Genomic DNA, 57,671 nt, shown 5'->3' with positions numbered 1-57,671 from the left:
CAATCCCCGGAGTTCTTTCATACCGGTACCCACCGGAATCAAGTGACCGCAGATCACGTTTTCTTTCAAGCCTTCCAACGGATCCACCTTACCGTAAATGGCAGCTTCGTTCAACACTTTTGTCGTTTCCTGGAAAGAAGCGGCAGAGATAAAGCTGGAAGTCTGCAAAGCAGCGCGGGTGATTCCCTGTAATACCTGAGCCGAAGTAGCAGGTACAGCATCGCGGGCTTCGACAACTCTCAAATCCCGGCGTTTCAACTGAGAATTGATATCACGGAGTGTACGGGCAGAAATAATCTGGCCGGCTTTCACGCGGTCGGAATCTCCGGGTTCCATCACCACCTTCTTACCGAACATCTCGTCATTTTCCTCCATAAACTCGCTCTTATCCACGATCTGATTCTCCAGGAAGCGGGTATCTCCGGAATCCTGAATCAATACCTTACGCATCATCTGGTGTACAATGATCTCGAAATGTTTATCGTTGATCTTCACACCCTGCATCCGGTATACATCCTGAACTTCATTCACAATATATTCCTGAACGGCAATCGGTCCCTGAATATTCAGAATATCGGTCGGAGTGATCGCTCCGTCGGACAACGGCGTACCGGCACGTACATAGTCGTTTTCCTGTACCAGGATCTGTTTTGACAGAGAAACCAGGTATTTCTTCACCTCGCCGGCTTTAGAAGTCACGATAATTTCGCGGTTACCCCGTTTGATCTTACCGTAAGTCACCTCACCGTCGATTTCAGAAACGACTGCCGGATTCGACGGGTTACGAGCCTCGAACAATTCGGTTACACGAGGAAGACCTCCCGTGATATCGCCTGCCTTACCGACAGCTCTCGGGATCTTCACGATCGTACTACCGGCCGTTACTTCATCTCCTTCTTTCACTACGATATGAGCCCCCACCGGCAAGTTATAACTCTTGACGATATTCCCGTTTTTGTCTTCAATGGTCAAAGCAGGTGCTTTGGTCTTATCACGAAACTCGGTGATTACTTTTTCACGGAAACCGGTCGTTTCATCCGATTCTTCTTTGTAAGTCTCTCCTTCGATCAGATTTTCAGAACCGATCTTACCACTGAATTCAGTTATGATCAATGCATTGAACGGGTCCCATTCGCAAAGCAGATCATTCTTCTTGATTTCCTGACCGTCTTTCACAAACAGTTTTGCACCGTAAGGAATATTATGCGTAATCAGAATAATATTGGTATTTTTGTCGATAATCCGCAATTCAGTCAAACGGCCGACAACGACATCACATTTCTGCCCGTTGTCCTGTGTATATTCTACTGAACGCAATTCCTCGAATTCTATGATACCGTCGTATTTCGCTTTCAGAGAGTTCTCGGTCGAGATGTTACCTGCCGTACCACCCACGTGGAATGTACGCAAGGTCAGCTGTGTACCCGGTTCACCGATAGACTGTGCAGCAATGGTACCGACAGCTTCACCCATCTGTACCAGCTTACCGGTAGCCAGGTTACGTCCGTAGCATTTCGAACATACCCCTTTCTTCGCTTCGCAAGTCAGTACAGAACGTACTTCTACACGTTCGATCGGTGATTTCTCGATGGCTTCGGCAATCTCTTCAGTGATTTCATCTCCTGATTTCACCAATAACTCACCGGTGTGAGGATGGTAAATATCGTGTACAGACACACGTCCCAGGATTCTTTCATACAGCGAAGCGACTACTTCTTCGTTATTTTTGATAGCAGCGATAGTAACCCCTCTCAACGTACCACAATCCTCTTCTGTGATTGTAATATCGTTGGCAACATCCACCAAACGACGGGTCAGGTAACCGGCATCTGCCGTTTTCAGAGCCGTATCGGCCAAACCTTTACGGGCACCGTGAGTAGAGATAAAGTACTCCAACACGGACAATCCCTCTTTGAAATTCGCCAAAATCGGATTCTCGATAATCTGACCACCGGTAGCACCCGATTTCTGCGGTTTCGCCATCAATCCACGCATACCGCCCAACTGACGGATCTGTTCACGGGAACCACGGGCCCCGGAGTCAAGCATCATATAAATAGAGTTGAATCCCTGATCGTCTTCGGCCAATTGTTTCATCAACGTATTGGTCAGCTTGGCGTTCACATGCGTCCAGATATCGATGATCTGATTGTAACGTTCGTTGTTCGTGATGAAACCCATGTTATAGTTGTTCATGACCTCTTCTACCTGGTCATATCCTTCCTGTAACAGGGCATCCTTTTCTTCCGGTACGATAACGTCGGCCAGATTGAACGACAATCCGCCTTCGAATGCCATACGGTATCCCAGGTCCTTGATATCGTCCAGGAATTTGGCAGTCACATCAACCCCGCAACGTTTGAACACATCACTAATGATGTCACGCAATGATTTCTTTGTAATCAGTGTATTGATGTACGGGAAATTCTTCGGTGTAAACTGGTTCAGAATAACACGTCCCACAGTCGTTTCGATCATATGGACATATTCATTTCCAGCATGATCGACATCCTTGATCTTCACCTGTATCTGAGCATGCAAATCTACCGCCTTTTCATTCAGGGCGATGATCACCTCCTCGGGTGAATAGAATTTCAATCCTTCTCCTTTAGCTCCCTTACGCGGTTTGGTGATATAATACAAGCCGAGCACCATATCCTGCGAAGGCACTGTAATCGGCGCCCCATTAGCAGGGTTCAGAATGTTATGTGCACAAAGCATCAGGATCTGAGCTTCCAGAACAGCTTCATTACCCAGCGGCAAGTGAACGGCCATCTGGTCACCGTCGAAGTCGGCATTGAATCCGGTACAAGCCAGCGGGTGCAAACGGATAGCCTTTCCTTCGATCAATTTCGGCTGAAAGGCCTGAATACCCAAACGGTGAAGGGTCGGAGCACGGTTCAACAATACCGGATGACCTTTCAATACGTTTTCCAGAATATCCCAAACCACCGGATCACGACGGTCTACGATTTTCTTGGCACTCTTCACGGTCTTCACGATACCCCGTTCGATCAGCTTCCGGATGATAAACGGCATATATAATTCGGCTGCCATATCTTTCGGCAAACCACATTCGTGCATTTTCAGGTCCGGACCCACCACAATAACCGAACGGGCCGAATAGTCGACACGTTTACCGAGCAAGTTCTGACGGAAACGTCCTTGTTTACCTTTCAAACTGTCGGAGAGTGATTTCAACGGGCGGTTATTCTCGATCTTAACGGCATTGGATTTACGTGAATTGTCGAACAATGAATCGACAGCTTCCTGCAACATTCGTTTTTCATTACGCAGGATCACATCCGGCGCCTTAATTTCGATCAACCGTTTCAGACGGTTATTCCGGATAATGACCCGACGGTACAAATCGTTCAGGTCGGAAGTAGCGAAACGTCCTCCGTCCAACGGTACCAACGGACGCAATTCCGGTGGAATTACAGCCAGCACCTTCACGATCATCCATTCGGGTTTATTCACCTCTTTGCTTTCACGGAAAGCTTCTACCACTTGCAGACGTTTCAGCGCTTCGTTTTTACGTTGCTGAGAAGTCTCGGTATTGGCTTTATGACGTAATTCGTAAGACAGATCGTCCAAATTCAGACGTTCCAACAACATCTGAATCGCTTCGGCACCCATCTTAGCGATAAATTTATTCGGATCGTCATCGTCCAGATGCTGATTGTCGGCAGGCAGAGCATCTGCGATGTCCAGGTATTCCTCTTCCGTGAGCATATCCAGCTCAGCGATTCCTTTTTCAGACATAATACCCGGTTGTACCACGATATAACGTTCGTAGTAAATGACAGCATCCAATTTCTTGGAAGGTAATCCTAACAGATATCCGATCTTGTTGGGGAGGGATTTGAAATACCAGATATGAGCCACCGGAACGACCAGCTGGATATGCCCCATCCGTTCACGGCGTACTTTTTTCTCCGTCACTTCCACACCACAACGGTCACAAACGATACCTTTATAACGGATGCGTTTGTATTTACCGCAATGGCACTCGTAATCCTTTACCGGACCGAAAATCCGCTCACAGAACAGACCGTCGCGTTCAGGCTTATAAGTACGGTAGTTGATGGTCTCGGGCTTCAACACCTGTCCGCTGGAGTGTTCCAGAATTTCCTCAGGAGAGGCCAGTCCGATAGCAATTTTTGTAAAGCTCTTGGGCTTGTTGGTATTATTATCTTTTCTAAAAGCCATAATTTTTGAAGTTAAAGGCTAAAAGTTAAAGGCTAAAAGCTAAAGGCTAAAGGCTTATTACCTATAGCTTTTAGCTTATAGCTTTTTACATTATATCAAGTTCACGCTTAATCCCAGTCCTCTCAGCTCATGCAACAATACGTTGAATGATTCGGGCAGACCCGGGGTAGGCATAGGCTCTCCTTTTACGATATGCTCGTAAGTTTTGGTACGGCCCATTACATCGTCAGACTTCACGGTCAGGATTTCCTGCAGGATATGAGCAGCTCCGAAAGCTTCCAGAGCCCAAACCTCCATCTCACCGAAACGCTGCCCACCGAATTGAGCTTTACCACCCAAAGGCTGTTGCGTAATCAACGAGTACGGTCCGATCGAACGGGCATGCATTTTATCATCTACCATGTGACCCAGTTTCAGGAAGTAGGTCACTCCTACTGTCGCCGGCTGGTCGAAACGTTCACCGGTACCACCGTCATACAGGTAGGTTGTACCGTAACGAGGCACACCGGCTTTATCGGTATAGGCATTGATATCGTCCAGGCTTGCACCGTCGAAAATCGGAGTGGCGAATTTCAATCCCAATTCTTTACCGGCCCAGCCCAATACAGCTTCGAAAATCTGTCCCAGGTTCATACGGGAAGGTACACCCAACGGATTCAAACAAATATCCACCGGAGTACCGTCGGCCAGGAACGGCATATCTTCAACCCTTACAACACGGGATACGATACCTTTATTACCGTGACGTCCTGCCATCTTATCACCGATCTGCAATTTACGTTTTTTCGCTACGTAAACTTTAGCCATTTTGATGATACCGGAAGGAAGTTCGTCTCCGACAGTAGCATTATATTTTTTACGCTTCATCTGTCCTTCGATCTCCTTGTATTTGATCACAAAGTTGTGCAGCAAATCACGGATCATATCGTTCTTCTGTTTATCTGTCGTCCACTTGTTCGGATTGATTTCCAGATAATTCAGATTTTGCAAGGTTTTCAGCGTAAACTTCACGCCTTTCGGAATAACATCTTCGTTCAGGTAATTCTTCACTCCCTGAGAAGTCTTCCCATTGGTCAGTTCGAACAATTTGTCGATCAGCAAATCGGTTAAATCACCTACTTTCCGTTCGAATTGTTCGTCGATTTCAGCCAGGATCGTCTTACCTGCAGCTTTCGATTTCCGGTCGCCGATCATCCGCTGGAACAATTTTTTATCGATAATGACACCGCTCAGTGAAGGAGAAGCTTTCAGAGAAGCATCTTTCACATCACCGGCTTTATCACCGAAGATCGCACGCAGCAATTTTTCTTCCGGACTCGGATCGGATTCTCCTTTCGGGGTAATCTTACCGATCAGGATATCTCCCGGTTTCACACGGGCTCCGATGCGGATAATACCGTTTTCATCCAGATCCTTCGTAGCATCTTCACTGACATTGGGGATATCGGCGGTCAACTCTTCCAAACCTCGTTTCGTTTCGCGCACTTCCAGTGAATATTCATCCACATGTACAGAAGTAAATACATCGTTACGAACGATATTTTCAGAGATCACGATAGCATCCTCATAGTTATACCCTTTCCAGGGCATATAAGCCACTTTCAGGTTACGTCCGAGTGCCAGTTCACCTCCTTCCGAAGAATATCCTTCGGTCAGGATTTCCCCTTCCTCTACGCGCTGTCCTTTACGGACTATCGGACGTAAAGTCATGGTCGTACTCTGGTTGGTACGTTTATATTTCGGCAGGACATACTCTTTCGTATCCCCGTCAAAGCTTACAAAACGTTCTTCTTCGGTCTGGTCGTATTTGATCACGATCCGGCGTCCATCCACGAAATCGACAACACCAGGTCCTTCTGCTACGATCTGTGTCCGGGAATCCCGCACCAAAGCACCTTCCAAACCGGTTCCTACAATCGGAGCCTGCGGCTTGATGATAGGCACAGCCTGACGCATCATGTTAGACCCCATCAAGGCACGGTTGGCATCGTCATGTTCCAGGAACGGAATCAAAGAAGCGGCGATAGAAGCAATCTGATTAGGTGCAACGTCCATCAGATTGACATTCTCGATCTCTTCAACCGGGAAGTCTCCGTCTTTACGGGATTTAGCCCGTTTGTTCACAAAGTGACCTTCGTCGTCGATCTTCGCATTCGCCTGAGCGATTACCAGTCCTTCTTCTTCCTCTGCCGATAAATATTTCACCCCTTCCGGTGACAGATCCACCACTCCGGCCTCCACCTTCCGGTAAGGAGTTTCGATAAATCCTAAATCGTTGATTTTTGCATATACACAAAGTGAAGAAATCAAACCGATATTCGGACCTTCCGGGGTCTCGATCGGACAAAGTCGTCCGTAGTGGGTATAGTGAACGTCACGCACCTCGAATCCGGCACGGTCACGGGAAAGACCGCCAGGTCCTAAGGCCGACATACGACGTTTATGTGTAATCTCAGCCAGCGGGTTCGTCTGGTCCATAAACTGTGACAGCGCATTCGTACCGAAGAAAGAGTTGATCACAGAAGACAGGATCTTGGAATTGATCAGATCTACCGGAGTAAACACCTCATTGTCACGAACGTTCATCCGTTCACGGATTGTACGGGCCATACGGGCCAGCCCGACACCGAACTGATTGTACAACTGTTCGCCTACAGTACGTACACGACGGTTGCTCAAGTGGTCGATATCATCTACATCTGTACGGGCATTCAACAGCTTGATCAGATATTTGATAATCTCGATCATATCTTCTTTGGTCAGCACCCGAACAGCCGGATCGGTAGAAAGTCCCAGTTTTTTATTCAACTTGTAACGTCCAACATCTCCCAGGTCGTAGCGCTTGTCAGAGAAGAACAATTTATCGATAACATCACGGGCAGTCGCTTCGTCAGGTGGTTCTGAGCTACGCAGCTGTCTATAGATGTGCATCACTGCTTCTTTTTCCGAGTTACACGGGTCTTTTTGCAGTGTATTGTATATAATGGCATAATCTGCCAGATTTTGCTTTTCTTTATGCAACAGAATCGTCTTTGCACCTGAATCGACGATTGCATCAATATGTTCATTTTCCAGAACAGTTTCCCGGTCCACAATGATTTCGTTTCGTTCGATAGAAACCACCTCACCGGTATCTTCATCCACGAAATCTTCCACCCAGGTCTTCAAAACACGCGCAGCCAACCGACGGCCAACGACTTTTTTCAATCCCGTTTTGGAAACATTTATTTCATCCGCCAGGTCGAATATCTGCAAGATATCCTTATCCGTCTCAAAGCCGATAGCACGTAACAAAGTCGTTACCGGCAATTTTTTCTTCCGGTCGATGTAAGCATACATCACATTGTTGATGTCTGTCGCGAACTCGATCCAGGAACCCTTGAACGGGATAATTCTGGCGGAATAAAGTTTGGTACCATTAGCATGAACGCTCTGTCCGAAAAATACACCCGGTGATCTGTGCAACTGAGATACGATCACACGCTCGGCTCCGTTAATCACAAAGGTGCCTTTGGGCGTCATATACGGAACATTCCCCAGATATACGTCTTCAATCACCGTGTCGAAATCCTCGTGTTCGGGATCCGTACAATACAACTTCAGTTTGGCCTTCAACGGAGCTCCGTAAGTCAATCCTTGCTCCAGACATTCGTCTATCGAATAACGGGGCGGGTCGATGAAGTAGTCCAAAAATTCCAGAACAAAATTGTTCCGGGTGTCGGTGATTGGGAAGTTCTCCTTGAAAACAGTATACAGGCCTTCGTTCTTTCTGTTTTCAGGCGTCGTACCCAATTGAAAAAAGTCCTTGAAAGACTTTAATTGCACTTCAAGAAAATCAGGATATTGCAACTGATTTTTCGTGGAGGCAAAGCTTATTCTTTTGTTTGAAGTATTTGAAGACATCTAATAATTTTTTGGAACCTAAACAATAATAACAACAAAATGGTTTAGAGTCAAAAAGTGACTCTAAACCTCGAAACCCATGGAGGGTCTTATGACTTATTTAAGTTCAACTTCAGCTCCTGCTTCTTCCAGTTGAGCTTTCAATTGTGCAGCTTCTTCTTTAGAAACTTTTTCTTTCAAAGGAGCCGGAGCTTTGTCAACTAATTCTTTAGCTTCTTTCAGTCCAAGACCGGTCAGCTCTTTCACTAACTTCACAACAGCCAGTTTAGACTGACCACCTGATTTCAGGATTACGTCGAACTCGGTCTGTTCAGCAGCAGCAGCACCTTCGCCACCAGCAGCAGGAGCAGCTACAGCAACAGCAGCAGCTGCAGGTTCGATACCGTATTCTTCTTTAAGGATGTCAGCTAACTCTTTTACGTCTTTTACTGTCAGGTTAACTAATTCTTCTGCAAGTTTTTTCAAATCTGCCATTTCGATAAGTATTTAAAATGTTTTTATTCAAAAAATAATAATAATATTTATGCTCTATCTTCAAGAGTTTTAAGCACTCCGCCGATAGTATTCTTCCCTGATTCCAGGGCAGAGATAAGCTTCTGCATCGGTGATTGCAGCAACAGTACGATATCTCCCAGCAACTCTTCTTTCGATTTGATGCTAACCAGAGCGTCCAGTTGGTTTTCACCCACATAGGCACATTCTTCCACGAAAGCAGCCTTCAATACAGGTTTGTCATGGTTCTTACGGAACTCTTTGATCAGTTTCGCAGGAGCATTACCTGTCTCAGACAGCATCACAGCGCTAGAACCGGTCAAAGCACTATAAATTTCATTATAGTCAGCTTCCAAACCGTCCAAAGCAACACGCAACAAAGTGTTTTTTACCTGAATCAGTTTAATTCCTGCTTTGAAGCAAGCTCTACGCAACTCTTGTGTCGCAGCTGCATCCAATTCAGAGATATCACTGATATAGATATGCTTGTGTGCTTTTATCTGCTCGGTTAAATTGTCTATGATTACTTGTTTTTCTTCCCTTTTCATTCTACAAATGGTCCTTTAAAGGTTAATAATTAATCAAGTAATGACTTAAGGTCTAATTTAATACCGGGACTCATTGTACTTGACAGGAATACACTCTTCACATAAGTACCTTTTGCAGAAGAAGGTTTCAGTTTTTGGATCGTAGCCATAAATTCACGGGCATTATCCATAATCTTTTCTGCTTCAAAGTTTACTTTACCGATAGAAGTGTGTACGATACCAAATTTGTCAACTTTAAAATCAATTTTTCCCTGCTTAACCTCTTTTACGGCTTTACCGATTTCCATGGTAACAGTACCGCTCTTCGGGTTTGGCATCAATCCACGCGGACCTAGGATTCGTCCTAAAGCACCAATTTTACCCATGATGGCCGGCATAGTAATAATGATGTCGATATCAGTCCAACCTGATTTCAATTTTTCAATATACTCATCCAATCCAACATAGTCGGCACCGGCAGCTTTGGCTTCTTCAACCTTATCAGGGGTACAAAGTACCAATACTCTGATATCTTTACCGGTTCCATGGGGCAATGTAACGACACCGCGAACCATTTGATTGGCTTTACGCGGGTCTACACCCAGACGAACGTCTATGTCAACTGACGCATCAAACTTGGTAAAAGTAATTTCTTTCACCAGCTGAGCAGCTTCTTCAATGGTATAAGCTCTACCATCTTCGATCTTTTCTAAAGCTAACTTCTTATTTTTTGTCAGTTTACTCATTACGTTTGAAGTATTACGAATTCATTAAAAAGGTTTCTCACCATCGATGGTGATCCCCATACTTCTGGCAGTTCCAGCTACCATGCTCATTGCTTTTTCAATTTCAAAAGCATTCAAATCGCTCATTTTGCCTTCTGCAATTTCCTTTACTTTGTCCCAAGACAAAGAAGCCACCTTTTTACGGTTAGGTTCTGCAGAACCGGATTTGAGTTTTGCTGCTTCCAAAAGCTGAATAGCAACAGGGGGCTGTTTGGTAATGAAATCAAAAGATTTATCACCGTAAACCTGAATAATCACCGGAATGATCTTACCTGCCTGGTCCTGAGTTCTTGCATTGAATTGTTTGCAGAAGTCCATAATATTGACTCCTTTAGAACCTAAAGCAGGACCCACTGGAGGAGAAGGATTCGCGGCACCAGCTTTAATCTGTAGCTTGATAAGAGCTTCAACTTCTTTTGCCATTTTTTTTAGAGTTTGAAAGTTTATAAAGTTATAAGGTTTATAAAGTTAATGAAAACTGCAGTGCTGCTTTAATCACAACCAGAGCAGAACACACTTTAAGAACTTTAGAAACTTTAAAAACTTTAAGAACTAATATTTGTTTATTCTTTTTCTACCTGCATGAAACTCAATTCGAGTGGTGTCTGACGACCAAAAACCTTGACAATTACTTTCACCCGTTTTTTGTCATTGTTCACTTCCTCTATCACGCCGGTAAAACCGTTGAACGGACCGTCAGTAACTTTTACCGATTCGCCAACGACATAAGGTATGTTTATCTCCTCGGGCTGTTCCGACAGTTCATCTACTGTACCCAGAATCCGGTTGATTTCCGATTGACGCATCGGCACCGGATCGCCCCCTTTAGTTTCCCCCAGGAAGCCTATCACGTTCGTGATATCACGAAGCATGTGGGGAATCTCACCAACAAGAGCCGCCTCTATCATTACATAACCGGGAAAAAAGTTCCGCTCTTTGCTGATCTTTTTACCGTTACGTACCTGATAAATTTTCTCGGTAGGTATCAAAACCTGTGAAACATAATCTTGCAGCCCTAGACTGGCAACTTCATTCTCGATGTACTCCTTTACCTTCTTCTCTTTCCCGCCGATCACACGAAGTACATACCATCTTTTTTTAATTTCTGCCATGTAGTTCTGAAGATTAATAAAACATACTATATATGAAATCCATAATGTGTCTGAACGAAAAGTCCATTACAAATATACCAATTGCAATAATGACGGAAGCTATCATTACTATGGTAGCACTGCTCTGGAGTTCAGACCATGATGGCCAGGAGACTTTATTGACCAGCTCGTTATAAACGTCTGCGAAATAAGCTTTTATTTTCATTTTAGATCTTCGATTGTAAATTTTAAATTGCCTGCAAATTTACAATTTAAAATTTAAAATTAAAACATTTCAGCACGGGAGGAGAGACTCGAACTCCCGACACCTGGTTTTGGAGACCAGTGCTCTACCAACTGAGCTACACCCGTATCTTTATTTCGGATTTTTAATTTACGATTTACGATTATCCGGGAAACCGGTAACCGTAAACCGTAAAAATATCCTTCAGGATTCGGACTCCGATCGATACAAGTTTGCAGACCGGAATCACAAATCAGATATTAATTAACCAAGGATTTCAGTAATCTGACCGGCACCTACGGTACGTCCACCTTCACGGATAGCGAACCGAAGACCTACTGAACATGCTACCGGAGTCAACAATTCAACAGTGATTGTTACGTTATCTCCCGGCATTACCATTTCAGTTCCTTCCGGCAGAGTGATTTCACCGGTAACGTCCATCGTACGCAGATAGAACTGAGGTCTGTACTTGTTGTGGAACGGAGTGTGACGACCACCTTCTTCTTTTTTCAGGATATAAACCTCAGCTTTAAATTTGCTGTGCGGTTTAACTGAACCCGGTTTTGCCAGTACCATACCACGTTTGATTTCGTTTTTGTCGATACCACGCAGCAACAGACCAACGTTATCACCAGCTTCTCCTTCATCCAATAATTTACGGAACATTTCAACTCCGGTACAAACGGTTTTCTTACCATCAGCACCCAGACCGATAATTTCCAATTCATCACCTACATGTACAACACCGGTTTCGATACGACCGGTAGCAACAGTACCACGACCGGTGATTGAGAATACGTCTTCAACCGGCATCAGGAACGGTTTTTCATTATCACGCGGAGGAAGTGGAATCCAGTTATCAACAGCATCCATCAATTCCATTACTTTTTCTTCCCATTTAGCCTCGCCGTTCAATGCACCCAGTGCAGAACCTAAGATGATCGGAGTATTGTCACCGTCATATTGATAGAAAGACAACAGTTCACGAACTTCCATTTCAACCAGTTCCAACATTTCAGGATCATCCACCATATCCACTTTATTCAGGAATACAACGATTCTCGGAACGTTTACCTGACGAGCCAAAAGAATGTGTTCACGGGTCTGAGGCATCGGACCATCAGTAGCAGCACAAACCAGGATAGCACCGTCCATCTGAGCAGCACCGGTAACCATGTTCTTTACATAGTCGGCGTGACCCGGACAGTCAACGTGAGCATAGTGACGGTTAGCGGTAGAATACTCAACGTGAGAAGTATTGATGGTAATACCTCTTTCTTTTTCTTCCGGAGCGTTATCGATCTGATCGAATGATTTTACTTCTGAAAGACCTTTTTTTGCCAAAACGGTAGTGATAGCAGCAGTCAAAGTGGTTTTACCGTGGTCTACGTGACCGATAGTTCCAATATTTACGTGTGGTTTTGACCTGTCAAACTTTTCTTTAGCCATGACTTAAAAACTTTTTATTATTAAACAATTTATCTCAAATAACTCTATATACAAACTAAAACTCATCAGGGGAATCAAAGACCTGCATACAACAAGCCTATTCAGCCCACTCTTTTGAGCGTGCAAATATAATTAAATAATTCTGTTCTACAAAATTATTTTCTTTAAAGTTGAATGTTTGTGTTTCAACTTTTTATCCGACTATCGGTTTCCGACTCTCGCTCAGGTTTTACTCATCCGCCTCCAGCCTTTCCTCCCCTGCTTTTTTAACCTTCCCGCTTTTAGCTTTCCAGTCTTTAACCTTTAGCTTCTGATCTTCTCGCCTTTAGTCTTTTCAGCACTCTCTTTCTTTCTCTTTGATTTTCACCAATTGACGCTTTACTACATCATAAAGCTCATCGACTGCTTCCTCGAATTTCTTTGCATTTTTCTTTGCAAAAACTTCTTGGCCTTTAACATTCAACAGCACTTCGACTACTTTATTTTCCAGATTGTCGTCTTTTTCCAGTTTCAAGGTAACTTCCGAACCGATAATTCCGTCGTGGTATTTATCTAATTTAGAAATTTTCTTCTGAATGAAATCTTCCAACTGAGAACTTGCTGAAAAACCAACCGCATTAATTTTAATTTCCATAGTACTTCCTCCTTAAATTTTAAGCCCGGGGATGAGCTTGGTTATAAACCTTTTTCAAACTCTCAAAAGAATTATGAGTATAGATTTGAGTCGCAGCCAGTCCGGCATGGCCGAGTAATTCACGGATAGCCTCGATACAGGCTCCGTTATTCAACAGAGCCGTAGCAAAAGAATGCCGCAAAACATGCGGACTTCGTTTCTTCAACGAAGTGACTTCGCCCAGATATTTTACAGCTAAACGATAAATAAATTTATCGTATACCGGTTTTCCTTTATCCGTAACGAATACAAACTGATGTTTTTCACCTACCAGTTCTTCCCGCTTGTTCAGATAAATCCGGAGATCTCCGGCCAATTCCGGTAACATGGGAACAATCCGTTGTTTGTCTCCTTTCCCATTCACCCGGATCACCGCTCCCCCCAAATCGACGTCTTCCAATTTCAATGCCACCAGTTCCGAGCGTCTCATTCCGGTATAATAAGCCGTCATCAACACCATCCGATCACGGATATTTGCAAAATCCTTGTCGGAAGCGTGTTTATCCAACACCTCATCCATTTGATAATCGGGCACAAACACCGGCAATCGCTTTCCCATTTTAGGCGCCACGACAATCTCCGTCGGATCTTCTGTCAACTTTCCCTCCCGTACCAGATAACGGAAATAAGTCCGTAAAGAACTCAATTTACGCCTAACGGAACGGGCAGTCATCGGCCTCAGCTTTTCTTCACCGTCCACCCCGCCAATCTTCAACCCACCGGACATCAATCCCATTTCAAACCGCCGGACCATCTTGGAAGTAATTTCCTCATCCTGCCGGATCAATTCCACTTTTTCACAGAACTCACGAAACTGATTCAAATCTTCTTTATAAGCTGTAATAGTAAGTGCTGAATAGCGCTTAATATTTTTCAAATAACTCAGAAATGAATCTATTTCCATACTCATCATTCTTAAAACGAACCCAATTTAACACTTTCCTCCGGGAAAAACAAGCCCGGGAAGAAAATTATTCTTCTGCCTGTTGCAAACTCTGCTTGTAGACAGCTTTGATCCGCTGGGCCCGGTTACGTACTGATGGTTTTGTGAAAGCCTGACGATCTCTTAATTCTTTTACAATACCGGTTTTTTCGAATTTTCTCTTGAATTTCTTTAAGGCTCTCTCGATATTTTCGCCTTCTTTTAAAGGTACAATAATCATGATTTCTAATTTTTATAGTTTATAATAAACGCATTAAATAAAATAACAACAGGGTAACACCCTCCCATTACAACCTCCGGCTTAGTCTCTTCCTGAGGTCATTTTGTCTTCTATTTTCAGTTCTTTTCTACTTCATGGCAAGCACCGCTTGTCCGAATTTAAGCACCCCCTTCCAAAGTGGATTGATTTTTAATGCGTTAAACCTATTCAAAATGGACGGCAAAGATAAGGGAAAAAGTAAAAAGTAAAAAGTAAAAGGGAAAGAAAATTTACCCCGATTTTTAAAATGCTTTCCACAAGGCCTGAAAATCTTTATACAAACCGTAACACACCAATTCGTCTTCCTCTTTCAACAGGTAATTGTCGGGAATAACCGTCATCACCTCTTTAGTCAGTTTTTTCATTCCCAGTATATTTTTCACTTCGGCAGCCTGCTTCAAAGCAATCAGTTTTAAATGAAAATCCTCTTCGAGGTTCATTCCGCTCAAAGGATAACCGGCACATTTCCGAGGCACTTTAAACTTAATCACATAATAGTCTTCGTCGACCCGGAACGACTCGGCATGAATACCCAAAGCCAGGAACTGTACAAATTCGCGGGCGGCATCTTTTTCAGGGGTCAGCACTTTGTCGATAGCGAAAGCTTCCAGTATCGCCTTATGCACCGAATCTATAGCCCGGGCAAAGATATGCTTCACTTTCTTTTGTTTCAGCAAAGCGACCACCCGTACAGAAGCCCCGAAATTTTCTCCGATAGCGACAATCACCACATCGATCTCTCGGAGTGGCAAAGTTTCCAGAGCCAGTTCATCCGTTGCATCCAACACAAAAGCCGTGGTAATCTTGTCTTTCAGATTATCCACCCGCCCTTCGTTCTGATCGACACCGATGACTTCGTGTCCGATGGCCATCAACTCCTCGGCCAAACCTCCTCCGTAATTTCCCAAACCAATGATTATATATTTCATATGTATATCATGTTAATACGACAACTCTCTTGCTTAGTTGATGATCAAATTATCATCCGGGTATTTATATTTGGTATGCTTCTGCGGAGGTACGAATCCCAATACGATCGTAATGACTCCCACCCGCCCGATAAACATCAGCAAGGATACGAATAATTTACCTGCTTCTCCTAAAGCCGGAGTCAGACCGAGACTCGACCCGACGGTACTCAAAGCCGAAGTACACTCGAAAACCAAGGCCAATAGCGAAGCATGCGGTTCGAGCACACTCAGGACAAATACACCCAGAAAAAGAATCATAAGGTACATCACCAGGGTAGCATTGGAACGCCTGATCGAATCCACCGAAAGCTGCCGCCGGAACACCTCCACCCGGCTTTTTCCCCGGATCACAGCAAAAAGGCTCAATACAGCGGCAGCAAAAGCATTCACTTTAACTCCGCCGGCAGTAGATTGGGCAGCCCCTCCGATAAACATTAAAAGCAACATCAGCAACAAACTCTGTAATGAAAAGAGGTCAAACCGATACTCGTAAACCCGGCCGTACGGGGACAGGTCGCATTGAAAAAGGCCTGTACCCATTTATCCGGCATACTCATTCCCGCAAAAGCTCCGTTCCATTCGAACAGAAGAATCGCTATAGTCCCACCGGTCAATAAAATCAGCGTCGTCAACAAAACAATCTTAGTATTCAGATTATACAAATGCCGGATACGCTGTCTATCCCTTTTTCCTGTACGGATAAAATAAAACAAACGCTTCAGATGATAACCGGCGATATGCTTAAAATTCACCAAGATCGGAAAACCGATTCCTCCCAAAATAATCAATACGGAAATGGTTATATAGAGCAGATTATGGTGTTGCATGACCAAAGGATTACCGAGATTCTCCGATAAGGTCGAGAAACCGGCATTACAAAAAGCCGAAATAGAATGAAAAGCAGCAAACACCATTTCCTGTTGCACCGTCATCCCCAAAGTACCGTGAATACTCAGGAACAAGACCAACATCCCGGCTCCTTCTATCACTAAAGTGAAAAATAAAATATAAATCACCGTCGACAACAGAGACGACAAAGAATCGGAACTGATCATATCCCTTACCGCCAACTGATTATATACGGAAGTATTACCCATAAAAAACATGGCGAAGAAACAGGTGAGCGTCATTACTCCCAACCCACCGATCTGTATCAATATAATAATGACCAACTGTCCCAAAGAAGTGAAAGTCGTCGCTACATCTACCGGTACCAAACCGGTCACACAAACAGCACTGGTGGACACAAACAAAGCATTTACCCACGAAATACCATCAACGGTACAACGAGGTAACATCAACAAACCGGTGCCGATACAAATAATAAGGAAGAAACTTCCGGCCAGAATCAGGGAGGGATTGGTCCGTTTTCCCAAGAGTCCGATCACCCCCGAAGATAAGCGCAATAAGGAAAGTAACAACAACAGAATCAGCTGAAAAATACGGTTGTTTAAAAATAACCAGAAATATTTCAATGCCCCCGATTCCGGTTCGAAAAAAATGACGGGAATTAGAGTCAGATAAAGTAAAATATTCAATACCCATGTAAATGTCCGGTATTTCTTCAGCGTTTCCCGATACGCCAGCCCGATATGCATCGTGGTCTGAACCAGGAAAACGCCCCATACGGTCCGATACAATACACCGAGATCTGCCTCCGCTCCTTCCGAAATAATAAAGCCATGTTCATAGACGACACCGCCAATCAAGGCCAAGGCTGCCAGAAACGTGACAGCATCTATCCCACCCAACACTTTTTGCAGGTAAGGTTGTATCCATTTGTGCCGGTATAAAAAGGCTTTATGATATAATTTCATACCTAAGGATTGAACATATCTTTACAATAGTATCCCAAAATATTATTGATCATAATCACATAATTCGCTGCCTTCCGGTGATCCGGATTCAGGCGGAGAACCGTATTGAATTTATTCAAGGCTTCCGTCATTTTCCCGTCGGCATACAACAATTCTCCCAAGAGCAACCACTCCTCTTCATCTGCCGGATGTTTTCCGACCCATTCTTCCAGTAAGCGGACAGCTTCTGTCCGATTCCCTTTTTCGATCCATTCCTGTATTTCTTTTCTCATAAATATGCTTCCAATTAATCCTTTTCTATAATTATTTCTTTACTTTGACAAGGAGTTCATTTTTATTTCCGACCCGGTCTTCGACAATAACCTTCACTTCATTCACCTGACCGGAAACAAAAACCGGTTCTTTCAGACTGCAACGCATCAAATTATAGCGCGGATCATAGGAAAACAGGCACCACCGGCCATTTACCTCTCCCCGATAAGTTGCAATCCCTGAAAAATCATCTTTTATCTTAAATTTCAAAGAACCATCCGGAAATTTCCCTAAAAAAGAAATCACCGGCGGTTGCCGGTCTTCGGCTATCGTGTACCGGCTAAGATAGCCGATTTCCGCCACCAGGCCCTCTTCACTCCACTGAGTTGCAAGCGGGTATTTCCTGCCGGCACGGTCCACCTCACAAATCAAAGCCTTCCGGTCAAATTCCCCGGCCACAGACAAACGGGCTTTCTTTAACAAAGGAACATCTTTTTCCGATAATACAAAAATATCCCTTCCGGAAACCGTATCTTTTTCTATTTTCATCCCTTTCGGCACCGAAGCCGACAAAGCTCCGGCCTCTAAATCCAGCGTAGCCCCGGACAAGTCCAGGCTATAGCTGCGATCATAGCGCAACACCTCCTGTTCTTCCTGCACAGGCGCCTCCTTGCCTTTCAGGGTCAACGTTACGGTTGCCCGGTTACCATTGATATCTTTCAGATCGATTTTCACCGGTACAATACTGTCTTCACCGACAGTAATCCATCCCTGATTCCGATTCTTCACCCCCATCACCTGTCCCTGATAATTACCAAAACAACGATAAACCGTTTCCTTTTTCTTATAACAGTCAAAATCCTTTATTTCATTGATAAAACAAGTCTGATCAAAAGAACAGGAATCCATCTGCATGGCAAAAAGCGTATCTTTTCCGGCCACTACTCCTAACCGATAAATTCCCAGTTTATTCCAGGAATCATTCATATAATCCGTAATAAATACAGCAATACCTATTTTCCCTGCCGGAATATTCAACTGTCCGAGCGTATAGCAGCCGTTCACCGACTGTTTCAAAGCCACCCGCCTCACCAATCCGACACAACCCGAAGCCGATTCACGATACAGATAAACACCTCTCACCACCGGTATCCGGCTATCCCGGATCTTATAAAAAAGCAAAGGATTCAAGGTATGTTCAGAACGGGTATTCCTGACTTCGAAATGCAAGTGTGGTCCCCCGGAAGATCCGGTATTACCACTAAAAGCAATCGTATCTCCCTGATGGAAGATCAACTGCCTGTCCCTCACCTCTTCATCTATTTTAAAGCTTTCCTGTTCGTATTGAATTTGCCGGACAAGCGCTGTGATACGAGCGTTGAAACGTTGCAAATGTCCGTAAACCGTGGTCGTTCCATCCTCATGCTCCACATACAATGCCTGCCCATAGCCGGTAGGAGACACACTCACCCGGACAACTTTACCGTCTTTCACACACACGACGGGCAAGCCTTCCACCCCACCGGTCCGGATATCGATACCCGAATGAAAGTGAGTCGCCCTCAATTCTCCGAAATTTCCACTCAACAAAACAGGCCGATCGATCGGCTTTATCATGTCCTGGGCAAATATATTTAATGAAATCAAAGACAACCAATTAAACAAAAAATAACGAATAAATTTCCTATACCTCCTTTTTTCCATATCAAAAAAAACACTAATTTTATGCTGCAAATATATCAACACTCTTGATAATTTAAAGAATAAATTTTATCTTTGTCATGAAAAGATTGAGTTATGGCAGCAAAACACGATGCCGTTATAAACGAGCTGAATTTTAAAATAGATAAATTAATAAAACTATATATATCCTCTCTGGAACAGAACAAAAGTCTGGAAAGCAAAATACAGGATTTGCAATCCGAGCTTGAAAACCTGCAAAGAGAGAACAAAGATTTAAACAATAAACTAAAAACAACCAGAGTGGCTAGTGCAATTTCGGAAGGGAACGGAAGTTATGAAGCGAAAATGCGAATCAACCAACTGGTGCGGGAGATAGATAAATGTATTGCTCTTTTGAATAATTAATTATGTCTGAAAAACGCAACATTAACTTAACTATTGCCGATATACCTCTGAATTTGAATATTTCAGCAGCAGATGAAGAGATCATCCGGAAAGCGGCAAAGGAAATTAATGAACGTGTTTTAAAATATAAAACCGGAAATACAGAACCGGAGCCTTTTTATTTTTTAGCTTATGTTTCGCTGTTGCATACGATAAAAATGCTGCAACAAGAACAGAAGTTTAATGAAATAGAACAAATTAATTTGAAACTTGATGAATTCATCAAAGAGTAAGTATTTTTAGAGTTCTTTGAACATAGATATTCCCGCATTATTTCGACTTTAAGCGAAAAACTCAACACTCAAACAATTAGAGCAGACGCTTATATTTGCACAAGACAGGCCTCGACTCTTCGGAGTTCCTTCGGGACAGTGGAAGTCTGAATCAAATGGCAGCTCTACCCGTGTCATACAGGGGTTTTATTAAAAAGAAATAGTGCGGGATTTTTTTGTGCATTTACAAAAAGAGAAAACAGTGTAACATTAAACTATATTATAAATTTAATTAATAACAGAAATATGACAATGACAACAATAATCGCAAGCGTGATAGCTTTGTTCGTCGGTATAGCGATCGGCTGGTTTATTATGAGATTAGCCATGAAATACCGGGCACAAAATATCATCAAAGAAGCTGAAGCTGAAGCAGAAGTGATCAAAAAGGATAAAATTCTCCAGGCTAAAGAAAAATTCTTACAGATCAAAGCCGAACATGAAAAACAGGCTGCTGCCAGAAATAATAAGCTGTTGATGGCCGAAAACAAGTTAAAACAACAGGAAACCGATATTTCGCGCAAACTGGAAGAAATACAACGCAAAGGGAAAGAACTCCAAAGCCAGCAAAGCAACATAGAAGTACAAAAAGAATTGATCGAAAAGAAAACGGCAGAATTGGACAAGATCAAAAAACAGCAAATCGAACAACTTGAAGCCATTTCAGGTATGTCCGGTGAGCAGGCAAAAGAAAAACTGATCAACTCTCTGAAAGAAGAAGCAGAGGCAGAAGCCATCTCTTATGTCAACGAGATCATGGAGGAAGCTAAAATGACTGCCAATATGGAAGCTAAAAAGGTCGTGATAAAGACGATTCAGCGTGTAGCGACCGAAACAGCGACCGAAAATGCAGTCTCTATTTTCCACATCGATTCGGACGAAATCAAAGGCCGGATTATCGGACGCGAAGGTCGTAATATCCGCGCACTCGAAGCTGCAACAGGAGTTGAAATCATCGTCGACGATACTCCTGAAGCGATCGTACTCTCGGGTTTCGATCCGGTAAGAAGGGAAATTGCACGTCTGTCTTTACACCAGCTGGTAACAGACGGACGTATCCATCCTGCCCGCATCGAAGAGGTAGTGAATAAAGTGAAAAAACAAATCGAAGAAGAAATTATCGAAACCGGTAAGCGCACCACAATCGACTTAGGAGTCCACGGTTTACATCCCGAATTGATCCGTCTGATCGGTAAAATGAAATATCGTTCTTCTTATGGTCAGAACCTATTGCAACATGCCCGTGAAACAGCTAATCTTTGTGCGATCATGGCAGCCGAACTGGGTCTGAATGTGAAGAAAGCCAAACGTGCCGGATTACTCCATGATATCGGTAAAGTGCCCGACGACGAGCCGGAATTACCACACGCTATTCTGGGTATGCAATTAGCTGAAAAATATAAAGAAAAACCGGATATCTGTAATGCTATCGGAGCCCACCACGAAGAAATCGAAATGACGACACTGATCGCACCTATCGTACAGGCTTGTGATGCGATCTCAGGAGCTCGTCCGGGTGCACGTCGGGAAGTCGTCGAATCTTATATCAAACGCTTGAAAGATATGGAAGATCTGGCACTCTCGTACAATGGAGTTGTGAAGACCTATGCCATCCAAGCCGGACGGGAATTGAGAGTCGTTGTTGGGAGTGAAAAAATCTCGGATGCAGAAGCAGAAAAAATTTCATTCGATATCGCAAAACGAATCCAGGATGAAATGACTTACCCCGGACAGGTTAAAGTAACCGTCATCCGCGAAACCCGGGCAATCAACTATGCCAAATAGTTTAAGATTCATCTTTATAAAAAACAGCAGGCCCTACCCGGTCTGCTGTTTTTTATTCCGTACTCCGGGGACGGACCTTTCGTCCCATTTTACTCCTTTTCTCGCTCAAAACATGCTAAGTCGATATTGTAGTTGGAGAGTAGCAATGAAGCAAACGGACAAAGCGGTACCGTTTTCAGAACTTAAATCTCAGTGAGAGTAGAATCCATTTTCTATTTCGTTTTTTGTGTCATCAGACCGGTTCACCCGGAATCGGAATAGAAAGAAAAAATAAACCTGGAATTAAATTAGTTTAGAAAGTTCATAAGGTTTAAAACTTATTCTATTCTAAACAAAAACGATGAGCATTCAGTTTTAACGTTGTTATCGACTACACCTTTTTACCGTAAAAGAAGGATTAGGCTGTCAGCCCTTCCATTATTGCCAATCCCAGATCCGCTTAGTCGTCCCGGGGATTTTTTCATAATTGTATTTGTAGATCATTTTCTTGTCGGCATATTCCCCAAAAGTAACTACTTCCCCATTAATCCAATTTTTGAAATCCGGATAAGCTTCGAACAAAGAAATTTTTTCTTCGGCATAAGCAAACGTACCGTGACTGCCGTTCAGACCATAAACGACCAGACCATAAGGCATCCCTTCCTCATTCAATAAATCATAGTCACTGTATTCAGCATCGGCATTTATTGCAAAATACCGATTATCATCTACTTCAATAAACCAGGCGATACTAGCATATTCATCTTTCCCTTTTTCCAATTCATGGTCGAGACGGCGTTCCAGGCTATAACAGACCGGTTGCAGATCGCTTTGTGTATTGATAAATCCTTTTTCACCACCGAACAAGTCTTTACGCACATCTTCCGAAATGATATGTTCGCTTTTATCATTACCGATCACACATCCCAGTTTGATCACCTTTTGGCTCCCTAAAGCAATCGGTTGAATATCGATCTGCAATTTATTCCAGGAATGCAAATTCCGAACATGGATAATCAAATCATTGTAATCATAATCACCGGAACGGGTATCTTCGAACATAATCGCCTGCCAGGATTTATTATAAGCAATCTTAGCATCTGTATCGTTCAATACCTCATATTCGATCGAGATTTCATCACCGGTACTTCCCTTCGTCGATACTTTCATCCCTTTCGGGATTTGTATGGTCATCGGCTGAGTGACAATAGCGACAGTATCTTGCCCATACATCACATAGGTGGCACACCCCTCCTGAACCGGTACTTCAAAAGGCTCTGAAGTAACACAATTAGCAATCCGTTGTCCGCCATTATATAAACTTCCCGGACGCGTACACGAGCTGATCAAAGCAATCCCCACCAATCCGAATAAAATTTTACTCATTGTTTTCGATTTTAGGTCATTTATCTCCCCCAAAGATAGAACGATTAAATCAAGATACACTTATAAAAAAAACGGATTGTTTTATACAAAACACCAATCACACTCTTTCTAAAACCCGGACTATATCTGCAGAAGAAGGATTTTGGAATACTTTTAGACCAAAATAAGGAACTACCGCAAAAATATGATCGAAAACATCGGCCTGGATTTTCTCATAAGGCACCCAATCTTTCTCTCTGGAGAAGAAATACACCTCCAAAGGGATTCCTTTTTCGGTCGGTTGTAATTGCCGGACCATATACGTCAAATCAGAATTTACGACAGGTAAATTTTTCAGGTATAATTCGAGATAAGCCCGGAAAACGCCCAGGTTTGTCTGGTGTACTCCATTGACCGGCACAGAATCGTCGATCCCCTGCTGCTGATTGTATTGTTGTACTTTCTGCTCGGTTTGCTCGATATATTCCTTTAAAATAACGATCTTTTTATATCTTTCCAGCATTTCCGGGGTACAGAAACAGACACTATTCACATCCAAATTGACAGAACGTTTCACGCGACGTCCACCGGACTCCCGCATGCCCCTCCAGTTTTGAAACGAATCACTCACCAATGCATAAGGCGGGATCGTAATAATCGTATTGTCGAAATTACGGACTTTCACTGTATTCAGAGTCACTTCGATCACCGTACCGTCGGCATTGTATTTAGGCATCGTAATCCAATCCCCCGGGCGCAACATATCATTGGCCGAAAGTTGCACTCCGGAAACAAGGCCCATGATACTATCCTTGAAAACCAACATTAAAATAGCAGCCGAAGCTCCCAAACCAGCCAAAAGATGGATAGGAGATTTCTCGATCAATACAGCAATAATGCAAATCGAACCGACAAAAAACAAAGCGACCTGAATAATCTGGTAGACACCTTTCAGAGGCCGGTCACGAAATACTTCTTTCTGTGTGGCCAACTGGAATATGACTCCCAGAAAAATGTTGATAAACCGCAAAGCAGCCGCTATAATATACACCATACACAGCTTTCGGATAAACGCCAGGGCATCCGATCCGTCGGGGAAAGCGATCGGCAAAAGTATATATACTACCACAGGCGGCAGGATGTGGCAGAAATTATTCATGACCCGATCGTTAAACAACAGATCGTCCCAGGTCACCTTTGTCTTTTGGGTAACCTTACGCACCAACCGTACAATCCCTTTCCTGCAAATCCAATCTGTCAGAAAAGCCAATACGGCTATCAATACAAGAACAATCAGGCGATTCAGATTAGTCATATAACTGAGATCGAGACCTAAAGACTCCAAAAAATAATACACCCACCGCGTAAATGTTTCCATCGTCTATTCTCCTTTTTTTCTAACTAAATAATAATAACACAGAGGTACCCAATACAGACTGACCAGAGTACCGATCGTCATCCCGCTGATCATAGCTACCGCCAGCGGCCGCTGCAATTGGGAACCGATATCGTCACCCCATAAAAAAGGGATCAAAGCAAAAATAGTAGTCAAACTCGTCATCAGAATCGGCTTCAACCGCCTCACCCCACCTTCGTGAATGGCTTCCAGCAAAGGAAATCCCTGTTGTTGAAGCCGGATGATCGTATCGATCTTCAGAATCGAGTCGTTGATCACGATACCACTCATGACCACGATACCGATCATCGACATCAGATTCAGTGAGATCCCACAAATCCACAATGCCAGCAAAGTCATCGCCACATCGATCGGAATCTCGATCAATACGATCAAAGGTAATGTCAACGATTCGAATTGACTGGCTAAAATAAAGTAGAGCATCAGCAAGGCCACGATTACGATCATCAACATCTGCCAGAAAGTCTCATTCCCCTCGAAATAAGCCCCTCCGAAATGAGGATCCAGATTAGCTTTTACCGCTTCTGTCCTCACCGTCTTTATAATTTCTTGGATGCTATCTCCTGTATGGTAAACCTGAACAGGCACGACGACTCCTTCTTTTTTCCCGAAAATTTTCTTGTAATCGTATTCCATTGACAAATCGGTCAACGCAGCTACCGGAATATACTTCCTATCCGAATTAGACACATACACCTCGTTGAGAATATCCCGGATCGTATGTTCATTTTCAGTAATGACAATCGGAATATAAAGGTTCCCCGTATTCAATTTTCCGATACTGACCTTACTGATATTCTTTTCCAACGTATTCAGCAACACATTCTGATTCACTTTATACAACGCCAAACGTTCGGGCAAGATATGGACTACGATTCTTTCCTGTACGGCAGGTTTATTCAATTTCAGTCCGGGCATTTCCTCATTCAAATGGTCGATGAATGCATTAATTTTCGATAGTTCCTCTATCTTGCGGGCAGATTCTCCCGAGAGGTAAATGATCAAAGGAGCATCTTCTCCCTTAAACAACTGTTCGAACAGATTTTCCACCTTCGCCGGTTCTACCCGGGCTTCCGGATAGTTTTTCTTAATATAAGCGGTTATATCCCCGACCAAAACTTTCAGGCTTTCATTATCGGTAGTTTTTATATAAAACTCCGCCTCATTGATATTACCGTTATCCTCGGGATTCAGGAAAAACTGTTTTTCACCGATATGACAGGATATTTCAGTACAACGTCCCTTAAACTGCCGGATAATATCCTGCACCCGGTTATAATTTTCATCGACATGAATACTATTGTTCCAGTCTGTCCGGATCAACATTTCATTGATTTCTACCGGAGGCATCCGTTCCACTTTAGTGAAAAAAGCCGTAGCAGCACCCAACAATACCAGCACAGCCACGATCAGCATGGTCTTATGGCGGTGATAGAACACAAAGTGATAGACAATCGTATAGTACTTATCCAGATGTTTAAAACTGATCCGTTTGACGAAATTACTGATTTTTCCGTCTTCATGTGCTCTTTTAAAGAGAAGAAAAAAAATGACAGGGACAATCGTCAGCGAAACGATCAGCGAGACAAAAAGCCCGACACCTACAGCTACCGCCTGGTCATAGAACAAAGCCCCGGCAACTCCTCCCAGAAATATCAACGGCACAAATACCGCACAAGTCGTCAACACCGAAGACAACAGGGGACGGAAAATCTCGGCCGTACCGTCCGCACAAGCCACAAACAGCGAATCTCCCCGTTCCCTTCGCTGGTTGATATTATCGATGACGATAATCGAATTATCGATCATCATCCCCACCCCCATGATCAAACCGGACAGAGAAATGGTATTGATAGACAAACCGATCAACTGGAAAAACAGTACACTGATAACCACAGAAACCGGTATACTGATCCCGATAATCATCGGTGAACGGGCATCCCGCAAGAAAAACAGCATAATAAACACAGCCAGGATAATCCCCCATACTAAACTCTGCTGCAAATTCGTAATCGAGTAATTCAGTAAGGCAGCCTGATCCCGCGATACGGAAAATTCGATATCCGGATATTCTGTTTCAAAATTTTCCAGCATTTCACTGACTTTCTCTTTCATCTCCGACATCCGGGCACTCGATTGTTTGATCACCGCCATACACAGGGATTGTTTTTCGCCATTCACGAACATCCCTCTCTTATCTCTCGGCCGTATGCCCACTTCGGCAATATCTTTCACCTGCATCAGACGCCCTTCGATATTCAGGTATACCTCCCGGACATCTTCGACCGACATCAGCTGACTGGTAAATTTTATATTATATTGGTAGTAACCGTCCCGGATCGACAAGCTTCCCGACACCCGGTTATTTTGATCGATAGCTTCTTTCAATTGATCTTGGGTAATATTCAGACTCTTCATTTTGGCTTCATCGGGCAAGATATACATTTCGGGCTGATACATCCCGCTAATATCCACCATCGCGACATCCGGCAATTGCTCCAACCGCTTTTTCAAAACGGCATCGGCAAATTCGCAAAATTCCAGGAATTTGATATCCGATTCCAATTTTTTTAAATTCAACTGAATATAAAATACAGGAATATCCGAAGTCGAAGCTTTAATAATCGTAGGCCGTTGCATCTCTTTAGGGAAGCTGTTCATCGCAGCATCCACTTTCTGATTGACCTCGATAAAAGCATAATCGATCGAAGTGCCGTATTCGAACTTCATGGTTATCGTTCCGCTCCCTTCCCTGGATTCGGAAGTAATGTCCGATAATGACGGAATCTGTTGCAGCTGCCCTCTCAGTAAGTTGGTGATACTGTTTTCCATTTCATTGACCGAGGCATTATCCTGAGTATAATGTATACTGATCTCGGGAATATCTACATCCGGCATCAATGAAACCGGTAGCTGAAACATAGCCACTGCCCCCAATACCAAAAAGGCAATGGTGCTCATGATTACCGCGACGGGACGTTTGAGTAAAAAACCAATCATTTTCTTAATATTTAATGACCAAAAAGGAAAACATCAATGCTTTATGAATCCCCGTATCTTATTCAATTCAATATGACTTAACCATTTTCTTCCCCCTTCCTTCATCCCACTGTTTTTCCGTCTGCATCCCGCTTTATCTTCCTTACGCATAAAAAACAAAGGCAGATAAATCATCAACACCAATACAGAAAAAATAAGGCCACTCATCGTCCCGATCGCCAGGCTGATCCAAAAATCGGCCACGTTACTTCCGATCAGGAAAGGGATAAATCCCAAAATTGTGGAAATAACCGTCAGCAGAATCGGAATAATTTTCGCATTCCAGGCACTCAAATAAGTTTGTAACCCTCTCGCTTTTCCCGCAATGATCTTATTATTATAATCGTTCTGAATATACAACACCGCATTCACCGATAATCCGCACATCAGGATAAAGGCCGCCAATCCCCCTTCGTTAAATACCAGCCCGAAACAGTAAAAACCCAAAAAACAGCCGATAAACGACAAAGGCACGATCAGCATTACGATCATCGCTTGCTTCAAGGATTCGAGCAAGATGGCACAGATAAAATAAATTATACCGAATACCAGTAAGATATACAGAATACGCCGATCGAACCCATTGCTCATCTTCCAGTATCCTCCCCAATAATCCCGGCCTTCCTTCACCCGGAAACCGATCGGCATACTCTGGTTCATTTCCTTCATCACTCTCTCTTTCACCTTATTCGACAACATATAATCCCCGATAAAATCATATTGTACCGATACATCGTATTCCTGATTCGTTTTCGTGATCTTATCGAACGTATCCTCATATTGGATTGTGCCGACGTCACTCAAACGGAAAGTGGCTTTATCGCCCTGTACCGGATAATTCTGCATCTCCCAGATACTGGTCTCCACCGTATTTTTGGGCCGGATAACAATAGAAGTCTGTTCGTTATCGATATAAGCCGTAGTATACTCATCCCGGGCATAAGACAAACTCCTCAATCTCCACATAATATCATTGACATTCGAATTATTACGGGCCAGTTTAGCTTTATCGACTTTCACCACAAACTCCCTCATTTTCTCGGGATTCCGGGCATTTCCGATATATAATTTCTTCACCCGGCGGTTTTCAGATAGCTTGTTCTTCAAGACTTCGGCATACTTCATCACTTGCCGGTAATTATATCCCACCACCTTCAGCTCTTCACTGCGGTAACCGTCTCCCAGGCTATTGGAAAAACTCCTTCCGACTCCGGAAATCTGTGAATCGGCATTCCCGATCGAATTACAATAACGCACCAACTCATTCTTCAGCATCTCGGGGAAACCGGTCATCTCGGCTTCTTCTTTAAAGGTGATTTTCATTCTTCCCTCGTTAGCAGAACTGATACTCGTCGTAAAAAGGTCGACTTCTTGAAATCCGGAGACAAAATTTTCCACTTTCATAAATGCCTCGTTCATTTGTTCCAGCGTCGCTCCATGCGGCATTGTCATCACTACACTCAGGGAGGTCCGGATACGGTCGTTATTGTCATTTTGCCTCCACTCCCCTTTTCCTCCTTCCACGAACAAGCGCAGGCTTCCTCCCAACAGCTTATCCATCCAGGGTCTGATCGTCAGAAACCATTCGCTGCTAAAGATTCGGTTATAGGTCTCGGCATACGACTTATCGCGGTCCACTGAAGAAGGAATCATAAATACAGGTAATCCGAATCCGAGAATAGCCAAAATCACCCATGCTTTCCTGAATCTCCAGGTGAACCCGATAAACCGCTTGTATTTCCAGGTAAATTTTACAACTTTTCTCTTGCGGGCAACACGCACTCTGGCTTCTTTTTTCCGCAACGGTATTTTTTCCATCAAAGCCGGTACAAAGAAAAGAGCTACAAACAACGATACGGACAAATTGACAATGATAACCGTAGTAAAATCCCACATATTCCGCATGATCTCATTGTCCATGTTGAAAATGACGGTCAAAGCCCCCATCGTCGTCAGCGTCGCAGCCAGAATAGCCATAAATACTTTCCGGTCACGATGATGTCTGTAATGATCGGCCATAACGATCACATTATCGATGATGATACCGAACGACACAGTTATCCCTGCCAGAGTATAAATATGGATTTCTACTTTCAGGAAATAATAGAAAACAAAAGCAATCAGCACATTAGCAGCTAAAGAAACGGCGATAATCAACAAATAGCGGAAATCCCGGCTCACCAGAAACACAAAAATCAGCAGAATCAAAATCGTCAATAAGGTCCGGAAAAGCGTCTGGTTCAATTCATCTTCCAGTTCCTTACTGGCATCATAAGCCATCTGTAAAGAATATTTTCCGCCGAAATCCTTTTCCAACAAATCCATCTTATCCCTGACTTTGGCCGAAAGGTCGATCACATTAGCATTCTTTTCTGCGAAAATATTGATATTCAACTGATTCAGACCATTGATCCGGTAATAGGAGGAAGGAGACTTCTCCCGATAATCCAGGGTTGCGATATCTTTCAATAAAACAATCCGATCCCCCAGTGTCTTGATCGGCATATTCAGCATATCGATCTCATGACTCAGCGGATTACCCCGGAAAATAATATAAGCATATTCTTTGGCAGGAACGGTATCGATCAATACTTTTCCCCCATCCCGGCGCATATAATAATTGTTCAAAGCCGAGCGGATATCGGAAGCACTGATACCGATATTTTCAAGCACTTGCTGATCGTAAATCAGTACCCATTCCATGGGAACAGCCCCGGTTACCGTCACACTTTCTATCCCCGGCATGGTAGAGACGATGTTCGAGATATTGTCTTCCGCAAAACGGGAGACATCCTGAGTAGTACCAGGCCCTGAAATACCGTAAGTCAATAAAAGCTGCCGTTCTTTTTTAGCTTCTTTACCGGAACTGTATTCTCCTCCACGTACTTCCGACACCTGTACTCCTTCCGGGAATCCGCTTTTCACCGAACGGACGACAGACCCCAGATACAGTTTAATGGCATCGATATTTTCTTCTTTATCGATAGAAAGCCTGATTGTTCCCCAGCCATTCCCGGTCTCCGAAACAATTTCCCGTAACCCTCTCGTCCGCGCCAAAGCCCCTTCCAATTTGGTCGTCACCTCCATTTCCAGTAATTCGGGGCCGGCATTATCCCAAGAGAAAGATACCGACAAATCGTTCGAACGGGAAGAAGGGAGCAACTGCAAAGACAACACAGGAATCAGACTGATCCCTAAAAGCATCAGTACGACAAAAATAGTATTGACAGAAAAAGCAGATAATTTCACCTTCCAAGTGTTTTCAGGAACTACTACTCCTTTTTATTTATCAGCGTCACCTCACACTCGTGCGACAACCCCAGATTATTCTCGTAAATAGCCTCTTCCCCCTCTTTTAATCCCGATTCGATACACACTTCCCGGCTATTTTCAAATCCTGTTTCGACATATTTCCATATAGCCCGGCCGTTCTCGTAGACAAACACGACTTTTCTCCCTTGCCGCGGCAACACCGCTGTTTTCGGGACGATCAATTTATCGGCGATTTGCCGTTTAGCCAATATACTGACATTCATTCCATCCACCAACACTGCTTCGGGATTATCGGTTGTAGCCCTGACTTTCACCATACCGTTTTCATCGATTTTCGGATTCACTTCAGTCACCGTGCCTTTCAGGGTAACTTTATCGTTTGCATAAGGCGTAATCTCTACTTCCATCCCTGCCTTCAAATGGGCGATCTCGGTTTCCAGTACGTTAAACACAATCTCCATGGTAGCATCGTCGATTACCGAACAAACCTCTTTATAGGCAGAGGACTGGTTGTATTCCTTCACCTCCAGATCGGCGATCACGCCGTCAAAAGGAGCATACACCGTGATGTTCGAATAATCGTACACCGCTTTTTCATATTCTTTAGCCGCAGAGGTATAACCGATCTGTAATTTGATATTTTCCAGCCGGGTTTTAGAGATTACACGTTCGTCCAGCGTATCTTCCAATGAATTTATCCCCTCATTCATCAGCCGTCCCCTCAATTCCAGCTTCGCTTTTTCCCAGCTCAGGCGGGCGGCTTCCAACTGCTGACCGGCTTTCAGTTCGTCCACGCTCACGATGGGATCTCCTTTTTTCACCCTTTCTCCATTTTTCACATGTACTTTCCTGACCACATCATTCGTGATAAAAGCCAAAACCGCTTTCCGACGGGCATTAACTTTGCCATTACTGACCAATTCCATTTCAAAGGGAGCCAGCCGGACTTTTGCTGCTTTCACCTCGATTTTGTCCTGTTTCTGGCTGATCCGGGCCAAATCTTTTTCTTCTTTTTTCTCCTCCTTCTTATTTCCACAACCACCGACAAGCCCCAAGGCGAGCATTAATGCAAAAAAAGCGATTTTATTCATATCTTTTCTTTAAAATATTGCGAAAGTATAATTAGTTGTAAATATATTAAAACCTTACAATCTCCCTTCACTTTTCCCCTTCTTTTTCAATCCGAACGGTACTTTTTAACAAATTCTCTCTTTTTCTATGGTTGCAGTCTTTCTTTCAATTCTGCTTTCATTTCTTTTACGGCATCCGACATCACTTTGGGTGCTTTCTGAATCACCTGCCGGGCCATATCACGGCCTTTCTCCGGTTGTCCGCTTTCGAAATACATTTTCGCCAATAAATAGAGGGGATATAAACGATGAGGCACCATATAGGAAGCCTGCTTAAAACAGGCTTCAGCCTGTCCGAAATTCTTCAAGGCTTCGGCGTCTTTCCCCATAATATTATAGAACATCGGATCGGCACTGAGCCGTGTACCTTCTGTCAGAATCCGAATCCCTTCCTCATATTGCCCGGTTTTCGACAAACACTGTCCATACTCGAAAAGAAATTTCGGCTGGTCTTTCAAAAAAGGATATAAATCCCGGTAATGATCTACCGTTTCCTCAAAAATATCCATGCTGAAATAACGTTGTTCCTCTCCCCAACGGATATAAGCCTGCTTCCATTCCTCCTTATGCTCCGTCAATCGCCAGGTAATACCTGCCATCAAGAGAGAAGCTCCCATGACAAACCATGCACCCACAGTCCTTTTTCGTTCCTCCGCAGGCAGTTTCCGGTCATCCAGCGTACCGGCAAGCGCCATAAACAGAACGAATACAATCACCAAAGGAATCACACTCAACGGATAAGAAAAACAGGCGAACACCGAAAAGGCTGTCAGCCCTCCCAGCACCGCTCCTTTCTCGGGACGGGAAGAATAGAGCAATTGCCGGACCGCCAACCCGACAGTCAATAAGAAAAGGATACTCCCGACAATCCCCAATTCCACCCCCAACTGCAAATATTCATTAAACCCGTATTCCGGCGAGCCGGCCACCCACTCTTCTTGTTCCGAGGCTTCCTCCGTGGTAAAATAAGCAGCCTGCGCTTTCCCGAATGCACCGCCAAAATAGCCCAATCCACATCCCCCCCAAGGATTTTCGGCTATCGCCCGACCAGCGATTTTCCACATTAAACGGCGTCCATCGGCCGAATCTTTTTTCATCAGATAAAGTCCACTGAACAACAGCAACAGACACACCACACCGATACCCGCTACCCACCAAGCCTTTTTTCCCAGTTTTCGTCCCAGCTCTTTCAGCTGTTTCCTGATCCGGTAATAAAATGCCGTTACCACCCCGCATCCGGCAACCGCCGCCAACCAGCTGCTCCGGCTCATTCCGGCCGGCAAAATAGACAAAATCAACAACAGTATCCCCCAGACAAAGCCGGACTCCAACTTGTACCTCCACTCACCGACACTCTTTTGCCGACCGGGATACACCGATAAACAATAGAACAAAACGACCGGCAATACCATCACTAAAAATCCCGAATAAGGCCCCGGGTTAAAAAAAGATCCTGTCAGCCGGTAAAGCGAATGCCCCGAGGCGAACCGACCATACAATTGTCCGAACCCATAAATCGTCTCTACCAATCCCGCTCCCATGAGCGTCCACAACATCACCGTGACGGCATTCCGGCAAAGCGAAGAAAGCAGACGCAATAAAAAATAAAGGATCACAAACAAAATCCATAATTCTGTCCGATAACCGACCATCCCATCCCCATAAACCGAACGCAGCAGGACATATCCCCCCAACAACAATACCCCCGCATCCGGCAGGCGAAAACGAAATTTTTTCCGAACGCACCAAGCCACTGTAATACCACACAAAACTTCTATCCAAATCACCCGATAGAAACCGAAACGCACGGCCGTTACATGGCTTTCTGCCAGCTCACGATCACGATCGTACCAAAATACAAACAACAGTGCAGTCAACAAAAACACCACGATCCCTTTAGTTGTGGCAACCCACCGATTATCCGAAACCATCCGATTCTTTTAAAAATTAATATAGTGATCCCATATTCTGTTTCATCAAATAATCATAACGAATCAGAAAATAAGACAAATTTAAAGATTTTTCCGATATAAGCCGTTTTAATACACCATATATATAAAAAAATCGGAAATTATAATAGAATTCGGAGATACCCGTTGGGGAAATATTCCACAAACCGGGGAATTATTACTCAGCTATCGCTTGTGTAATTAAAATGTAAATAATTGTTTATCAGTTGTAAAATCTTGCAAAATCCGGTTGGCATGTGTTTTATTGGATGCTATAGTATATTCAAAAAATGGAAAATATGCACAATCTGAAAAAATTTAATATGAATAGAAAGTATAGAGTCCGGATACGATGCCTGACCTTTCTGGTAACTTTGTTCTGGCTGCCGCTTCATGCTCAGGAGGCCGGAAAAGAATTCCGGCCGGCCGGAGAACCGGTTTCTTATGCAGAAAAGGATAACCGGAAAAAATCTCCGGAACCGTTGGAAGACCAAAAGGATAAATTGAAAAAGCAGCGTATCATTACGGCCAAGGGACGAGTGACCGACGCTGCCGGAGAACCTTTGATCGGTGTAAATGTACTGATCAAAGAAAGCGGCACAGGGCAAGTGACCGATCTTAACGGCGAGTTCAAATTACCGGATATCCGGTTCGGTTCCCCGTTACGCATCTCCTTTATCGGATACAAAACCCTCGAGGTCAATGCGCGGGAAAACATGCGCCTTACCTTGTATGAAGACCGGACAAAATTGGATGAAGTAGTTATAGTAGGATATGGTTCACAGAAAAAGGCAAATCTCTCCGGAGCTGTTTCCTCGGTTAACATCGATGCCTTGGCCGAGCGGCCAGTCACCAATGCCGAGAATGCCCTGGCCGGATTGGCCTCAGGACTGACCGTAACCAATTCGGGGGGGAATACCCCGGGTTTCGAGACTTCTACGATCCGGATCCGGGGTGTCGGTACATTGAACAATGCCGATCCGCTCGTGGTGATCGATGGCGTAGCCGGTTGTGCTATCAGTGATATCAATCCCCAGGATATAAAAAACATTTCGATACTGAAAGATGCCGCTTCGTCGGCCATCTACGGTTCGCGGGCTGCCAACGGAGTGATCCTGATTACCACAAAAACCGGATACGAAGGCAGTGCCAAAATTACGTACAGCGGCAATTTCTCGTTTGAAAAGGTAGCTAAACGTTTGAATCTGGTCACCGACTATGCCGATTTTATGGAGATTCAGAATGCGGCTCTGAGTGCTAACGGGCAAGCCCCCCGTTTCTCCCAGACCTCCATCGACGCCTGGCGCAATGACAACGGAGCTAACCCCACCGTTTATCCCAATACCGACTGGCAGGATCATATTTACCGGAATCCGTCGGTGGTACAGAATCATAATCTTTCGGCTATCGGAGGAACGAAAACGGTACGTTATAACCTGTCTCTGGGCTATGTGAAAAATCCGGGTATCGTTTATAATACCGATTATGAGCGTTATCAATTGCGTTCGAATGTCGAAGTCGACATCAAACCCTGGATCACTGCCGGAATGAACATCTTCGGTTATATGGATTCCAATAATCCGAATGCCGAAAATGCTACCAACGGAGGAGACGTGATATTCGGTTCGGGAGCATTGAATACGGTTCCCGGCATGACGCTCTATGACCCTGAAACGGGTCTGTACGGAGGTGTGCAAAATCCGGAGGAAGAGAACGTCAGCAATTTTAATCCTTACCGGCGTATGTGGTTTTACAAAGAGGATTTTCCGATAAAAACCCGTCGTATCGTCCCCAAACTGTTTGCCCGTTTGTCACCGGTAAAAGGTTTGACCCTGAGTGCTTCGTTCACCTATAACTCCTGGGAACGGAATGAAGAATATCAATTATGCGACAAAAATTTATATCGCTTTACACTGGATGGACCTGTACTGCTGCGGGAAGGTACGGTCCGTACTTATATCAACCGGTATAATCGTCGGAATACGTTCCGGACTTCGGATGTGACGGCACGCTATGAATGGAATGTCAGCAAACTGAATGCTTCTGCACTGGTTGGTATCAGTCAGGAATACAATAAACGGGAAGACGAACGGTTCAGGAAATACGATCTGGCCGACGATGCTCTGACCAGTATCAACGGGGGGAGTACCAACGGTGAGATTGAAGGAAACTATACAGAATGGGCCATGCGTTCATATTTCGGCCGGATAAACCTGTCGTGGGACGATAAATATCTACTGGAAGTAAACCTGCGGGCAGACGGTTCCTCCCGTTTTGCCCCCGATAAGCGCTGGGGATGGTTTCCTTCCGTATCCGCCGGTTGGAGTATTTCGGAAGAACCCTTCCTGAAAAAAGCTGCCGGTTGGCTGGATATGCTGAAACTGCGGGTTTCTTACGGTACACTCGGCAACAACGCCACATCGACTTTCTATATGTATCAGCCCCTCTATGCTTCAGCCAATTACGTACTGGGCAATGCGGTGGCCAGTGGCCTGGCACAGACCACCCTCGCCAATCCCAATCTCACCTGGGAGACGACGCACATGACCAATATCGGTCTGGATTACGGGTTGTTTGACCATCGTTTAAGCGGTTCTGTGGATGTATTCAACAGGCTGACGACAGATATCCTGATTTCATTGCCGGCACCGTTAGAGCACGGCACTTCTGCTGTCCCCAATCAGAATGCCGGCAAGGTACGCAACCGGGGTATCGATTTCGATATCAGCTGGTTCGATCATATCGGCAGTATGACCTATTCTCTTGGCTTCCACATGGGATATGTCCGCAATAAAGTGACCAAATTTCAGGGGGAAGTCCCCTCTATTAACGGCGTTTATAAATTGCAGGAAGGGAAACCCATCAATCAGTTATATGTCATGTCTGTGGACCGTATTGTCCGCGATCAGTCCGATCTGGACTATGTACAGTCTCTGGTCGATAAAAATCCGGACTATTTCGCCACTTATCAAAGACCGGAATTGGGCGACTTCCTGTATGCAGATGCGAATCATGACGGGAATCTGGATGCCAACGACCGGATCGAGATCGGCAACGGCGACTCCCCCGCATTTACTTTCGGCGGTAATATCGGTATTTCCTGGAAAGGATTCGATTTCAGTATGTTGCTCCAAGGGGTAGGAAAACACAAAGTCTATTATAACAACCAGGCATTCCGGTTTGTCACTGTCATGGGACAATCCTTGAATAAAGATATTACCGACCATGCCTGGACACCTGAAAATCCTTACAATTCCAAATATCCCCGGCTCCGGAACAATGCCAACAGTAAAAACAACATTGCCAGCGATGCCTTGGTGTTTAACGCCTCTTATTTACGGTGTAAGAACATTCAGTTAGGATACACGCTTCCCAGCCATATTTCGGAGAAATTTTTTGTCGAAAATCTCAAAATATATACCAGTATCGACAACTTGTTTACCTTAACGGATTTCCCCGGCCTGGACCCGGAAATAGCCGCCGGCGTAGGTTATCCTCAGTTGAGGCAATATTCGGTTGGAATCAATGTCACATTTTAAAATTCAGCACTAATGAAAGGACACTATATTTTTTCCGCTCTTTTAGGTATAGGTTTATTACTCCAAGGGTGTGAAACGCTCGATTATACTCCTGCCGACCAATTGAACGACAAAACGTTCTGGCGGACGGAGCAACATGCCAATCAGGCGGCCGTCGCTCTATATGCTGCCATGAAAGCCGGCTGGGCTTTCGGACGCGACTTTACTTTCGATATGATATCCGATATTGCGGACGGTACGTCTCCCCATGCCGGAATTGCCCGGGGTACCTCTTTTTCATCCGGAGACGCTTCTGTCCAGAACACCTGGCAATATCTCTACGAAGTAGTACACCGTTCGAATACGGTCATCCGGAATGTCTCCGCCATGGATATCGATGAAACAGTGAAAACACGTGTCATAGGCGAAGCCAAATTCCTGCGTGCCATGGCCTATTTCAGAATGCTCAATTGCTGGGGAGGAGTACCTTATTACGATGAGAGCTGTATCATCGAAGAGGAATTCGCCACCTTGTCCAACCCGCGCGAATCGGCAGAAACCATCCGCGGTCACATTCTCGACGACCTGACGGATGCCATCTCCAAACTTCCCGTAGCCTGGGAAACATCCGATTACGGGCGTGCCACGAAAGGGGCTGCCTACGCTTTGCGCGGGAAGGTATATCTTTACAACCGGGAGTGGAGCAAGGCCATTGCCGATTTTGAAGAAATCGTCTACAACAAAACGAATAATTACGGCTATGAACTGCATCCGGATTACAATGAACTGTTCCGCTTGTACAACGGCAAACGCAGCAAAGAGATGATTTTCTCCATCCAGTCTCTGGACGGTAACGTGGCAGGGCACGGGCTGGAATTGTGCAGTTTTCTGGGCAATAAATCCACTATGCGCCTCATTGCCAGCAATTGTATCGTACCTTCGACCCACCTGGTGGATATGTACGAGAACCTCGATGGCAGTCCGTTTAACTGGGACGATATCTTTCCGGGATTCAACGACGGTAGTCCGGAATTCCGGCGTGATGTCCTGAGTGTTGCGATAGATGACGGGAGTACAAAGATTACCGACTTATTGAATTGTGACACAACTAAAGTCCTCGACGCATACCGCAAGCGGGATCCCCGCCTGTGTCTGAATGTCATTACGCCTTATTCCCATTATCTGGGAACAGACGCCGGTTCGGTGCCGATGGATAAGCAGTTTGTGCTTCACAATCCCCAAAAAGGCGGTTCACCGATGGAAGCACAGGCCTTTATCCGGAATTCCGAAGGCTGGAATTCTTATTTCTGGCGTAAATTTATTCCCACCGGTAATCTTGACGGTTATTGGGGAGAATATACGCGGGTACCTTATGAATTTCCGTTGATCCGCCTGGGGGATGTACTGTTGATGCTGGCAGAGGCATATAACGAAGAGAACAGTTTAGACAAAGCCGTTACAGAACTCAACAAAGTACGCGACCGGGTGGGGATGCCGTCGTTGAACAATGGCAGCCCCTGGCTGGCTGTCAACAGCCAGGAAGAAATGCGGCAACGTATTCGTAACGAGCGGGCATATGAATTGCCGGCTGAGGGCCACCGTTATTGGGACCTGAGGCGTTGGGGTATCTATGGCCCGACAGTCAAAAATGCAACCGATATCTACGGCGATTTGATGTTTACACGTGAGTACCAGCCACGGCATGAGTTATGGCCTATCCCGCAGGTAGAACTGGAACGGAATCCTAATCTTCAGCACGATCAGAATCCCGGATGGTAAAATGAATGTAGGATTAAATGTTTGTATGAAAGACGGTGATCTTTCATACAAACATTTAATCCGGCACACCGGCAGGAGAGAATAAATTACAGTTTAAAGCGATAGATTATCGATTCATCGTCGATATACCTGACTCCATAAATGAAGTGTTTATCGACACAAAAAGTGCTTATTGGAAAAGGTAATAAATATTTTTTTATTTTCCCACCTTTCCAATTAAAACAAAGAATTTCATTTGAAATAAATCCGGCTTTATTAGCTTTCGCATAACTTTCTGCAGAATAAGTAAAACAAATCATTTCATCAGAAACAGCCATCTTCATCAGGCCGGCTATACTTTCATTTATTCTGATTCCATAGCGTCCTGCTCTTTCACGAATAAGAGGGATGTGATTATATGGATTAAGAAATATACGATGGATATCTTTTCCTTCAATTTGATAAATCTCAAAAACATCGGATGCTAAGGTTAAAATAACAAATTTATTCTGAATATCATTTGAACTAATTTTTGTTTGGTATACACTCCCTCTATATATTCCTTCCACTCCTTCATAAGCAAAAGGATAATCGAAAAAACAACCGAGTATATTATTACTTGAATCAAGCAAACCAAAGTACCCTTCTTTAAACGATCCAACTGCAACTTTTACGTGATTGATTACATCCATATGCCTGGGCCTAAAATCCACCGTATATGGATAAGCTTCTTTCTCTATATGGTAAGGAATTTTATTCTCAATCACATCAGAAATCGAAACATAATTTATTTCTTTCTGCATAGCATCCAAAAAAACCAATTTTGACCCACAAACCGTAAATCCAGTTCCTATTTGAAGATATTCACCAGGACCTCGTCCTCTTTTTCCTAATCTTTTTATGATCTTCTTCCCATTGACATCAATAAATGAAAAATGATATGTGTCATTCATATGCTTAGTTATCAAGACACTGTCCAAAATCGCCATATCAGTTATTCTATTAAAAACGTCATTCTTATCAGAATAAACACTGTCGTAGTCAGTGATTTCCTCGACAATATCGAAAACATCGATATCTGAACGCTTGCATGCATCACAAATGATAAGAAATAGCAGGATTTTCAAAATATACTTCATGATCGATTTTATAATTCGGTTTATTCTCATATGCTACGAGATTTTTATTTTTTCAAACGATAAAGAACAATGACCGGATTATCCGATTCTTTCACATTCAATCTTGCAGCTATATCTGGAGCCCATTGGGTAAAAATATAAGCATTTTCCCAAGCAACGAAGTAACCGTCCGTATAAGTTAATGTTGAACCGAAGGGTACAAATATATCCTCTTCTTTATGCTTCGCTCCCGTAATTACTTCTCCTGTTCTTCTATAGAAGTAAGCCTCCTGACTATAACCTTTACGTACAAAAACGAAATAAATAACATCATCCCCAGCAACGACCTCTGTAATAATACCGGTCTTCGATCTCAGATTTTTTATATTATGCTGTATGTAATCATTCCCCAAAACATATTTATCTTTCCCAAAATCGACATAAAAAGCAGGACAGAAATGTCCCTTGTTAATCTGATAAATGGTATCACTCACTAAAGGAGAATAAGCCAATACTAAACTATCCACTCCATATCCAAATCCTCCTTCTGCGTAGCGGTTTAATGGACTTGCAGGCATAAATCCTTCCTTTATTCCCTCATCAAAATCATACCGGTAGTAATGACTGGCATCGCCTTTATTAAAAGAAGCACTTCCGAAAAAATAAAACCACCACTCACCGTTCTCCAAGGCAGCCTGAGCAGGAACCAACTTCGATTTCAGATTCCGGCTTTCGATGTAATTCCCTTCCAAATCGTAATAATAAAATTTATACCAACCCGGAAATACCAACCGATCATTTTTCTTATCAATCAAAAACGCTTTATGAGAATTACAAACATTTAATTCTCCAGGTGCACGGCCTATCGGAATCAATTTTTGGAATCTACCATTCCGGTCAAAAATATACAACCCTCCTGTAAATACAAAACAATAAAATTTTCCTTTATAATACTCCATGCGTCGGAACATCGAAGCGTCAATCAAACATTCGTCCGTCGTTTCCAAAGGGATATAAATCGCAGTGTCCACGATTTCGCTCATCGTCATCCATACATCATTAGCTATTTCAGGAACTTTAATTGTTACGACAGAAGGAACCTGTTGTTTTTGACAAGAAAAAATTAAAATTATCAACAATAATTGTAAAATTATTTTTAACATGTCTCACTAAATGAAAAAAGAAGCACCCAAAACATTTCAATAAATAAAATATTTTTGGCACATTCTTTTTATAATTACTACAATTTATTATAACAAGGAGTAATAGCACAACCTCTTCCCTCAGACATACAAAAATCCATCTCACCAGGGGCCGTTTCATGTGTTACAGGATCTTTTATTACACATGATATAAGCGTACTTCCACGATCTGGACATTCTGTAAACCCATTATCCCCGCATTCACCTTGAGCCAATCCCTCTACTTCATAAAGAGTCACATTCATGATACCATCATTAAAGCCAGTCTCAACATTCAAAGCAAACACTGTTGCAAAAAATCCCAAAAAGACATAAATAATTTTTCTAAACATAACCATCATTTTTAATATAACACAAAATCATCTTTACAAAAATAAAGACAACACAATAATACACTCTCTAATATCAAGACTTTCTTCATCTATCATTAAGAACAATCCCCTTTAAATTCAGTCTCAATAATTGTGAGGATGTATTACACAATACCTCAATCGATTTCATAAACCGGCCCAAAGAATTCGGTTCAAAAGTGACGAAAATCAACGTTTCTTCTCCGGGTTGTACCGGACGCTTTTCCCATCGAACTTCAGTACAGCCGCAAGAAGGCCGCACATCACGGATCAATAAGGGAACCTCGCCCGTATTACAGATCCGGAAAGAAATCTGTTTCTTTTCGCCATACCTCACAATATCCAGGTCGATAGTATCCCGTTCTATTCGAATAGTAGTCGGTGATGAATATAATAATTCAAACACTTCCGTAGAGTCTCCGAACAAGAACCAAAGTCCTGCAATACCAACCAAAGTAAGTGTTCCGATTATTAAAATCGATCGCATAGCACCACCTCTCATGTCAGTCTTTATTTATCGATTGGGATAAACACAGAAACATCGGGGTGATCTCCGGCCGGTAACCGTTTGCCATACCACCTTTGTTCGTCCGGAGCATAACAAAGGGCTATTAAATCGGTGTCCAGTCTATAGGATTCAAGGATTCCTCCTTGCCGGTCGAATACAATCAAATTACTGCAATACTGAAAAACATTTCCCGGTACTTCATCCGATCGGCCAAAATACAGGGTGGAGCCACACTCATCGGCAACCCCAATATCCATCATCCCGAAGCGATTTAATACCATTACCGGATCAGAATTCTGATCCACACCCCAAAGGATAAAAAATAAACCGGTAAAAAATATTTTGCACATATCACATATTTTACTTAACTTTCCAAAACAAATTTCAGCATATTTTCTCAAACAACCTAATTGAAACAGTAGCAAAAACAGTAGCAATTTTTAATAATTTTATCTTATGAAAGGACACATAAAAATAGGTTGGTTCATTATCATTTCTACAATTATTATATTGTTTATTTTTCAGTTGTTCACACTGAAAGAGGTATACGAACATGAAAAATCTCTTCTCAGCCATACCATTGAAGACGTTTTAAAGGCAGATATCAGTCATTTGAATGTACTATGTATAAAGAAAGGGTGGAGTGCCAGTTATGCTCTTTCCCAAAACAAAATTCATTATAACATCCGTAATACAGATACGGTTATTCCGGTCAATGCCCATGTTAATTTGGATTCCCTTAACCGGATCATCGGCTATGATATCCGTAATCCCCGAAAATGGCAACCGGATACTTTAGCCCGGCTACTCGATACACACCTTGCCAGTGAAAATTTGCATGCATTACCTTACCGATTGACGTTAACGGATTCTCTGGGGAAATTACTATCACAGTATTCTAACACGAAGCAACAGATCACCTCTCCGGAGATATCCCTTGTCTTTCCTCTTGGATACCTCGAAAAACATCTTCTAAAAGCAGAATTCAATTTCCCCCTGATTTTATTTTTCAAACTAGCCCTGGAACGTATTCTTACTTCTATCCTGCTCTTTATCCTGATTATTTGTCTGACTTATCTTCTTTATCGGCTATTGAAAAATGAAAAAAAACTACGGGATAATCAAAAAGCATTTACGCATACTCTGGTCCATAACCTACGCCGGCCGATACTGAATATAAAATGCCAGTTGGAAAATCTTTTGTCCGACCAGCAGGACAAAACCGCCATCTCCCTGAACGAAACCTATAAACGATGTAAACAATGGACCGATAAAACTTTGGAAGATATCGAAAATCTACTGACCTTTTCTGTCGATGCCTACGGTCTGAAAGCCTGTATACAACCGACCGATATCCGGGAATTGTTAACACAAATCACAACGGAATACAGGCAAAACAATAGCATCGGCAAACAAATCGATATACAAACAGAAATTTCTCCTACCGTCCCCCTTGCACAGGTCGATCCTTTACTTTTATATAGTGCCTTGGGAAACTTATTAGGAAATGCGATTAAATATTCAGGAACAAAAGTCCGTATTCGGATAGGTTGCCGCCGGGAGGCAAAAAAATGGATATTGACAGTACAAGACGATGGTTACGGCATACCACCCGAAGAACAAAAATTCATTTTTCAGGAATACAAACGGGGACAACGTTATAAAGGAGATAAACAACGGAAAGGATTCGGACTGGGACTCTGTTATGTGGCAGCAGTCGTAAAAGCCCACCACGGACATATTCAGGTGAACAGTGACGGAAAGCAGGGAACAGAATTTATCATCGAAATACCGCAGAGAAAAGCGAAAAGGCGAAAGGCTAGAAGCTAAAGGCTAGAAGCTAGAAGCGAAAAGCTAAAGGCTAGAGGCAAGAGGCGAAAAGAGGATAAGTTGGAGAAGAGGGGCTAACGATATAATAATGAAAGAATATGAGTGTGATACGGATTTTATATGTGGAAGACGACCTCGATTTCGGGTGTATGACCAAGGTTTTCCTGGATCAGGCCGGCTTTCTGGTCGAATTGACGACAAATGTTGAAGAGGCCTGGAAGTTATTCCATACCCGAAGGCCGGATCTGTTATTGGTCGACCTGGACCTTGAAGGCAGCAAGAACGGAATCGACCTCATCCGGCAGATTATCACCGAAGTAAAACAGTATCCGGTTATCGTCTATAGTTCGCATACCGATCCGGCAACCGTGATCACCACCATTGAACTGGGAGTCATGGACCATATCGGTAAAGATACCGACCGCGAAGTCTTCCTGGCCAAACTCAGAAACATAGCCAAACGCAATTACTCCCAGACAGGTGAAAACCCGCGATATAAACTATCGGCCATCACCACTTACAACCAGAGAAACGGAGTATTGACCATAGGAAACAAAAGGCATAAACTGAAAGGGAAAGATATGCGATTGCTGCAATTGCTGTGCCTGCACTTCAATGAATGGGTATCGCCCAAGGAATTAAGTTTCGGTTTGTGGGGAATGGAAAAAAATATCGGGGAACTGAAAAGATACATCGGCCATCTCCGCCAGGAACTGAGTGAAGATCCCGCGCTAAGCATCGAGAACAAACACGGGGGGTACTATAAGCTGCAAGGAGAATAAAGAACCGGATTATTTGGTTAATAAACCAAACATCGTTAAATTTGACTGCGTTTAAAGCATAAAGAAAAACAATATGGCCTCTATAAAATCTTCAGAACTGATTACCAATGAGGACGGCAGTATTTTCCATCTGCATTTACTTCCGGAGGACCTTGCCGACGACATCATTCTGGTCGGTGACCCGGGACGGGTGGAAACCATCGCCTCCCATTTCCAACAAATCGAGTTGAAAAAAAGTAACCGCGAATTTTACACCATCACCGGCAGTTACCGGGGGCACCGGCTTTCCGTGATTTCCACCGGTATCGGTCCGGATAATATCGATATCGTTATCAACGAATTGGATGCACTGGCCAATATCGATTTGAAAACCAAAGAAATAAAAGCGATCGGCCGTACCCTGAATATCGTCCGTATCGGTACTTCCGGTTCGGTACAAGCCGACATTCCGGTAGATTCTTTTGTCATCTCGGAAAAAAGCATCGGCTGCGACGGGGTATTGAGGTTTTATGCAAACAACGAATCGGTTTGCGACCATCCGTTCGAAGAAGCTTTTATCCGGCATTGCCGATGGACCCCCTCTGCAGCCCGCCCTTATGTAGTCAATGCCGATCCCGGATTAGTAGACCGCCTGTATGACGAAGAACACACCATCAAAGGAGTTACCCTGACAGCAGTCGGATTTTACGGCCCGCAAGGACGTGTTCTGCGTCTGCCGCTAGCCATGCCGGGAATCAACGACCGGATCACCGCTTTCCGCTACGAAGGCTACAAAGTGACCAACTATGAAATGGAAAGTGCAGCTATCACAGGCCTTTGTAAGCTTTTGGGGCATCGGGCCGCCACCATCTGCCTGATCATCGCCAACCGGATAAACGGAGATGCCTCCGCCGATTACCACAGCTATATGAATAAACTGATCCGCTATACCCTGGAAAAATTAAGCTAAAAGCTATAGGCTATAAGCCTTTTGCTTTTAGTATTTAGCATTTTATTTTTTACTTTATATTATGATTCAACGTATTCAATCTCTTTTTTTGCTTTGTACAGCAATTGTGACCGGGCTGTTATTTTTTATGCCGGTTGCTTCCATTGTAGTTCCGAATAATTTTACCTATGCGTTTTATACGACAAAAGTGGTACAGGCCGGAAGTCCGTGTGTATTCATCACCTGGAACTGGATGTCATTGATCCTGAATGCCCTTATTACCACATTGGCAGTAGTCACTATTTTCATTCATCACAAAAAATCCAAGACGGTGAAACCGACTCTATTTCTGCAATTGCGTCTTTGTATTGTCAATATCGTGCTTCAATTGGGGTTAATCGTCCTGATGTGGCTACAAGTGCGTCAACGTAGCAACGAACTCAATGCCGAATGGTTTGCCGATATCAGTTTTATCTTTCCACTGATCGGTGTGATCTTCACGTGGCTGGCTATCCGGGGAATTGTGAAAGATATCACCTTACTGAAATCGTTCGACCGGATTCGGTAAACGATACCGCTACAGCCCATAACAGCTGTAGTGGCCATTGGAAAACGGAAAATCTAAATCGTAAACTATAACATTTCCTTAATCTAAATCGTATGTTCAAAATTTGTTGTGCTAGTTTATTTCTTATAGCGATAACTTTTATCAAAGTTTCTGCTTGTACTAATTTCTTACTCACCCGGGGAGCCACTCAGGACGGATCGACGATGATCACCTATTCGGCCGACTCTCACGTATTGTATGGAGAACTTTATCATTGGCCTGCCGGTACCTGGCCTGCCGGAACGATGATGGATATCTATGAATGGGATACCGGTAAATATATGGGTAAAATCCCGCAGGCTGCCCAGACTTACAACGTAATCGGTAATATGAACGAATATCAATTGGCTATCGGTGAAACGACATACGGCGGACGTAAAGAACTGGAAAGTCAGCCGGGAGCTATTATCGACTACGGAAGTCTGATCTATATCACCCTGCAACGCGCTAAAAATGCCCGGGAAGCCATTGTCGTGATGACCGATCTGGTAGAGCGATACGGTTATGCCAGTTCAGGCGAATCTTTCTCCATCAGTGATCCTGATGAAGTATGGATTCTCGAAATGATCGGTAAAGGCGAAGGCGAAAAAGGAGCGGTATGGGTGGCCCGGATGGTCCCCGACGGTTATGTTTGTGCACATGCCAACCAGGCACGGATCACCACCTTTCCCCTGGAAGGAAAAACTTCCATTTCATCCGACCAGATGAAAAAAATCTATGATAAAGAAATTACAACGGTATATGCAAAAGATGTGATTTCTTTTGCCAAACAAAAAGGCCTTTATCCCCAGGACGGGAAAAATGCCGATTTCAGTTTTTCCGATACTTATGCTCCGGTAGATTTCAGTGGTGCCCGTGCCTGTGAAATCCGGGTATGGGCGTTCTTCAATGCTGTAAATCCCGATATGGCTCAGTACTGGAACTATGCCAAAGGGAAAATCGAACGTGACGGTAAAGGCTATGCGACAAACCGGATGCCCCTGTGGGTTAAACCGAACCGGAAAGTGGATGTACTGGAAGTCATGGATTTTATGCGTGATCATCTCGAAGGTACCGAACTGGATATGAGTAAAGACCCGGGAGCCGGCCCTTACGAATGTCCTTACAGATGGCGGCCGATGAGTTTCGAAGTCGATGGTAAAGAATATGTTCACGAACGGGCCACAGCCACCCAACAAACCGGTTTTACCTTTGTGTCACAAAGCCGCAGTTGGTTGCCGGATGCAGTAGGCGGTATCCTTTGGTTCGGCGTGGACGACGCTGCCAGTACCGTGTATTTCCCCATGTATTCCTGCTCCACCCGTGTTCCTCACGCTTATGCAGTCGGCAACGGCAGCATGATGGAATTCACCGATCAGGCAGCTTTCTGGGTTTTCAATCAGGTGACTAATTTCGCTTATACCCGTTATAATGCTATTCATCCGGAAATCCGGGAAAAACAAAAGGCTTTGGAATCCCAATACAAAACGTTTGTCGAAGGAATAGACTCCGGAGCTAAAGCACTATTCGACAAAGATCGTGCAGCAGCAATAGAATTCCTGACCGATTTCTCCTGCAATACCGGTAACCACCTGGTAGACACCTGGAGAGATTTCTACGGTTATCTTTTCTGCCGCTATATGGATGGTAATATCAAAACTGCGGTCCCGGGCGAAAAAAATCCTAAAGTAGAACAACCGCAACTACCCGAATGGTACCTCCGCACCATCATCGAAAAGGCTGGAGACAAACTACAGGTCATCGAATAAAAGGAGGAAAGGTAAAAGGTATAAAGTATAAGGTAAAAGATGGATTTCTCTCCATTTTACCTTTTACTTTTTACCTTTCTTAGGGTAAGTATTCGGATTGGATATTTTTCATCGCCGCAAAGAGGTTGCCTTTTACGTGGGGAGATAAAGCTTCCATCTGTCGGATAATTTCAGCTACGGCATGACGGTTCGTCGCTCGTTCATGAGGACAATTCTTTTTCTGTTTTTTAAAATTCCGGTAGGCAGCATACCGGGTAGTTTCTTCATCGGTAAGATAGATAAAAGGACGGATCAGGGTAAACGTACGATCGAACATAGCCAACTTCGGTGGCATACTGGCAATCGTACCGTTAAACATCATACTCATCAGCAGACTCTCGATGGCATCGTCCCGGTGGTGTCCCAAGGCCAATTTATTACATCCGTATTCTTTCGCAATCCCGAACAAGGTCTTCCGGCGATTCCACGAACACACAAAACAGACCGGTTTACCGGAATCTTCTTTTACGGCAGTAGCAATCGTACGACGTATAAACTCTACTCCCAGCTGTTCACAAAATTGCCTTACATACTCACCGTCGACTTCGTAAGCGACATTTTCCACAGCAATATGAGCAGCCACAACCGTATAATTTTGTTTCGGATCACGGGCCCGCAATGCCAATACTTCCAATAAAGCCAAAGAATCCTTTCCTCCGGAGACTCCGACCAATATTCTATCACCCGGTTCGATCAGCTCATAATCATAAATGGCTTTTCCCGCCTTCCGGAAAAAATCCCGCATAAACAATTTTTCTTTCTTCTTGTCTTCCATTTCGTTCACTTACCAATAAAAACATATCGCCACAAAGTAAAAAGAAATTTCGCTCCCCGGCAATAGTCATCCGTACATTTACAGTAAGCTCTTCCATCGTTCCGGATTACAATCCGGTTAAGTGGAATTTTATCCGAAATACTGTAACAAAATCGTAATAATATTGTAACACTGGTGTAGCAACCACTTATTAATATTGCATTGTAAAAAACTAATCGTCAAAGACATGAACAAGTTAATCATTATCGCATTAGCACTCAGCCTGGCAGCTTGTGGCCATTCAAAGAAGAAGACCTCGGACCACAAAAGTAATATAGATCTGACAGCAGCAGGAGCCACTTTCCCGCTCCCCTATTACAATCTGGCTTTTAAAACCTATAAAGATTCTACCGGGGTATCGGTGACCTACGGCGGAATCGGCAGCGGTGGAGGTATACGCAGCCTGAAAGACCGGATCGTAGATTTTGCAGGCAGCGATGCTTATCTTTCTGAAGCAGAAATGGCGGAAATGCCGGCCCCGGTTGTACATATCCCGACTTGTATGGGTGCTGTCGTTATGGCTTACAACCTACCCGAAGTAAAAGAGCTGCAATTGACAGGTGACATGATCGCCGACATCTTCCTAGGCAAAATCACCCGTTGGAACGATCCCCGTATTCAACAAGTAAATCCGGGAGTTACCCTTCCCGACAAAGCGGTCAGCCCGGTATATCGCTCCGACGGTAGTGGTACCACCTATGTCTTCAGTGATTACCTGACAAAGATCAGTGCTCCGTGGGCAGAAAATATCGGAACCGGAAAAGCATTGAAATGGCCGGTAGGTATTGCCTCCAAGGGAAATCCAGGCGTAGCCGGGACAATCAGTCAAACTCCGGGGGCGATCGGTTATATCGGTTCGGAATACGCTTTTGCCTTGAAAATACCGGTAGCCAAACTGCAAAACAAGGCCGGAAATTTTGTAGCCCCCACAACCGAAAGCATCTCTGCTGCCGCAGATATCGAAATGCCGGCCGATACCCGCACCATGATCACCGACTCGCCGGTAGCCGATGCCTATCCGATCAGCTGCTTTACCTGGATTCTCCTTTATCAGGAACAAGCCTATAAAAACCGGCCTGAACCCCTGGCCCAAGCTACGGTGGAGCTGCTGAATTGGTTAACGAATCCGGAAGCCCAGGATATAACGACAAAAGTACATTATTCTCCCCTGCCGGCTTCGACAGTGAAAAATGCCAAACAAATCCTGAAAACCATCACTTATAACGGTCAACCAATCCTAAAATAATATGCGTGATTATATTTTCAAACGGCTGTTATTTCTCTGCTCTTTATTGGTTCTGCTGATTTGTGGGGGAATGGTCTATTCCCTCGTAAGCGGGGCAGTACCGGCCTTTGAAAAATTCGGATTCTTTCATTTCATTTCTTCCGTAGAATGGGATCCCCGGCCCGGTAATGAGCAATATGGCGCCTTGGCATTCATCACGGGAACCATTATGACCTCATTTTTAGCCCTGGTATTTTGTATTCCGTTTTCTTTACCTGTGGCTTTATTCACCGGCGAATATTTCCGGGGTACCCGGGCAGCCACGATCATCGGTTCGGTCATCGACCTGCTGGCCGGTATCCCTTCGATTGTGTACGGTTTGTGGGGATTTTATACCCTCCGACCCTTCATGGTCGATTTACAGCTGTCGGAACAGGGGTTCGGCATATTCACCGCAGCGGTCGTATTAGCCGTCATGATCATCCCTTATGCCTCTTCACTGAGTGCCGAGTTTATCTCTATGGTTCCCAAAGAATTGAAAGAAGGGGCCTACAGCCTGGGAGGTACACGTCTGGATGTGATCCGGCGGGTGATTTTCCCGGTCGCAGGTTCCGGAATATTCGCCAGTTATATCCTGGCCTTAGGAAGAGCATTGGGAGAGACGATGGCAGTCACGATGCTGATCGGCAATACCAATATCCTGCCTACGTCTTTCACTTCTACCGGCAACACGATGGCCAGTGTCATCGCCAACCAGTTCGGAGAAGCCGACGGCCTGAAACTCAGTTCCCTGATCGCTATCGGTCTATTGCTATTCCTCATCACCGCTATCATCAATTTCATCGGTAAGATGATCATGAAAAAATTAAGCTGACATGATACAACGCCCTATTACATCTTATCATTCAGGCTGGCGCAAAGCCAAGGACAGGATATTTTTCTGGCTGGTTTGCCTGTTCTCTGCTTTAACGGCCGTCCCGTTAGTAGTCATCATCTGGGAAGTGGTCCGGAAAGGATACAAACAGATCAACCTGAATTTCTTCACCGAGACAGCCCCCAGTACCCTGGATGCCATGTTAGCGAAAATCAACGGAGAAATCATTCCCGGAGGAATCGCCAATGGAATCACAGGCACATTACTTATGGTGGTACTGGCCTCCGTTATCGCTATCCCGACCGGTATTATGGGTGGAATTTACTTATCGGAAAAACCCAAAACCTTATTTTCTCATGTGATCCGTTTTCTGACCGACCTCCTGCAAGGCACGCCGTCGATCGTCATCGGTATCATCGCTTATGCCTGGGTTGTCGTTCCTTTGAGTAGTTATTCCGCTTTGGCAGGTAGTGTCGCTCTGGCTATTATGATGTTACCCTTAATCATACGCTCGACAGAAGAGACCCTGAAACTTCTCCCGACAAGCCTCAAAGAAGCCGGTCTTGCGCTAGGAGCCTCCTATACGAGTGTTATCCTGAAAGTCCTGGTTCCCTCAGCTTTCGGCGGACTGTTCACCGGTACTTTACTAGCCGTGTCGAGAGTGATGGGCGAAACAGCCCCCCTGATGCTAACTGCCCTCGGTAGTACAGCGATCAACTGGGATATTCTGGATCCGACCAGTGCAGTCCCCTTGCTCATCTGGGAATTTTATAACGACCCGAACCTGGCCGATATGATCTGGAGTTGTTCTTTATTTCTATTACTATTGATTCTGGTGATGAACATCATCGCTAAAAATGTCGCCCGGAAATGGAAAATTTAATTTATAACAGTCCTACTACATCATGCAAATAGATCATCCGATATTACAATTTAAAAATGTCAGTATTTCCTATACTCCCGGGAAAAATGCCGTCAATCATGTCAATGCCGATATTAAAAAGAATCGGATCACAGCCATTATGGGGCCCTCGGGATGTGGCAAAAGTACCTTATTGCGTGCCATCAACCGCATGCACGAATTATATCCGGACATCAGGATCAGCGGAGAAATTCTGATGGACAACCGCAACATTTTAAAGATGAATCCCATGGAGGTCAGGCGTATGGCGGGCATGGTATTTCAGCGCCCTAATCCTTTTCCCACTATGAGTATTTTCGATAATGTGATCGCCGGTTACAAACTCAATGGCATCCGCCTGAAGAAAAAAGAAAAAGAAGAAATTGTAGAGACTTGTCTGACCAACGTCGGGCTGTGGAATGAAGTGAAAGACGCTCTGTTCAAGAAAGGCACTTTCTTATCAGGAGGTCAGCAACAGCGGCTATGCATTGCACGGGCCCTGGCCTTAAAACCGGAAGTATTACTGATGGACGAGCCGACCTCCGCCCTCGATCCTATCGCCACCAACCGGATCGAAGAATTGTTACTCGAGCTGAAAAAAGAATTTACCATTATCATCGTCACCCACAACATGTCGCAAGCTGCCCGTATTTCAGACTATTCGATGTTTATGTATCTCGGCGAACTGATCGAATACGACAAAACCCGGATTATGTTTACCAATCCCCGGGATAAACGGACCGAAGAATATCTGACCGGACAATTCGGATAAACCGATGTAAAAAACCAAAAAAAATAATTCCTATTATGCCAACTTTAAAAGAAAAAGTATTCAGCCGGATAACCGAAGATTTTCAGGTATTAGCAAAGATTGTCATCCGCCAGCTGAATCTGACCAAGCAATTAATGGACGACAACCACAAAGAGGAGATATATACAGAGATCAACAATAACGAACGGATCATCGACAGTATAGAGGTCAAAATCCGCAACGAAGTGATCAATATGATCGTGCTTTACAGTCCGCGGGCCACGAATCTGAGGATGATCATCTCTTACTACGATATGACCGCTTATCTCGAACGGATCGGAGATCTGATTCTGAATGTTTCCCATTTCATGAAAAAAATAGCAGTCGACGACTGTCTGTTCACAACCTATAAAAAGGATTTACTAAAGATGCTCTCACTCACTGAAAGTATGACACAAAATGCTATATTTGCTTTTACATGTGAGGATATCCAGTTAGCGAAAGAAACGATCGAGACGGATGACCAGGTCGACGAACTGCATCATTTTATCGGCCAGCATCTCCCGACACAATGTTTCGATAAGATATTATCGCAACAAGAAGTAACGGATGCCCTATGCATCAACAGCATGGCCTATAACATCGAGCGGATCGGAGATAATGCGACCAATATTGCAGAAGCCGCTATTTACCTGATCGAAGGAAAGAATATCAAACATTGGCCGAAACCGGACGAAGACCTGCTACTGGCAGGAAGTGAAGGTTAAAAAATGAGAAAAGAATAATGAACGATTTTGAATAACAAAATATATGGAACGGAATAAAATATTAGTAGTCGACGATGAAGAAGATTTATGTGAAATCCTTCAATTCAATCTGGAAAGTGAAGGTTTTGCAGTAGACATCGCAAATTCAGCCGAAGAAGCCTTAAAACTGCTGACCGATGAACATGAACTAATTCTACTGGATGTCATGATGGAAGGTATGTCCGGATTCAAAATGGCCGAAAAAGTCCGCAAAGAAATGCATATGAATACCCCGATCATCTTCCTGACCGCTAAGGATACCGAAAACGATATGTTGACCGGATTCAGTATCGGCGGAGACGATTATATCGCCAAACCCTTCTCGATCAAAGAAGTTGCCGCCCGGGTAAAAGCAGTATTGAAAAGGGCCGGTAATATCGCACTACCGGAAAAAAAGAAAACGATCGAAATCGGAGAACTCACTCTGGACCTCAACAGCAAGACCGTATACCTCAATGAGCAGCAGATCCTTTTAACCAAAAAAGAATTCGAAATACTCAGTATGATGGCCAAAGCTCCCAACCGGGTCTTTTCACGGGAAGATATTCTGGGCAAAGCCTGGCAAGAAGACGGCTATGTATTGGAGAGAACGGTAGACGTCCACATCACCCGGCTCAGAAAAAAACTCGGAGCTTTCGGTAAACATATCGCCAACCGTTCGGGGTACGGTTACTGCCTGGAATGCTGAAAAGGCTAAAGGCTTTAAGCTAAAAGCCTTCAACTCCTGGTCCACAATTTTCAGCTTTCAGCCTTTAGCTTATAGCTTTTTTTAGCTTTTTACCTTTAACCTTTTACTTTTTACTTTTTTATGCACTTTACTTATAAAAAGAAGATTTTCCTGTATTTTCTGATTGTATTTACCATATTTACAGTCATCATCGTTGCAGTGCAACAGAACAGGGAGAAAATGTATAAGTCAGAGAACTTCAAAGCCAGTCTCAATGCTTATGCAGAAATCATCGCCAACTATGTCGATAGTCACCGTCTGATCGCAGATAAACGGCTGGATTCGTTAAATAATTTGCTTCCCTTACTCCCCCGAGGATTACGGGTAAGCATTATCGACCGCCAGGGAAAAGTGCTTTACGACAACGATATCGACGAGGAAGAAACGGTAGAAAATCACTTGTCCCGACCGGAAATAGCACAAGCATTAACCCAAAGCAACGGTACGAATATTCGTAAATCGGAGACTACCGGTATCGATTATTATTACGATGCCCGCCTTTTCAACAACTATTTCGTACGGGTAGCTCTACCTTATACCGATCAGGTACAGAATATCCTGAAAGCTGACGAAATCTTCACTTATTTCATTCTGCTCTTGTTTTTTACTACCCTGATTTCTTTGTTATATCTGGCAGATCGTTTCGGGAAAGCCGTATCCGGCCTGAACGAATTTATCATCACGGCCGAACACAGCCAACCGGATTACGACAAAATCGATTTCCCCGATACCGAACTGGGAGAAATCGGTCATAAGATCGTCGACAACTACAAGATGCTGAAAAAGAGCAAAGATCAGCTCAATCAGGAAAGGGAAAAACTGTTACGCCACTTTCACCATTCCGATGAAGGTATTTGTATTTTCTCGGCAGATCACAAAAAGATATATGCCAACACCCATTTCATCCAATATGTAAACACTATTTTAGACGAACCTACCTTTGATGTAGATCATATTTTCCAGGCACCTGAATTCAAAGAAGCCGAATTTTTCCTGCAAAAGAACACACCGGTCAATCCTCAGGCCAAATCGATTCCGATCTGGCAAGGAAAAATTGCCAAAAACGGGAAACATTTCGCTGTGAGATTACTTATTTTCTACGACAACAGTTACGAAATCACGTTGAACAACGTCACCTCGGCAGAAAAAAACAGGCTGCTGAAACAAGAGATGACCAATAATATCGCACACGAATTAAAAACTCCGGTCAGCAGTATCCGCGGTTACATCGAAACTATTCTCGAACAGGAACACCTGGAACCTGTCAAGCAGAAATTTTTCCTGGAGAGGGCTTATATTCAAATTCTTCGCTTATCCGAATTAATTCGCGACGTGGCTTTGATCACCAAGACCGAAGAAGCCTCCGACCTATTCGAGAAAGAAACGATCAATATCCGAACGACCATCGACGAAGTGACCACCGACCTGGAAGTATCCTTACAACACAATCACATCGTCGTTCACAATCATATCGGCCCGAAAGTTGAAATCGAAGGTAACCATACCCTACTTTATTCCATTTTCAGGAACCTGATCGACAATGCGATCAACTATGCCGGAGAAAATATCACGATCGGTATCGACAATTATATGGAAGACAGCGAATTTTACTATTTTTCATTCTACGATACCGGCCGGGGAATCGAAGAAGAACACCTGGAACGTATTTTCGACCGTTTCTACCGGGTGAATCAAGGCAGAAGCCGGAAAACGGGCGGATCGGGTCTGGGCCTCTCCATCGTAAAAAATGCCGTATTGTTTCACAAAGGCCAAATCACGGCTAAGAACCGGAAAGACGGTGGATTAGAGTTCATTTTTTCTTTGAGAAAAAAATTATTTTAACTTTCAGGCCACGCAACCTTTTTAGTTAGTTTTCATCTTTATAACAGAAAACAACTAAAAATAAAAACATGAAAAATAAACATTTCAATCTAACTTCGGGGATCGTTCTTATCCTGATCCCCCTTGTTTTTTCCTTCACCGGTTGCAAGGATGATTATGAAACCTATTATGAAGGTTATGGCCTGGTCAGTAAATCAGGCGACGAAAAGTTTACCGTCAAGCTAGACGATGGTTATCTGCTCTATCCCCGGGAATATTACTTCAATCCTGAAAAACTGAACGACAGTACCCGTCTACGGATACGATTCAACATTCTGGAAGAACAGGATACGAATTTATATGCCCGGATTGTCTATGCCGACACAATTCTGACCAAATCCATTCTTCCGTACGACGAAACGATTTTGGACAGTGTCGGAAACGCTCCGGTAAAGATCGTCAATTCCTGGTTCGCTCATGGATTCCTGAACTTTGAGTTTATGTTTGCTGCCCATCTGAATCCCAGTACAGGCAAAACACATATGGTAAATTTATTACAATGCCCCACCGAAGACGACCGCCTCATCTTCGAATTCCGGCACAATGATTTCGGAGATTCCCGGGATAAACTCTATTTCGGTACAGTTTCTTTCCCCATACAGAAGCTCACCGAAGGCTATGAAAAACCGATAAAAATGATCGTCAAATATAACGATTCGGCCAATACAACGCGCAGCATCGAACTGACTTACAAGTAATCGGAAAATCTCCAAAGATCGGTCATTGAACTTTGGGGATTTTCTTTTATCTATCAAAGTCTGAAAATCAGATTGACAATATTAGCCTCTTCTAAAAATTCATCTGAGTAGAAATACTGCTTGTCGAGAAAAAGCCAGGAGGTTTACCCTACGATAAAAGCAGGCAAAGAATCAAACGATCCTACCACAAAATAAAAATAAGACGATTTGTAACCTGACACTCAGAATTATAGTATCTTTCAAAAAAAAATCTCATTTATTATTCGCATTTTTAGAGTCAAAAATTTTGCAGTTAACAGAAAAAAAGCATACATTTGTACCCGCAAAAAGAAAGAGTTCTTTTACAATTAAGGGCAGTTACCAGAGTGGCCAAATGGGGCTGACTGTAACTCAGCTGGCGTAGCCTTCGGTGGTTCGAATCCATCACTGCCCACAAATTTTAAATTACAGCTATTAGAGATAGTTATTAGTTTAAAATTTGTTTATGCCTCCCCATTACGGATCGAAAAAGCATAGTGAGTCCGGCTAGTGTGTGAGGAACAATACATTTTGCGGAAATAGCTCAGTCGATAGAGCACTAGCCTTCCAAGCTGGGGGTCGCGGGTTTGAGTCCCGTTTTCCGCTCTCTGAATGAGGTAGTTACGAAAGT

Annotated in this window: 45 protein-coding genes, 3 tRNA genes and 1 pseudogene (1 of these 49 running past the window's edge); 20 read left to right on the top strand and 29 right to left on the bottom strand. The window is 43.8% G+C overall.

Going from position 1 to position 57,671, the window contains the following annotated elements:
• The 17 genes and pseudogenes from rpoC to AC5RDS_RS12405 form a co-directional block, all read right to left on the bottom strand.
• A protein-coding gene (gene rpoC / locus AC5RDS_RS12485) for a DNA-directed RNA polymerase subunit beta' (RefSeq protein ID WP_022160510.1) crosses the window boundary here: on the bottom strand, positions 1-4,212 show its 5' portion. 48 nt of this gene lie to the left of the window's left edge; only the first 4,212 of its 4,260 coding nucleotides appear in the window; it begins with the start codon at positions 4,210-4,212; its stop codon lies beyond the left edge, outside the window.
• Between the two features lie 90 nt (positions 4,213-4,302).
• Positions 4,303-8,115 (bottom strand): DNA-directed RNA polymerase subunit beta, encoded by a 3,813-nt coding sequence (rpoB, locus tag AC5RDS_RS12480; RefSeq protein WP_013612167.1) that lies wholly within the window; start codon positions 8,113-8,115, stop codon positions 4,303-4,305.
• 96 nt (positions 8,116-8,211) lie between these two features.
• Positions 8,212-8,589, bottom strand: a complete 378-nt coding sequence (rplL, locus tag AC5RDS_RS12475) for a 50S ribosomal protein L7/L12 (protein WP_013612168.1) — start codon at positions 8,587-8,589, stop codon at positions 8,212-8,214.
• 47 nt (positions 8,590-8,636) lie between these two features.
• The gene (rplJ, locus tag AC5RDS_RS12470) at positions 8,637-9,155 is read right to left on the bottom strand and encodes a 50S ribosomal protein L10 (protein ID WP_013612169.1); all 519 of its coding nucleotides are present in this window, start codon (positions 9,153-9,155) and stop codon (positions 8,637-8,639) included.
• A gap of 29 nt (positions 9,156-9,184) precedes the next feature.
• Positions 9,185-9,880: a 50S ribosomal protein L1 gene (gene rplA / locus AC5RDS_RS12465; RefSeq protein ID WP_013612170.1), complete on the bottom strand. Its 696-nt coding sequence runs from the start codon at positions 9,878-9,880 to the stop codon at positions 9,185-9,187.
• 24 nt (positions 9,881-9,904) lie between these two features.
• Positions 9,905-10,342: a 50S ribosomal protein L11 gene (gene rplK / locus AC5RDS_RS12460; protein ID WP_013612171.1), complete on the bottom strand. Its 438-nt coding sequence runs from the start codon at positions 10,340-10,342 to the stop codon at positions 9,905-9,907.
• Between the two features lie 140 nt (positions 10,343-10,482).
• Positions 10,483-11,031: a transcription termination/antitermination protein NusG gene (gene nusG, locus AC5RDS_RS12455; protein WP_013612172.1), complete on the bottom strand. Its 549-nt coding sequence runs from the start codon at positions 11,029-11,031 to the stop codon at positions 10,483-10,485.
• Between the two features lie 13 nt (positions 11,032-11,044).
• A complete protein-coding gene (gene secE, locus AC5RDS_RS12450) occupies positions 11,045-11,236 on the bottom strand; it encodes a preprotein translocase subunit SecE (protein ID WP_013612173.1) in 192 nt (63 codons plus the stop codon).
• A 73-nt stretch (positions 11,237-11,309) separates the two neighbouring features.
• A tRNA-Trp gene (locus AC5RDS_RS12445) sits at positions 11,310-11,382 on the bottom strand.
• 136 nt (positions 11,383-11,518) lie between these two features.
• A complete protein-coding gene (tuf, locus tag AC5RDS_RS12440) occupies positions 11,519-12,706 on the bottom strand; it encodes an elongation factor Tu (protein ID WP_013612174.1) in 1,188 nt (395 codons plus the stop codon).
• A 334-nt stretch (positions 12,707-13,040) separates the two neighbouring features.
• Positions 13,041-13,340, bottom strand: coding sequence for a ribosome hibernation-promoting factor, HPF/YfiA family (hpf, locus tag AC5RDS_RS12435; protein ID WP_013612175.1), 300 nt, complete (start codon positions 13,338-13,340; stop codon positions 13,041-13,043).
• A gap of 19 nt (positions 13,341-13,359) precedes the next feature.
• A complete protein-coding gene (locus AC5RDS_RS12430) occupies positions 13,360-14,283 on the bottom strand; it encodes a tyrosine-type recombinase/integrase (protein ID WP_046405908.1) in 924 nt (307 codons plus the stop codon).
• 67 nt (positions 14,284-14,350) lie between these two features.
• Positions 14,351-14,542: a 30S ribosomal protein S21 gene (gene rpsU, locus AC5RDS_RS12425; protein WP_013612177.1), complete on the bottom strand. Its 192-nt coding sequence runs from the start codon at positions 14,540-14,542 to the stop codon at positions 14,351-14,353.
• 281 nt (positions 14,543-14,823) lie between these two features.
• Positions 14,824-15,510 (bottom strand): potassium channel family protein, encoded by a 687-nt coding sequence (locus AC5RDS_RS12420; RefSeq protein ID WP_022160407.1) that lies wholly within the window; start codon positions 15,508-15,510, stop codon positions 14,824-14,826.
• 33 nt (positions 15,511-15,543) lie between these two features.
• Positions 15,544-17,369: pseudogene (locus AC5RDS_RS12415) on the bottom strand (TrkH family potassium uptake protein).
• Positions 17,370-17,371: 2 nt separating this feature from the next.
• Positions 17,372-17,641: a tetratricopeptide repeat protein gene (locus tag AC5RDS_RS12410; RefSeq protein WP_022160405.1), complete on the bottom strand. Its 270-nt coding sequence runs from the start codon at positions 17,639-17,641 to the stop codon at positions 17,372-17,374.
• Between the two features lie 31 nt (positions 17,642-17,672).
• A complete protein-coding gene (locus tag AC5RDS_RS12405) occupies positions 17,673-19,268 on the bottom strand; it encodes a M23 family metallopeptidase (protein ID WP_217774024.1) in 1,596 nt (531 codons plus the stop codon).
• 150 nt (positions 19,269-19,418) lie between these two features.
• Between AC5RDS_RS12405 and AC5RDS_RS12400 the strand changes: the two genes are divergently transcribed.
• The 3 genes from AC5RDS_RS12400 to rny all read left to right on the top strand — a co-directional run bounded on the left by AC5RDS_RS12400 (position 19,419) and on the right by rny (position 21,805).
• On the top strand, positions 19,419-19,709 hold the full coding sequence (locus AC5RDS_RS12400) for a coiled-coil domain-containing protein (RefSeq protein WP_013612182.1): 291 nt from the start codon (positions 19,419-19,421) through the stop codon (positions 19,707-19,709).
• A 2-nt stretch (positions 19,710-19,711) separates the two neighbouring features.
• Positions 19,712-19,981, top strand: a complete 270-nt coding sequence (locus AC5RDS_RS12395; RefSeq protein WP_013612183.1) for a cell division protein ZapA — start codon at positions 19,712-19,714, stop codon at positions 19,979-19,981.
• A gap of 285 nt (positions 19,982-20,266) precedes the next feature.
• Positions 20,267-21,805, top strand: a complete 1,539-nt coding sequence (gene rny, locus AC5RDS_RS12390; RefSeq protein WP_013612184.1) for a ribonuclease Y — start codon at positions 20,267-20,269, stop codon at positions 21,803-21,805.
• Positions 21,806-22,222: 417 nt separating this feature from the next.
• Here the strand turns inward: rny and AC5RDS_RS12385 are convergent, their stop codons facing one another.
• From AC5RDS_RS12385 to AC5RDS_RS12360, 6 genes are all read right to left on the bottom strand, one after another.
• Complete coding sequence (locus AC5RDS_RS12385) at positions 22,223-23,170, bottom strand: DUF4842 domain-containing protein (protein ID WP_118107561.1); 948 nt, start codon at positions 23,168-23,170, stop codon at positions 22,223-22,225.
• A gap of 97 nt (positions 23,171-23,267) precedes the next feature.
• The gene (locus AC5RDS_RS12380; protein ID WP_013612186.1) at positions 23,268-24,527 is read right to left on the bottom strand and encodes a mechanosensitive ion channel family protein; all 1,260 of its coding nucleotides are present in this window, start codon (positions 24,525-24,527) and stop codon (positions 23,268-23,270) included.
• Positions 24,528-24,530: 3 nt separating this feature from the next.
• Positions 24,531-27,566: an efflux RND transporter permease subunit gene (locus AC5RDS_RS12375; RefSeq protein ID WP_013612187.1), complete on the bottom strand. Its 3,036-nt coding sequence runs from the start codon at positions 27,564-27,566 to the stop codon at positions 24,531-24,533.
• A gap of 33 nt (positions 27,567-27,599) precedes the next feature.
• Positions 27,600-30,854 carry an efflux RND transporter permease subunit gene (locus AC5RDS_RS12370; RefSeq protein WP_217774022.1) on the bottom strand — a complete coding sequence of 1,085 codons (3,255 nt, stop codon included), beginning with the start codon at positions 30,852-30,854 and terminating at the stop codon, positions 27,600-27,602.
• 23 nt (positions 30,855-30,877) lie between these two features.
• Positions 30,878-31,969, bottom strand: coding sequence for an efflux RND transporter periplasmic adaptor subunit (locus tag AC5RDS_RS12365; RefSeq protein WP_013612189.1), 1,092 nt, complete (start codon positions 31,967-31,969; stop codon positions 30,878-30,880).
• A 125-nt stretch (positions 31,970-32,094) separates the two neighbouring features.
• Entirely contained in the window at positions 32,095-33,939 is a 1,845-nt protein-coding gene (locus AC5RDS_RS12360) for an O-antigen ligase family protein (RefSeq protein ID WP_288791910.1), read from the bottom strand.
• 341 nt (positions 33,940-34,280) lie between these two features.
• Here AC5RDS_RS12360 and AC5RDS_RS12355 point away from each other — a divergent pair, with 341 nt between their 5' ends.
• Entirely contained in the window at positions 34,281-37,496 is a 3,216-nt protein-coding gene (locus AC5RDS_RS12355) for a SusC/RagA family TonB-linked outer membrane protein (protein WP_288791911.1), read from the top strand.
• Between the two features lie 12 nt (positions 37,497-37,508).
• Positions 37,509-39,254, top strand: coding sequence for a RagB/SusD family nutrient uptake outer membrane protein (locus AC5RDS_RS12350; protein WP_013612192.1), 1,746 nt, complete (start codon positions 37,509-37,511; stop codon positions 39,252-39,254).
• A gap of 86 nt (positions 39,255-39,340) precedes the next feature.
• Here AC5RDS_RS12350 and AC5RDS_RS12345 read toward each other — a convergent pair whose 3' ends face one another.
• The 5 genes from AC5RDS_RS12345 to AC5RDS_RS12325 all read right to left on the bottom strand — a co-directional run bounded on the left by AC5RDS_RS12345 (position 39,341) and on the right by AC5RDS_RS12325 (position 42,761).
• On the bottom strand, positions 39,341-40,372 hold the full coding sequence (locus tag AC5RDS_RS12345) for a BF3164 family lipoprotein (RefSeq protein ID WP_288791914.1): 1,032 nt from the start codon (positions 40,370-40,372) through the stop codon (positions 39,341-39,343).
• Positions 40,373-40,416: 44 nt separating this feature from the next.
• Positions 40,417-41,514 (bottom strand): DUF4934 domain-containing protein, encoded by a 1,098-nt coding sequence (locus AC5RDS_RS12340; protein ID WP_013612194.1) that lies wholly within the window; start codon positions 41,512-41,514, stop codon positions 40,417-40,419.
• A gap of 77 nt (positions 41,515-41,591) precedes the next feature.
• On the bottom strand, positions 41,592-41,885 hold the full coding sequence (locus AC5RDS_RS12335; protein ID WP_013612195.1) for a hypothetical protein: 294 nt from the start codon (positions 41,883-41,885) through the stop codon (positions 41,592-41,594).
• Positions 41,886-41,970: 85 nt separating this feature from the next.
• Complete coding sequence (locus AC5RDS_RS12330) at positions 41,971-42,405, bottom strand: DUF1573 domain-containing protein (protein WP_022161475.1); 435 nt, start codon at positions 42,403-42,405, stop codon at positions 41,971-41,973.
• A gap of 8 nt (positions 42,406-42,413) precedes the next feature.
• Positions 42,414-42,761, bottom strand: coding sequence for a hypothetical protein (locus AC5RDS_RS12325; RefSeq protein ID WP_013612197.1), 348 nt, complete (start codon positions 42,759-42,761; stop codon positions 42,414-42,416).
• A gap of 106 nt (positions 42,762-42,867) precedes the next feature.
• Between AC5RDS_RS12325 and AC5RDS_RS12320 the strand changes: the two genes are divergently transcribed.
• The 5 genes from AC5RDS_RS12320 (at position 42,868) to AC5RDS_RS12300 (ending at position 48,306) form a co-directional block, all read left to right on the top strand.
• Complete coding sequence (locus AC5RDS_RS12320) at positions 42,868-44,241, top strand: sensor histidine kinase (RefSeq protein ID WP_118104960.1); 1,374 nt, start codon at positions 42,868-42,870, stop codon at positions 44,239-44,241.
• 98 nt (positions 44,242-44,339) lie between these two features.
• Positions 44,340-45,023, top strand: a complete 684-nt coding sequence (locus AC5RDS_RS12315; RefSeq protein ID WP_175315294.1) for a response regulator transcription factor — start codon at positions 44,340-44,342, stop codon at positions 45,021-45,023.
• Positions 45,024-45,096: 73 nt separating this feature from the next.
• Positions 45,097-45,972: a nucleoside phosphorylase gene (locus AC5RDS_RS12310; protein ID WP_368323568.1), complete on the top strand. Its 876-nt coding sequence runs from the start codon at positions 45,097-45,099 to the stop codon at positions 45,970-45,972.
• 61 nt (positions 45,973-46,033) lie between these two features.
• Positions 46,034-46,519, top strand: coding sequence for a DUF4293 domain-containing protein (locus AC5RDS_RS12305; protein ID WP_013612214.1), 486 nt, complete (start codon positions 46,034-46,036; stop codon positions 46,517-46,519).
• A 92-nt stretch (positions 46,520-46,611) separates the two neighbouring features.
• Positions 46,612-48,306 (top strand): dipeptidase, encoded by a 1,695-nt coding sequence (locus tag AC5RDS_RS12300; RefSeq protein WP_013612215.1) that lies wholly within the window; start codon positions 46,612-46,614, stop codon positions 48,304-48,306.
• 79 nt (positions 48,307-48,385) lie between these two features.
• Here AC5RDS_RS12300 and AC5RDS_RS12295 read toward each other — a convergent pair whose 3' ends face one another.
• Positions 48,386-49,120, bottom strand: coding sequence for a tRNA lysidine(34) synthetase (locus AC5RDS_RS12295; protein WP_175315293.1), 735 nt, complete (start codon positions 49,118-49,120; stop codon positions 48,386-48,388).
• Between the two features lie 226 nt (positions 49,121-49,346).
• On the opposite strand from AC5RDS_RS12295, the gene pstS reads away from it, so the two are divergent.
• The 10 genes from pstS (at position 49,347) to AC5RDS_RS12245 (ending at position 57,646) form a co-directional block, all read left to right on the top strand.
• Positions 49,347-50,405, top strand: coding sequence for a phosphate ABC transporter substrate-binding protein PstS (gene pstS / locus AC5RDS_RS12290; RefSeq protein WP_118160391.1), 1,059 nt, complete (start codon positions 49,347-49,349; stop codon positions 50,403-50,405).
• A gap of 1 nt (position 50,406) precedes the next feature.
• Entirely contained in the window at positions 50,407-51,258 is an 852-nt protein-coding gene (gene pstC, locus AC5RDS_RS12285; RefSeq protein WP_013612218.1) for a phosphate ABC transporter permease subunit PstC, read from the top strand.
• Position 51,259: 1 nt separating this feature from the next.
• Entirely contained in the window at positions 51,260-52,141 is an 882-nt protein-coding gene (gene pstA / locus AC5RDS_RS12280) for a phosphate ABC transporter permease PstA (RefSeq protein WP_013612219.1), read from the top strand.
• Between the two features lie 22 nt (positions 52,142-52,163).
• On the top strand, positions 52,164-52,931 hold the full coding sequence (pstB, locus tag AC5RDS_RS12275) for a phosphate ABC transporter ATP-binding protein PstB (protein ID WP_013612220.1): 768 nt from the start codon (positions 52,164-52,166) through the stop codon (positions 52,929-52,931).
• Between the two features lie 35 nt (positions 52,932-52,966).
• Positions 52,967-53,677, top strand: a complete 711-nt coding sequence (locus AC5RDS_RS12270; protein ID WP_013612221.1) for a phosphate signaling complex PhoU family protein — start codon at positions 52,967-52,969, stop codon at positions 53,675-53,677.
• Between the two features lie 43 nt (positions 53,678-53,720).
• Positions 53,721-54,404 (top strand): two-component system response regulator PhoB, encoded by a 684-nt coding sequence (phoB, locus tag AC5RDS_RS12265; RefSeq protein ID WP_041557311.1) that lies wholly within the window; start codon positions 53,721-53,723, stop codon positions 54,402-54,404.
• A gap of 120 nt (positions 54,405-54,524) precedes the next feature.
• Positions 54,525-56,285, top strand: a complete 1,761-nt coding sequence (gene phoR / locus AC5RDS_RS12260) for a sensor histidine kinase (RefSeq protein ID WP_013612223.1) — start codon at positions 54,525-54,527, stop codon at positions 56,283-56,285.
• A gap of 68 nt (positions 56,286-56,353) precedes the next feature.
• A complete protein-coding gene (locus tag AC5RDS_RS12255) occupies positions 56,354-57,022 on the top strand; it encodes a NigD1/NigD2 family lipoprotein (RefSeq protein ID WP_013612224.1) in 669 nt (222 codons plus the stop codon).
• Between the two features lie 351 nt (positions 57,023-57,373).
• Positions 57,374-57,455 (top strand) — tRNA-Tyr (locus AC5RDS_RS12250).
• 118 nt (positions 57,456-57,573) lie between these two features.
• A tRNA-Gly gene (locus AC5RDS_RS12245) sits at positions 57,574-57,646 on the top strand.
• Positions 57,647-57,671: the final 25 nt, after the last annotated feature.

The sequence above is a fragment of the Odoribacter sp. genome, from assembly GCF_985060555.1.
Note: the sequence above shows the minus strand (reverse complement) of the source record. Positions and strands in the feature narration are given on the sequence as shown.

Bases quoted from the DNA above. Each gene is read 5' to 3' on its own strand.
- rpoB (WP_013612167.1), bottom strand. From the start codon at position 8,115: ATGTCTTCAAATACTTCAAACAAAAGAATAAGCTTTGCCTCCACGAAA.
- rplL (WP_013612168.1), bottom strand. From the start codon at position 8,589: ATGGCAGATTTGAAAAAACTTGCAGAAGAATTAGTTAACCTGACAGTA.
- rplJ (WP_013612169.1), bottom strand. From the start codon at position 9,155: ATGAAAAGGGAAGAAAAACAAGTAATCATAGACAATTTAACCGAGCAG.
- rplA (WP_013612170.1), bottom strand. From the start codon at position 9,880: ATGAGTAAACTGACAAAAAATAAGAAGTTAGCTTTAGAAAAGATCGAA.
- rplK (WP_013612171.1), bottom strand. From the start codon at position 10,342: ATGGCAAAAGAAGTTGAAGCTCTTATCAAGCTACAGATTAAAGCTGGT.
- nusG (WP_013612172.1), bottom strand. From the start codon at position 11,031: ATGGCAGAAATTAAAAAAAGATGGTATGTACTTCGTGTGATCGGCGGG.
- secE (WP_013612173.1), bottom strand. From the start codon at position 11,236: ATGAAAATAAAAGCTTATTTCGCAGACGTTTATAACGAGCTGGTCAAT.
- tuf (WP_013612174.1), bottom strand. From the start codon at position 12,706: ATGGCTAAAGAAAAGTTTGACAGGTCAAAACCACACGTAAATATTGGA.
- hpf (WP_013612175.1), bottom strand. From the start codon at position 13,340: ATGGAAATTAAAATTAATGCGGTTGGTTTTTCAGCAAGTTCTCAGTTG.
- AC5RDS_RS12430 (WP_046405908.1), bottom strand. From the start codon at position 14,283: ATGGAAATAGATTCATTTCTGAGTTATTTGAAAAATATTAAGCGCTAT.
- rpsU (WP_013612177.1), bottom strand. From the start codon at position 14,542: ATGATTATTGTACCTTTAAAAGAAGGCGAAAATATCGAGAGAGCCTTA.
- AC5RDS_RS12420 (WP_022160407.1), bottom strand. From the start codon at position 15,510: ATGAAATATATAATCATTGGTTTGGGAAATTACGGAGGAGGTTTGGCC.
- AC5RDS_RS12410 (WP_022160405.1), bottom strand. From the start codon at position 17,641: ATGAGAAAAGAAATACAGGAATGGATCGAAAAAGGGAATCGGACAGAA.
- AC5RDS_RS12400 (WP_013612182.1), top strand. From the start codon at position 19,419: ATGGCAGCAAAACACGATGCCGTTATAAACGAGCTGAATTTTAAAATA.
- AC5RDS_RS12395 (WP_013612183.1), top strand. From the start codon at position 19,712: ATGTCTGAAAAACGCAACATTAACTTAACTATTGCCGATATACCTCTG.
- rny (WP_013612184.1), top strand. From the start codon at position 20,267: ATGACAATGACAACAATAATCGCAAGCGTGATAGCTTTGTTCGTCGGT.
- AC5RDS_RS12385 (WP_118107561.1), bottom strand. From the start codon at position 23,170: ATGAGTAAAATTTTATTCGGATTGGTGGGGATTGCTTTGATCAGCTCG.
- AC5RDS_RS12380 (WP_013612186.1), bottom strand. From the start codon at position 24,527: ATGGAAACATTTACGCGGTGGGTGTATTATTTTTTGGAGTCTTTAGGT.
- AC5RDS_RS12375 (WP_013612187.1), bottom strand. From the start codon at position 27,566: ATGATTGGTTTTTTACTCAAACGTCCCGTCGCGGTAATCATGAGCACC.
- AC5RDS_RS12365 (WP_013612189.1), bottom strand. From the start codon at position 31,969: ATGAATAAAATCGCTTTTTTTGCATTAATGCTCGCCTTGGGGCTTGTC.
- AC5RDS_RS12360 (WP_288791910.1), bottom strand. From the start codon at position 33,939: ATGGTTTCGGATAATCGGTGGGTTGCCACAACTAAAGGGATCGTGGTG.
- AC5RDS_RS12355 (WP_288791911.1), top strand. From the start codon at position 34,281: ATGAATAGAAAGTATAGAGTCCGGATACGATGCCTGACCTTTCTGGTA.
- AC5RDS_RS12350 (WP_013612192.1), top strand. From the start codon at position 37,509: ATGAAAGGACACTATATTTTTTCCGCTCTTTTAGGTATAGGTTTATTA.
- AC5RDS_RS12345 (WP_288791914.1), bottom strand. From the start codon at position 40,372: ATGAAGTATATTTTGAAAATCCTGCTATTTCTTATCATTTGTGATGCA.
- AC5RDS_RS12340 (WP_013612194.1), bottom strand. From the start codon at position 41,514: ATGTTAAAAATAATTTTACAATTATTGTTGATAATTTTAATTTTTTCT.
- AC5RDS_RS12335 (WP_013612195.1), bottom strand. From the start codon at position 41,885: ATGTTTAGAAAAATTATTTATGTCTTTTTGGGATTTTTTGCAACAGTG.
- AC5RDS_RS12330 (WP_022161475.1), bottom strand. From the start codon at position 42,405: ATGAGAGGTGGTGCTATGCGATCGATTTTAATAATCGGAACACTTACT.
- AC5RDS_RS12325 (WP_013612197.1), bottom strand. From the start codon at position 42,761: ATGTGCAAAATATTTTTTACCGGTTTATTTTTTATCCTTTGGGGTGTG.
- AC5RDS_RS12320 (WP_118104960.1), top strand. From the start codon at position 42,868: ATGAAAGGACACATAAAAATAGGTTGGTTCATTATCATTTCTACAATT.
- AC5RDS_RS12315 (WP_175315294.1), top strand. From the start codon at position 44,340: ATGAGTGTGATACGGATTTTATATGTGGAAGACGACCTCGATTTCGGG.
- AC5RDS_RS12310 (WP_368323568.1), top strand. From the start codon at position 45,097: ATGGCCTCTATAAAATCTTCAGAACTGATTACCAATGAGGACGGCAGT.
- AC5RDS_RS12305 (WP_013612214.1), top strand. From the start codon at position 46,034: ATGATTCAACGTATTCAATCTCTTTTTTTGCTTTGTACAGCAATTGTG.
- AC5RDS_RS12300 (WP_013612215.1), top strand. From the start codon at position 46,612: ATGTTCAAAATTTGTTGTGCTAGTTTATTTCTTATAGCGATAACTTTT.
- AC5RDS_RS12295 (WP_175315293.1), bottom strand. From the start codon at position 49,120: ATGGAAGACAAGAAGAAAGAAAAATTGTTTATGCGGGATTTTTTCCGG.
- pstS (WP_118160391.1), top strand. From the start codon at position 49,347: ATGAACAAGTTAATCATTATCGCATTAGCACTCAGCCTGGCAGCTTGT.
- pstC (WP_013612218.1), top strand. From the start codon at position 50,407: ATGCGTGATTATATTTTCAAACGGCTGTTATTTCTCTGCTCTTTATTG.
- pstA (WP_013612219.1), top strand. From the start codon at position 51,260: ATGATACAACGCCCTATTACATCTTATCATTCAGGCTGGCGCAAAGCC.
- pstB (WP_013612220.1), top strand. From the start codon at position 52,164: ATGCAAATAGATCATCCGATATTACAATTTAAAAATGTCAGTATTTCC.
- AC5RDS_RS12270 (WP_013612221.1), top strand. From the start codon at position 52,967: ATGCCAACTTTAAAAGAAAAAGTATTCAGCCGGATAACCGAAGATTTT.
- phoB (WP_041557311.1), top strand. From the start codon at position 53,721: ATGGAACGGAATAAAATATTAGTAGTCGACGATGAAGAAGATTTATGT.
- phoR (WP_013612223.1), top strand. From the start codon at position 54,525: ATGCACTTTACTTATAAAAAGAAGATTTTCCTGTATTTTCTGATTGTA.
- AC5RDS_RS12255 (WP_013612224.1), top strand. From the start codon at position 56,354: ATGAAAAATAAACATTTCAATCTAACTTCGGGGATCGTTCTTATCCTG.